The sequence below is a fragment of the Rhizobium sp. CF142 genome (assembly GCF_000281145.1).
Taxonomy (GTDB): Bacteria; Pseudomonadota; Alphaproteobacteria; order Rhizobiales; family Rhizobiaceae; genus Rhizobium.
Map to the genome: position 1 here is coordinate 57,298 of NZ_AJWE01000115.1, position 43,744 is coordinate 101,041.

General features: G+C 59.6%; 39 protein-coding genes and 1 tRNA gene (1 of these 40 cut by a window edge). 22 read left to right on the forward strand and 18 right to left on the reverse strand.

Features of this window, described 5'->3' with window-relative positions:
* The 7 genes from modC to obgE form a co-directional block, all read right to left on the reverse strand.
* Positions 1 to 1,024 carry the 5' portion of a molybdenum ABC transporter ATP-binding protein gene (modC, locus tag PMI11_RS29810; RefSeq protein ID WP_007824820.1) on the reverse strand. The gene continues 47 nt to the left of window position 1, outside the view, so only the first 1,024 of its 1,071 coding nucleotides appear in the window; its start codon is at positions 1,022 to 1,024; the stop codon falls past the left edge of the window.
* Positions 1,021 to 1,722: a molybdate ABC transporter permease subunit gene (gene modB / locus PMI11_RS29815; protein WP_007824824.1), complete on the reverse strand. Its 702-nt coding sequence runs from the start codon at positions 1,720 to 1,722 to the stop codon at positions 1,021 to 1,023. Before modB ends, modC begins: the two co-directional genes overlap by 4 nt.
* A gap of 75 nt (positions 1,723 to 1,797) precedes the next feature.
* Complete coding sequence (gene modA / locus PMI11_RS29820) at positions 1,798 to 2,589, reverse strand: molybdate ABC transporter substrate-binding protein (protein ID WP_007824825.1); 792 nt, start codon at positions 2,587 to 2,589, stop codon at positions 1,798 to 1,800.
* Positions 2,590 to 3,083: 494 nt separating this feature from the next.
* Positions 3,084 to 3,683 (reverse strand): nicotinate-nucleotide adenylyltransferase, encoded by a 600-nt coding sequence (locus PMI11_RS29825; protein WP_007824827.1) that lies wholly within the window; start codon positions 3,681 to 3,683, stop codon positions 3,084 to 3,086.
* Positions 3,684 to 3,720: 37 nt separating this feature from the next.
* A complete protein-coding gene (locus tag PMI11_RS29830; RefSeq protein WP_007824829.1) occupies positions 3,721 to 5,004 on the reverse strand; it encodes a glutamate-5-semialdehyde dehydrogenase in 1,284 nt (427 codons plus the stop codon).
* A complete protein-coding gene (gene proB / locus PMI11_RS29835) occupies positions 4,997 to 6,166 on the reverse strand; it encodes a glutamate 5-kinase (RefSeq protein WP_007824831.1) in 1,170 nt (389 codons plus the stop codon). The genes PMI11_RS29830 and proB overlap by 8 nt, the downstream gene beginning before the upstream one ends.
* Entirely contained in the window at positions 6,159 to 7,229 is a 1,071-nt protein-coding gene (obgE, locus tag PMI11_RS29840; protein WP_007824833.1) for a GTPase ObgE, read from the reverse strand. The genes proB and obgE overlap by 8 nt, the downstream gene beginning before the upstream one ends.
* 83 nt (positions 7,230 to 7,312) lie before the next feature.
* On the opposite strand from obgE, the gene PMI11_RS29845 reads away from it, so the two are divergent.
* Entirely contained in the window at positions 7,313 to 8,179 is an 867-nt protein-coding gene (locus PMI11_RS29845; protein WP_007824835.1) for an endonuclease/exonuclease/phosphatase family protein, read from the forward strand.
* A gap of 138 nt (positions 8,180 to 8,317) precedes the next feature.
* On the opposite strand, the gene PMI11_RS29850 is transcribed toward PMI11_RS29845, so the two are convergent.
* The 4 genes from PMI11_RS29850 to rplU all read right to left on the reverse strand — a co-directional run bounded on the left by PMI11_RS29850 (position 8,318) and on the right by rplU (position 10,305).
* A complete protein-coding gene (locus PMI11_RS29850; protein ID WP_007824837.1) occupies positions 8,318 to 8,905 on the reverse strand; it encodes a GNAT family N-acetyltransferase in 588 nt (195 codons plus the stop codon).
* Positions 8,902 to 9,558, reverse strand: coding sequence for a GNAT family N-acetyltransferase (locus tag PMI11_RS29855; protein WP_007824839.1), 657 nt, complete (start codon positions 9,556 to 9,558; stop codon positions 8,902 to 8,904). The genes PMI11_RS29850 and PMI11_RS29855 overlap by 4 nt, the downstream gene beginning before the upstream one ends.
* Positions 9,559 to 9,683: 125 nt before the next feature.
* On the reverse strand, positions 9,684 to 9,953 hold the full coding sequence (gene rpmA / locus PMI11_RS29860) for a 50S ribosomal protein L27 (RefSeq protein WP_007824841.1): 270 nt from the start codon (positions 9,951 to 9,953) through the stop codon (positions 9,684 to 9,686).
* 34 nt (positions 9,954 to 9,987) lie between these two features.
* On the reverse strand, positions 9,988 to 10,305 hold the full coding sequence (gene rplU / locus PMI11_RS29865; protein ID WP_007824851.1) for a 50S ribosomal protein L21: 318 nt from the start codon (positions 10,303 to 10,305) through the stop codon (positions 9,988 to 9,990).
* Positions 10,306 to 10,609: 304 nt separating this feature from the next.
* Here rplU and PMI11_RS29870 point away from each other — a divergent pair.
* A tRNA-Ser gene (locus PMI11_RS29870) sits at positions 10,610 to 10,699 on the forward strand.
* 300 nt (positions 10,700 to 10,999) lie between these two features.
* Here the strand turns inward: PMI11_RS29870 and PMI11_RS29875 are convergent.
* From PMI11_RS29875 to PMI11_RS29885, 3 genes are all read right to left on the reverse strand, one after another.
* Positions 11,000 to 11,287 carry a hypothetical protein gene (locus tag PMI11_RS29875; protein WP_037072484.1) on the reverse strand — a complete coding sequence of 96 codons (288 nt, stop codon included), beginning with the start codon at positions 11,285 to 11,287 and terminating at the stop codon, positions 11,000 to 11,002.
* A 336-nt stretch (positions 11,288 to 11,623) separates the two neighbouring features.
* Positions 11,624 to 11,833: a cold-shock protein gene (locus tag PMI11_RS29880; protein WP_007824862.1), complete on the reverse strand. Its 210-nt coding sequence runs from the start codon at positions 11,831 to 11,833 to the stop codon at positions 11,624 to 11,626.
* Positions 11,834 to 12,275: 442 nt separating this feature from the next.
* Positions 12,276 to 13,220: a LysR family transcriptional regulator gene (locus PMI11_RS29885; protein WP_007824876.1), complete on the reverse strand. Its 945-nt coding sequence runs from the start codon at positions 13,218 to 13,220 to the stop codon at positions 12,276 to 12,278.
* 162 nt (positions 13,221 to 13,382) lie between these two features.
* Here PMI11_RS29885 and PMI11_RS29890 point away from each other — a divergent pair, with 162 nt between their 5' ends.
* Positions 13,383 to 14,912 (forward strand): MFS transporter, encoded by a 1,530-nt coding sequence (locus tag PMI11_RS29890; protein WP_007824877.1) that lies wholly within the window; start codon positions 13,383 to 13,385, stop codon positions 14,910 to 14,912.
* A gap of 177 nt (positions 14,913 to 15,089) precedes the next feature.
* On the forward strand, positions 15,090 to 15,344 hold the full coding sequence (locus tag PMI11_RS29895) for a DUF2934 domain-containing protein (protein ID WP_007824878.1): 255 nt from the start codon (positions 15,090 to 15,092) through the stop codon (positions 15,342 to 15,344).
* A 170-nt stretch (positions 15,345 to 15,514) separates the two neighbouring features.
* On the opposite strand, the gene PMI11_RS29900 is transcribed toward PMI11_RS29895, so the two are convergent.
* Positions 15,515 to 16,159: a ThuA domain-containing protein gene (locus tag PMI11_RS29900; RefSeq protein WP_007824879.1), complete on the reverse strand. Its 645-nt coding sequence runs from the start codon at positions 16,157 to 16,159 to the stop codon at positions 15,515 to 15,517.
* A 359-nt stretch (positions 16,160 to 16,518) separates the two neighbouring features.
* On the opposite strand from PMI11_RS29900, the gene galE reads away from it, so the two are divergent.
* Together galE and PMI11_RS29910 are read left to right on the forward strand one after the other, a co-directional pair.
* A complete protein-coding gene (galE, locus tag PMI11_RS29905) occupies positions 16,519 to 17,502 on the forward strand; it encodes a UDP-glucose 4-epimerase GalE (RefSeq protein ID WP_007824880.1) in 984 nt (327 codons plus the stop codon).
* Complete coding sequence (locus PMI11_RS29910) at positions 17,480 to 19,024, forward strand: alkaline phosphatase family protein (RefSeq protein WP_007824881.1); 1,545 nt, start codon at positions 17,480 to 17,482, stop codon at positions 19,022 to 19,024. Before galE ends, PMI11_RS29910 begins: the two co-directional genes overlap by 23 nt.
* 7 nt (positions 19,025 to 19,031) lie before the next feature.
* On the opposite strand, the gene PMI11_RS29915 is transcribed toward PMI11_RS29910, so the two are convergent.
* The gene (locus PMI11_RS29915; RefSeq protein ID WP_007824882.1) at positions 19,032 to 19,535 is read right to left on the reverse strand and encodes a DUF1993 domain-containing protein; all 504 of its coding nucleotides are present in this window, start codon (positions 19,533 to 19,535) and stop codon (positions 19,032 to 19,034) included.
* Positions 19,536 to 19,920: 385 nt separating this feature from the next.
* Between PMI11_RS29915 and PMI11_RS29920 the strand changes: the two genes are divergently transcribed.
* The 3 genes from PMI11_RS29920 to PMI11_RS29930 all read left to right on the forward strand — a co-directional run bounded on the left by PMI11_RS29920 (position 19,921) and on the right by PMI11_RS29930 (position 23,521).
* Complete coding sequence (locus PMI11_RS29920) at positions 19,921 to 20,850, forward strand: sugar ABC transporter substrate-binding protein (protein WP_007824884.1); 930 nt, start codon at positions 19,921 to 19,923, stop codon at positions 20,848 to 20,850.
* A gap of 69 nt (positions 20,851 to 20,919) precedes the next feature.
* A complete protein-coding gene (locus PMI11_RS29925; protein ID WP_007824886.1) occupies positions 20,920 to 22,461 on the forward strand; it encodes a sugar ABC transporter ATP-binding protein in 1,542 nt (513 codons plus the stop codon).
* Positions 22,462 to 22,495: 34 nt separating this feature from the next.
* Entirely contained in the window at positions 22,496 to 23,521 is a 1,026-nt protein-coding gene (locus PMI11_RS29930; RefSeq protein WP_007824888.1) for an ABC transporter permease, read from the forward strand.
* 73 nt (positions 23,522 to 23,594) lie between these two features.
* Here the strand turns inward: PMI11_RS29930 and PMI11_RS29935 are convergent, their stop codons facing one another.
* Entirely contained in the window at positions 23,595 to 24,125 is a 531-nt protein-coding gene (locus tag PMI11_RS29935) for an NUDIX hydrolase (RefSeq protein WP_007824891.1), read from the reverse strand.
* Positions 24,126 to 24,335: 210 nt separating this feature from the next.
* Between PMI11_RS29935 and PMI11_RS29940 the strand changes: the two genes are divergently transcribed.
* The 13 genes from PMI11_RS29940 to PMI11_RS29990 all read left to right on the forward strand — a co-directional run bounded on the left by PMI11_RS29940 (position 24,336) and on the right by PMI11_RS29990 (position 43,183).
* Entirely contained in the window at positions 24,336 to 25,394 is a 1,059-nt protein-coding gene (locus tag PMI11_RS29940; RefSeq protein WP_007824894.1) for a dipeptidase, read from the forward strand.
* A gap of 44 nt (positions 25,395 to 25,438) precedes the next feature.
* On the forward strand, positions 25,439 to 27,079 hold the full coding sequence (locus PMI11_RS29945) for an ABC transporter substrate-binding protein (RefSeq protein ID WP_007824896.1): 1,641 nt from the start codon (positions 25,439 to 25,441) through the stop codon (positions 27,077 to 27,079).
* A 21-nt stretch (positions 27,080 to 27,100) separates the two neighbouring features.
* Positions 27,101 to 28,168 (forward strand): ABC transporter permease, encoded by a 1,068-nt coding sequence (locus tag PMI11_RS29950; protein WP_007824898.1) that lies wholly within the window; start codon positions 27,101 to 27,103, stop codon positions 28,166 to 28,168.
* Entirely contained in the window at positions 28,165 to 29,100 is a 936-nt protein-coding gene (locus PMI11_RS29955; RefSeq protein WP_007824900.1) for an ABC transporter permease, read from the forward strand. Before PMI11_RS29950 ends, PMI11_RS29955 begins: the two co-directional genes overlap by 4 nt.
* Positions 29,097 to 29,930, forward strand: a complete 834-nt coding sequence (locus PMI11_RS29960) for an ABC transporter ATP-binding protein (protein ID WP_007824902.1) — start codon at positions 29,097 to 29,099, stop codon at positions 29,928 to 29,930. Before PMI11_RS29955 ends, PMI11_RS29960 begins: the two co-directional genes overlap by 4 nt.
* On the forward strand, positions 29,927 to 30,676 hold the full coding sequence (locus PMI11_RS29965) for an ABC transporter ATP-binding protein (RefSeq protein ID WP_007824904.1): 750 nt from the start codon (positions 29,927 to 29,929) through the stop codon (positions 30,674 to 30,676). The genes PMI11_RS29960 and PMI11_RS29965 overlap by 4 nt, the downstream gene beginning before the upstream one ends.
* Before the next feature lie 162 nt (positions 30,677 to 30,838).
* A complete protein-coding gene (locus PMI11_RS29970) occupies positions 30,839 to 31,027 on the forward strand; it encodes a hypothetical protein (RefSeq protein WP_007824905.1) in 189 nt (62 codons plus the stop codon).
* A gap of 132 nt (positions 31,028 to 31,159) precedes the next feature.
* Positions 31,160 to 31,324 (forward strand): hypothetical protein, encoded by a 165-nt coding sequence (locus PMI11_RS37810; RefSeq protein WP_007824907.1) that lies wholly within the window; start codon positions 31,160 to 31,162, stop codon positions 31,322 to 31,324.
* Between the two features lie 584 nt (positions 31,325 to 31,908).
* Complete coding sequence (locus tag PMI11_RS29975; RefSeq protein WP_037072478.1) at positions 31,909 to 40,410, forward strand: GH36-type glycosyl hydrolase domain-containing protein; 8,502 nt, start codon at positions 31,909 to 31,911, stop codon at positions 40,408 to 40,410.
* Between the two features lie 100 nt (positions 40,411 to 40,510).
* A complete protein-coding gene (gene opgC / locus PMI11_RS29980) occupies positions 40,511 to 41,740 on the forward strand; it encodes an OpgC family protein (protein ID WP_007824910.1) in 1,230 nt (409 codons plus the stop codon).
* A 246-nt stretch (positions 41,741 to 41,986) separates the two neighbouring features.
* Positions 41,987 to 42,757, forward strand: a complete 771-nt coding sequence (locus PMI11_RS29985) for a 2-keto-4-pentenoate hydratase (protein ID WP_007824912.1) — start codon at positions 41,987 to 41,989, stop codon at positions 42,755 to 42,757.
* A 28-nt stretch (positions 42,758 to 42,785) separates the two neighbouring features.
* Positions 42,786 to 42,944, forward strand: coding sequence for a hypothetical protein (locus PMI11_RS37515; RefSeq protein ID WP_007824916.1), 159 nt, complete (start codon positions 42,786 to 42,788; stop codon positions 42,942 to 42,944).
* A complete protein-coding gene (locus PMI11_RS29990) occupies positions 42,944 to 43,183 on the forward strand; it encodes a hypothetical protein (protein ID WP_007824918.1) in 240 nt (79 codons plus the stop codon). The genes PMI11_RS37515 and PMI11_RS29990 overlap by 1 nt, the downstream gene beginning before the upstream one ends.
* A gap of 136 nt (positions 43,184 to 43,319) precedes the next feature.
* Here the strand turns inward: PMI11_RS29990 and PMI11_RS29995 are convergent.
* A partial coding sequence (locus PMI11_RS29995) for an ATP-binding cassette domain-containing protein (RefSeq protein ID WP_007824920.1) occupies positions 43,320 to 43,744 on the reverse strand: 425 nt, incomplete at its 5' end.

A 43,744-nucleotide genomic window follows, 5' to 3' on the forward strand; every position in this document is an offset into this window, starting at 1 on the left:
CCGGATGTAGCCCCAGACGCTCGCAGGACAGCGCGGTAATGCGCGAGAGCACGGCGTCGCCGGTGCAATCGAGGCGGATCTCGACAGTTCCATCCTCCGTCGGCGAAACCTGCGTGACGGTTCCTTCCAGAATGTTGAGGGCGCTTAGCCCTTCCGGCTTTCGTGTTGCCAGCATCACGTCTCGGGCGGGGATGTGGATGCGCACAGGCTTGCCTATGGCGGGCGCAGCACCCGGAACATAGAGCTTGCCCGCCTTCAGCAGCACTGTCGAAATCCGATGGGCCAAATCGATGTTTTCGACTGTGCCTTCCAGCACTGCACCGGCTTCCTTTCGGTCTTCCGGGAGCAGCGACGAACGGCTGAGGATTTCTGCTGTGGGGCCTGCGGCTTCCACTTTGCCGTCGCGCATGACCACGACCTGATTTGCCAGGCGCGCGACTTCGGAGATCGAATGGCTGACATAGACGATCGGAATATCCATCTCGTCGCGCAGACGTTCGAGATAGGGCAGGATCTCGGCCTTGCGGGCTTCGTCCAATGCGGCCAATGGCTCGTCCATGAGAAGCAGGCGTGGCGAAGAAAGCAGTGCGCGACCGATCGCGACACGCTGCTTTTCGCCCCCTGACAGCTTTGAAGGGCTGCGGGCGAGCAACTGGCCGATGCCGAGCAGGTCGACGACGCGATCGAAATTTTCAACGCGTGCGGATCTCGGCGTGAACCAGCGGCCATAGGAGAGGTTTGCCCGGACGCTCAAATGCGGAAAAAGCCGTGCTTCCTGGAAGACGTAGCCGAAACGGCGGCGGTGCCGGGGAATGAAGATGCCCTTTGCCGTATCTGTCAGCGCCTCGCCGTCGAGCAGGACCCGACCTTCGGTCGGTCGTGTGAGGCCAGCAATGATGCGGATCACGGAGGTCTTGCCGGAGCCGGAACGACCGAAGAGCGCCGTTACGCCGCGTTCGGAGGTGAAGGCGGCATCGAGCCCGAAGGCGCCGAGGCGATGTCTTGCTTCGACGATGAGCGTCATTCCGGATCGATCCTCCGGCCGGCGAGATAGGCGAGGAATTCCGAAGCGAGCAGGGCCAGCATGGAAATGGCGATGGAGATGAGGGTGAGCCGCATGGCGACGGCGTCACCACCCGGGACCTGGGTAAAGGTATAGATGGCGGTCGACAGGGTCTGCGTTTCGCCCGGGATATTGGAGACGAAGGTGATGGTGGCACCGAACTCGCCCATCGCCTTGGCAAAGCAGAGAATCATGCCGGTAATGACGCCGGGAATGATCAGCGGTAGCGTGACGGTCAGGAAGACCAATGCCGGGCTCGCGCCAAGCGTTCCGGCCGCTTCCTCCAGCTTACGGTCGACGGCCTCGATGGAGAGACGGATGCTGCGCACCATCAGCGGAAAGCCCATGACGCCGCAGGCGAGCGCTGCGCCCGTCCAGCGGAAGGAGAGCACGATACCCAGATATTGATCCAGCAGGCTGCCGATCGGGCCGCGGCGGCCGAAAAGGATGAGGAGAATGAAGCCGGTAACGACAGGTGGCAGGATCAGCGGCAGGTGGACGATGCCGTTCAGGATGGATTTACCCCAGAAGCGGCCGCGGGCAAGCAGCAAGGCGACGAGGATGCCGAGCGGCAGGCTCGCCACCATGGCGACGGAGGAAATGCGCAGGCTCAGCAGGATCGCCGTCCATTCCTCATCGCTCAAGCCGAACATATCCAAGCGTCATCTTCTCCGAAACATAGAAGGCCCGCCGAAGCGAGCCTTCACGCTAAGCTCTGGGCGCTAATTGCGCAATTATTTCAGGATCGTGAAACCCTGCACAGTGAAGAATGGGGCAGCCTTGTCCGACTTCAGGAAGTCGAGATAGGCAGCAGCATCCGGGTTCTTGCTCTCGGCGAGCAGGGCGATCGGATAGATGATCGGCGGGTGGGAATCTGCCGGGAAGGTGCCGACGATTGCAACGCCCTTATCGGCAGCCGCATCGGTTTGATAGACGATGCCGTAAGGCGCTTCGCCGCGGGAAACGAGGGCGAGGGCGGCACGTACGCTTTCTGAATAGGCAACCTTGGTCTCGACGGACTTCCAGACGCCGAGTTTGTCGAGCGCTGCCTGGCCATATTTGCCGGCCGGAACCGACTTCGGCTCGCCCATAGCGAGCTTGCCGTCGCCGATGAGGCTTGCGAGATCGAAGCCTTCTTCGATTTCCACCGGCTTCTGCTTGCCGTTTTCAGCGACCAGAACAAGGCGGTTACCAAGTAGGTTGGCGCGTGTGTCCGCCTTGATCAGCTTTTTATCGGCGACATAGTCCATCCAGTTCAGATCGGCAGAAATGAAGACATCAGCCGGGGCTGCATTTTCGATCTGCTTTGCCAGCGCGCCGCTTGCCGCATAGGAAGCAACGGCTTCCTTGCCACTTTCCTTGGCCCAGGCAGCATTGGCCGCATCAAGCGCATCCTTGAGGCTTGCGGCGGCGAAGACAGTTACCTTTTCGGCGGCTGCGGCAGGCGTCGAAAGCGCTGCTGCGCCAAGCCAGATGGCCGAGATCGCGGCGGTTGCCAGTTTCATCCAGTGGCGGCGGCTTTGCATAATTTCTTCACTCCGGGGTTCGAAATATTTAAACGAATATAACGGCGAGTAGGCTTTGACCAGAGTTGTATTTCATAAAACATAACGGCAGCGGAGACGTGATTTTCCCGCGCCGCCTCTTCACGCATTCGTGAGGCGCATGGCTCCCGTCGAGCCGAGAGTTCATGAGACAAAAATGTGGCGCTTCTGCTTGGTAAATCGCAAGGGATCTGGTGGATTGGTTTGGATCAACCTGTTTTTGCTGATTAAACCGGCAGCGAATTCGATATTGTTCCAAGGAGACTTGCATTCTGTGCATTGCTGCAATGCACTAGCCTATATTCACCTTCTGAACAAATGTGCTAAAACACAATCATCCGACGGCTTCTCCTCCTCCCATAGCCGTCCGATAGGATCGACAACACTCCTCCTCCCAGTTGTCGATCAAGTTTTAAGCCCGACGCACCTCCTCCGCGTCGGGCTTTTCATTTCTGGGAACTTTCAAGCGATCCGATTTATTCTGCGGCCTTGTGCTGATCGCCGTTGCGGATGGCTGTCGAGCTCAAAGTCGAGCGTGGACCGTGAATGAAGGTCCAGGCGGGTGCCGGCTTCTTCCAGAGAACACGGGCATCATCTTCGTCGATGCGGGCAAAGGCAAATGTCTTGGCCATTTTCGAGGAAAGGTAAGAGAGCGTCGAGCCCGGCCGGTCGATGACAGCGATCGGGAAGGTTCGCGCGATATTCTGCCATTTCTGCCAGCGATGGAAATTTTCCAAGCTGTCGGCGCCCATGATCCAGATGAAATGCACATGCGGATTGCGCGCTTTCACGCGGGCAAGCGTATTGGCCGTGTAGCCCACGCCAAATGCCTGTTCGAAGGCGGTGACCTTGATATGTGGGTCGGTGGCAATGCTTTCGCTGCGCGCTATACGCTCCGAAAGTGGTGCCAGATAATTGCGGCTTTTCAACGGATTGCCCGGTGTCACCATCCACCAGAGCTGATCCAGCCCCAGGCGGCGGATGGCGATTTCGGCGACCAGAGCATGGCCCTCATGCGGCGGATTGAACGAGCCGCCGAATAGACCGACGATCATGCCGCGTTCGCTATGCGGCATGCGGAGATAGCGCCGGTCTATATGCTCTGTGGTCACGTCAGGGCCGCGTCTGTCCGTGACCGCGAACGCGGTATTTGAAGGAAGTGAGCTGCTCGACGCCAACAGGGCCACGCGCATGCATCTTGCCGGTGGCGATGCCGATCTCCGCACCCATGCCGAATTCGCCGCCATCGGCAAACTGGGTGGAGGCGTTATGCAGCAGGATGGCCGAGTCGATCTCCGTAAAGAAGCGTTCGACGACTTCGGGGTCTTCGGCAAGCACGGCTTCGGTATGGTTCGACGAATATTTCTGGATATGGTCGATCGCGCCGGAAATGCCGTCGACGACGGCAACGGAAATGATGGCATCCAGATATTCGGTCGACCAGTCTTCTTCGGTCGCAGGCTTCAGGCCCGGCACGACCTTGAGAACGGCGGCGGAGGCGCGCACCTCACAGCCGGCTTCGACCAGAACCTCGATCAGCGGCGTCAGATGCATGCCGATGGCGGCGCCGTCGACCAGTAGGGTCTCGGCTGCGCCGCAGACGCCGGTGCGGCGCATCTTGGCGTTGACGATGATGTTCTTGGCCATTTCGAGATCAGCGGAGGCGTCGACGTAGATATGGCAGAGGCCTTCGAGATGGGCGAAAACCGGTACGCGTGCCTCGCTCTGAACGCGAGCAACGAGGCTCTTGCCGCCGCGCGGCACGATAACATCGATTGTACCACCAAGCCCGCGCAGCATGGCGCCGACAGCGGCGCGATCGGTCACGGGCACAAGCTGGATCGCATGTTCCGGCAAGCCGGCTGCCTTCAGGCCCTCGGCCATGCAGGCATGGATCGCAGCCGAGGAACGGCGCGAATCCGAACCGCAGCGCAGGATCACGGCATTGCCGGCCTTCAGGCAGAGCGCACCGGCATCGGCCGTGACGTTCGGCCGGCTTTCGAAGATGACGCCGATGACGCCGAGTGGCGTACGGACGCGTTCAATCTTCAGGCCATTCGGGCGATCCCAGGCGGCGATCACCTCACCGACGGGGTCGGGAAGTGCCGCAATCGCTCGGATGCCCTCGGCCATTTCGGTGACCCGCTTGTCGTTCAGCGTCAGGCGATCGATGAAGGAGGCGAGCATGTCCGTGCCCTCCACATCCTTCAAATCCTTGGCATTTTCCGACAGGATCTGAGCCTTGTTCGCCATGATAGAATCGGCGATGGCGTTCAGTGCCTTGTTCTTGGCATCGGTGGAAGCAAAGCCCAATGGTCGCGCGGCAGCCTTGGCCTTGCGGCCGATGTCGTTCATCAGCACGTCAATGTCAGGGCTCTGCGCAACTGTATCAAGCATAGCTTGCGTCCTTCTTCTGCCTTTCCGATTTCGAACCGATCTGCGCCGTCATGACCATATCGTCGCGATGGACCATGGCGGCGCGGCCGGGATAACCGAGGATCGCCTCGATCTCAGCCGATTTGCGGCCGGCGATCTGGCGGGCTTCCTCAGCATCGTAGCTGACCAGCCCACGAGCGATCTCGCGGCCGGAGGGAGCGATGATCGCAACTGTATCGCCGCGGGCGAAATTGCCGGAGATGCTGCGCACGCCGGCGGGCAACAGGCTCTTGCCGGCGCCGAGCGCCGTTACGGCGCCTTCATCGAGATGCAGCATACCGGCCGGCTGGAGCTGTCCGGCAATCCATGTCTTGCGGGCGGTGACGGGCGTGCCCGAAGGCGCAAACCAGGAGGAGCGCGCACCTTTTTCGATTGCCGAAAGCGGGCTTTCCATCTTGCCCGACGCGATGATCATGGCGCAGCCGGAGGTCGTCGCGATCTTGCCGGCGTCGATCTTGGTACGCATGCCGCCGCGTGAGAGTTCCGAGGCTGCACCACCAGCCATGGCTTCGATCTCGGGGGTAATTTCCGCAATGGTTTCCAGGAATTGCGCATTTGGATCGAGATGCGGCGGGGCGGTGTAGAGACCGTCTATATCGGAGAGAAGGATCAGCAGGTCGGCGCCGGTCATGGTGGCGACGCGGGCAGCGAGGCGGTCGTTATCACCATAGCGAATTTCGCTGGTCGCGACCGTGTCGTTCTCGTTGATGATCGGCACGGCGCCGATCTTCAGAAGCTGGTTGATGGTGGCGCGGGCGTTGAGGTAACGGCGCCGTTCTTCGGTATCGCCGAGCGTGAGCAGGATCTGGCCGGCGACGATCTCATCGTGTGAGAGGCTTTCGGACCAAGCGCGGGCCAACGCGATCTGGCCGACGGCCGCTGCCGCCTGACTTTCCTCCAGCTTCAGGGCGCCGGAGGGAAGATCGAGCACCGAGCGGCCAAGAGCGATGGCACCGGAGGAGACCACGAGCACATCGACGCCTTTGGATTTCAGCGCAGCGATATCGGCGCACATGGCATCGAGCCATGATTTCTTCAGACCGGTCTTGCGATCGACCAAGAGCGCCGAACCGATCTTTATGACGACGCGGCGATATCGGTCCAGCGGCTTGCGGTTACTCATCGCTCTCGTCCTCGTCGGTGAGGATCATGTCGCGATGGCGTAGTTTCGGTGTCTTGGCCGGCTTTTCCTCGGTATTGGCTTCGACGATGATGTCGCGCAGCGCGCGCAGCACTTCCGTCATTCCCTTGCCGGTGACGGCGGAAATCAGGAAGGGTGTCTTGCCGCAGGCCTTGGCGAGTTCCTTGGCCTTCTTCTTCAGGGTCGCATCGTCGAGTACGTCGATCTGCGAAAGCGCGACAATTTCCGGCTTGTCGACCAGGTCGTTGCCATAGGCTTCGAGCTCGTGTTTCACCGTCTTATAGGCCTTGCCGACCTTTTCCTCCTGGGCAGAGACGAGATGTAGCAGCACGCGCGTGCGCTCGACATGGCCGAGGAAGCGGTCGCCGATGCCCACGCCCTCATGTGCGCCTTCGATAAGACCGGGAATATCGGCAAGGATGAATTCCCGCTCGTCGATCGTGGCGACACCGAGATTGGGATGCAGCGTCGTGAAGGGGTAATTGGCGATCTTCGGCCGGGCGCGTGTCACGGAAGCGAGGAAGGTGGATTTGCCGGCATTCGGCAGACCGACGAGGCCGGCATCGGCAATCAGCTTCAGATGCAGCCAAATGGTCTTTTCTTCGCCCTCAAGTCCGGGATTGGCCCAGTCCGGCGCCTGATTGACCGAAGACTTGAAGTGGGCGTTGCCGAAGCCGCCATTGCCGCCTTTTGCGAGGCAGAAGCGCTGGCCTTCCTCGGTCAGGTCGCAGATGAGGCTTTCCTGATCCTCTTCGAAGATCTGCGTGCCGACGGGAACCTTGAGCGTCACGTCGTCACCATTGGCGCCGGTGCGATTCTTGCCCATGCCGTGCATGCCGACCTTGGCCTTGAAGTGCTGCTGGAAGCGAAAATCGATCAGCGTATTGAGGCCGTTGACGGCTTCTACCCAGACGTCGCCGCCGCGTCCGCCGTCGCCTCCGTCAGGCCCGCCGAACTCGATGAACTTCTCACGACGGAAGGAAACGCTGCCTGCGCCGCCATCACCCGACCGGATATAGACCTTTGCTTCATCGAGAAATTTCATTTTACTTCCAGTACTCGGTGCGTTTGGGCGACCCCTCTTGGCCCATTCGATATAGGCGGTTCAGGCGGAGGTCAAAGAATATCGTGATTTTTGCGAGCTATAACATACAGTACGGCTTCGGTCTCGATGGCAGATACGATCTGGAACGCATCGCCAAAAGTCTCGAAGGCGCTGATGTCATCGCGCTGCAGGAGGTGACGAGAGGTTTCGTTCGCAACGATTATGCCGATATGCCTGCTATCATCGGCGCCTTGTTTCCCGACCATTTCTGGGTCTATGGACCGGCTTGCGACATACATGTCGAGGTGCCGGAAGGCCAGGTTTCCCCGCCGCGCGGCACCCGTTTCCAGTTCGGCAATATGGTTTTGTCGCGCTGGCCTATCCTGTCGACGCGAACGCTGCTTCTGCCGCGCAGCCGCACGGTCGACAAGATCAATTTGCAGCGCGGCGCGACGGAAGCCGTTATTGCGATGCCTGATGGTGCTGTCCGCGTCTATTCCGTCCATCTCGACCACGTTTCCATCGACGAGCGCATTGCACAGCTCCACCATCTCGGCGACCGCATCAATGCGTTCGTTCAGGAAGGCGCGTCGCTGACCGGAGGCTGCGAATTCGGGCTGCCCGAGCCGCCGCTGCCGGAGGATTATATTATTATGGGCGATTTCAATATGGAGCCGGAATCGCCGGAATACTGCACCTTCGCTGGCGCTTTTGACGGGTTTTACGGTCGCACGGCGCGGATCGGCACGCCGATCGATGCCTTTGCGGCGCTTGGCGCCTATGGGCCCGGTAGCTACAGCTGGATGGATCCGGAAGATCACGGCAAGCGCATGCATATCGATTACTGTTTCGTCAGTTGCGGCCTCAAGGACCGGTTGAAATCCGCTGTCATTGATACGAATTCCGTGGGTTCCGATCATTTTCCCCTGCGGGTCGAGATCGGCAATTGAAAGGACGCCGCCCTTAAAGCGTGCCGCGATCTTTCAGATCGCTCACCTCGCTTTAAGGTCTTTGTTTCGTGCATGTCGTTATCGCAAAACCGCTGCATACTTTTGCGCGACATGCCTTGGAGCGGCGTCCCTCTGATGTCAGGCGACCTTTTGCTGCTGCAGCGCGCCGGGCTGCAGCACGGTTTCGATATGGGCGACCATGGTGTTGCGGGCGAAAGAGTAGATTTCGCTGCAGCCGGTCATCCGGAAACCGAGCTTTTCCTGTAGCCGAAGCGAAGCAGGATTGTCGGCAAAGACACCCGAATGGACCGGAACGTCAGGCATGCGCCGCGAGAAACGCTCCAGCACGGCTTCCGCCGCCTCGCTCATATAGCCGCGCTGCCAGTAGTAGCGGTTCAGCCAATAACCGAGGTGCCAGCGGCCGTGACGGAGTTCGATCGACACGTTGCCGATATGAACGTCGTCACTGCCGGTGATCGCCAAACTCCAGTCAGGCATCGCACCCGATGTCACCGGGATCAGCCAATCCAGCGCATCCTGCCGGTCATAGGGGGCGGGAACACGAGCCAGCATGCGGGTGACCGCGAAATCGGACAGCGATTCCGCGATCGCCGGAGCATCGCTCAGCCTGTGAGGGCGGAGCGTCAGCCTCGCCGTTGATATGACCGGCGCGGGACCGGGCATCATAGGCTTGGTGCCGGGTCTTTGAAGAGCTGCAGCACTCATGATATTGCCCCCCAGCTTCTCAGCGACATCCAGGTCTTGCGGTCGAGCCGGTACCATTCGACCGGCACGTTGCTGCCGAGCGCCAGCGACGCGGCAAGGCCGGATCCCTGGAACTGGAAGCCGCACTTCTGGATGACGCGGCGCGAGGCGACGTTCATGACCCGGCAGCGGGCATCGATCTGTTCGACTTGCTGCCTTGTCCTGAACACCATGTCGACGAGGGCATGGCAGGCCTCGGTCATATAACCCTGGTTCCAATAGGGTTCACCCAGCCAGTAACCGATCTCGACGGTCCTTTCATCAGTGTGCGGCTCTACCCCGCAGCAGCCCATGAAGGCACCGTTTTCGGCCTTGGTGATGGCATAGACGCACTTACCAATCTCGCCATTTCGCGTACGCCAAACAAAGTCGGCGGCATCATTGGCGGTATATGGGTGCGGCATACGCGATACCATGGTGGCGACTTTGGCGTTGTTGGCGAGATGGGCAAGGGCGTCAATGTCTTCTTCGTGGGGCGCGCGCATGACGAGCCTTTCCGATAACAAGACAGGGCAATCGGTCCTTAACCGCTCCGGCCTCAGCCGTTCCATGGGAGACCGCTGGTCGTCCCTGGGCGACCGTGATTGGTCGACCCTTGTCATTTCGCCTTGCATGTTCAGTCCTCCTGTTTGGACAAAGAAAAAGGGGAGATGGCGCCCCATCTCCCCTGTTTTCTGGACTGAACCTGGTATGGCCAGCCGGGTCGATGAGACGCCGGCTGTTTTAGAGCGCTACCGGCTTATTCCGCTGCTTCCGCTTTCGGCATTACAGACACGTACACGCGACCATTGGCCTTCGTTCGGTAGTCCACATTGCCGGCCGTAAGCGCAAAAATGGTGTGATCCTTGCCGAGGCCGACATTGGCGCCCGGATGCCACTGGGTTCCGCGCTGGCGAACGATGATGTTGCCTGCTACGACGTTTTCGCCGCCGAACTTCTTCACGCCGAGGCGCTTGGAATCGGAATCGCGACCGTTACGCGAGGAACCGCCAGCTTTTTTATGTGCCATTGGAGTTCTCCTTTAAACCTGAAACCCGTTGATCTTACTTGGCGGCCACGATGTCCGTGATGCGGACAACCGTGTGATGCTGACGATGGCCGCGCGAACGCTTCGAATTCTGACGACGACGCTTCTTGAAGGCGATAACCTTCTTGCCGCGGGTCTGGTCGACGACTTCCGCCTTGACGGAGGCGCCGGCTACGAAGGGCGCACCGATCGCCGCGTCGGCGCCTTCGCCGATCACGAGGACTTCGGTGAATTCAATGGAGTCGCCAGCGGAGGCTTCAAGCTTCTCGATGGTCAGCACGTCGTTGGCTGCCACACGGTACTGCTTACCGCCGGTCTTGATGACTGCGAACATTATTTTATCCTTTCATGTTCGATCCAGCTCTCCCCGCAATACGCAGGTGGCTGTCTTCTTATCAGTCGAAGTTAAGCAGGGATTTCAGGGAACTGGCCCGGAACTCTTGTCTGCCGGTGAAACCCCGCGCAAGCGCGAGGCGGGCAAGGGGCGGATTACTCCACTCCTATTGCGAAAGCGGGATACGCGAGTGACAAAAAGGTGTCAAGGCAAAAGGATGGAAAAGCTTGATATTTCGGCTTGCCAGCCTGTCATTTGCTCGTTATGAGAACGCCCGCGCCGAACAAGCGCCGACCAAGACCGCGGAGAGGTGGCAGAGTGGTCGAATGCACCGCACTCGAAATGCGGCATACCTGCAAGGGTATCGTGGGTTCAAATCCCACCCTCTCCGCCACGTCCTTTTCATAACCCTTATGAAAAATGCTTTTTCAGCGCGGATGGCGTGACACTTGTTGCTTACCCTAATCCGCCAATAAGGTCGATTTCCGTTCGCAGAACGTGATCGGCTAGTGGGAAATGCTTACGAGTCAGTGCTTTAACGGGCGGTGATGTGGCGCCACTATGTCGCTGATAACTAAAGGCTTTTCATAATGCTTCTTTTAGCCTGAAGTCGGCCGCGTCGAAACAGCATGCGAAACCTGCCGATGTCGCAGATCAAACCTGCAGCGCTCACAATATCCGTTCTGCCCAGCGATCATTTATTCTTCAGGAGCCACATCTTGCCTGCCATGGTAATGCCCTGCGCGGAGGTCTCCGGGGTCGCATCTGCGTCCAGGCTCTGCAGAAAGCCGTAGTCTCGCAATTCGTTCAAGGTGGTCGTTGTCAGGAATTTCACCTTGATTGGCCGCTCCTTGAAACGGTCGGTCCTGGCATAGGTGACGGTGGCGTTCAGATGGGTCCATTTATTGCCGTCCTGGGCAAACAGGTCACCGTCCTTGGCGAGCTTTAAACCCCTGATCTGGGTCGGCGTCAGCGAGACCAGTGGCGCCGGCGCGGTGTCTTTGGTGCTTTTTTCGGTTGTAGTCAAAGTTCGGTCCTTGAATGGTGTAATCGTTTTGAAATGCGGGTCTGTGACATTCTCTGCAGTCGCCTTTTATCGCCGCGCGCAGCACGGACATGGCAGGCCTGGCAGCGGGTTTGCGACCGGCATCTGCGATTTCGACCCGGTGCGGTTGAAAGCCGGCGGTAGCAGCTCTTCGGCATGGGAAGATTGCGGATCGGTGGCAGTTCAATACCAACGAAAAAGGCCAGACATCCGCCTGGCCTTCCATGCCTTCATCACCATGCCAGTACATCCGTGGTCATGGGGAGTTAAGCCTTAAGCGGCCTGAAGCTGGCCTGCGGACATTTTGCCGGACCTTTGGTCCTGCTCAAGTTGATAGCCAAGCTTCTGACCTTCAACGATCGAGCCCATGCCGGCGCGCTCGACTGCGGAGATGTGAACGAAGACGTCCGCACTGCCGTCGTCAGGCTGAATGAAGCCGAAGCCCTTGGTGGCGTTGAACCATTTAACTGTGCCGGTGGTCATAACAAACCCTTTCATAGCAACGATTAATCTGCCGCCGGGCGACGCACGGCGGTTGTTTCGACTTTTGAGAGGGAAAGTTGATCAAGAAGCGCAAAGCGCAGCAAAAGCAAATAACGGCAAACAAAGTATCGATGGCGTTCTATATCCATAATGGGTTATCGCGTCAACCTTTGTTCCTCAAAGTTTTGGATTTGCTACTAAAGGATGTATTCCTGCGTCGTTGATCTGAATCACACTATAATAGGCTCCGGATATCGACTTTGCGTTCGTGGGTGCGTGACATGCTTTGCGTTTCGGAACTGTGGCTTCATTGTTTCGACGACGTCGTCTGCGCATTCCCCAAAGGTTGGAATCTCGTTGACGATAGCGTTTTTCGCCTTGATCGAAATCAATGCGGACCTGCAGCTTTCTCCGACTCGATCATCTGCAATTATGCAAGTTTTCAGGGCTTCAGGGGCTGTGATCGTCGCTCTTCTTCCATGTGAATCTCACAGCGGTCTGAGAACAGTTTTTCGCTGAGGAAATCGACGAGGACGCGGACCTTGGGTGAGAGGTGCCGGTTGGATGGCCAGAGGAGATGGAACTGGGCAGGGGCGTCTATATGGGCGTCCAGCACGGTGCGCAGCCTGCCGTCGGCTAGCGGGTCGCGGGCAAGGAAATCGGGCATGCAGCCAATGCCCATGCCGCTGATGGTGGCGCCGCGAAGGGCTTCCATGTTGTTGCAGGTCAGAACGGTACGGGTTCTGATTTCCGGATGGTCCGCGGTGAGGCCGAGCGGCCAGGGCTGCAGCTTTCCGGAATTCGGAAATCGGAACCGGACGCTCAAATGACCCTCGAGGTCGCGGGGGCAATCCGGTGTGCCGTGTTTTTCCAGATAGGCAGGCGCGGCGCATAGCAGAAGCTGAAACGGGCGAAGTGCGCGCGACATCAGTCTCGAGTCTGGCAAGGTCCCGCTGCGGATTGCAACATCGACGCCCTCTTCGATCAGATCGACAATCCGGTCGTTGAAGTCGAGATCCAGTTCGACCTCCGGGTTGAGGTTCACGAATTCCGGCAGGATCGGCAGGATCAGATGGTAGCTGACCAGCGGTACGCTGACGCGCAGCCGTCCCCGAGGGGTCGCGACAGCCTGAGCGAGCGAGGCCTGAGCGTCTTCCAGGTCATCAAGGATACGCCGGCAGCGTTCGTGGAACAGGCGGCCTTCTTCCGTCAGCCGCAAGCTCCGTGTCGAGCGCTGGAACAGGCGGACGCCGAGCTGTTGTTCAAGCGCGGTCACAGCCTTGCCGACAGCGGAGGCGGAAAGGCCGAGAGCACGGCCGGCGGCGACGAAACTTCCAAGATCCGCCGTTCTGACGAATGCGGTGAGGCCACCCAGAGGTTGGTCCATGTGCCGATCCATTCGAGCGGTTTCTTCCTTTATATGCGGAACAAACCATAGGTTATCGAAGAATTATCCTCAATTTATGCTGCTTTTCGCAATCGAAGTCCAGGCGTTTCAGCGCCCGCGCCCCTCCCAAGCGCATCCCACTCTCGAACCAGCGGATATCCTATGACCGTTCCTCACAAGTCCAAACCTGTAAGTATCGCGGAGAAAATCTTCGTCTTGATCGCCGTCTGCTCGGCAGCGGCGGCTATGCCTCTTACCTTTACAGGTCCCGCCGTGGCCCTGCCGGCGATCAGCGCCGAACTTGGCGGCAGCCCCATTGCCCATAATTGGGTCACCAATGCTTTCATGCTGACATTCGGCAGCACATTGATGGCTGCCGGCGCGCTGGCGGACAGCTATGGCCGCAAATGCATCTTCCTGTGCGGCCTTGCCGCCTTCATCCTGTTTTCCGGCGGGCTTGCCTTTTCGCCTGACATTATCTGGTTCGACAGCCTTCGCGCGCTTCAGGGTTTCGGCTCGGCCGCGGCCTTTTCCGGCGGGATGGCATCGCTGGCGCAGGAGTTCGACGGAAAGGAGCGCATGCGTGCCTTCAGTCTCGTCGGTGCAAGTTTCGGTATTGGGCTGGCGTTCGGACCGATGGCGTCGGGCATGATGATCGAGGCCTTCGGTTGGCGGACGATTTTCGCACTCGTGGTTGGCCTCGCTATTATCGCTTTCGTTTTCGGGGCGGTATTCCTGACGGAAACCCGCGACCCCGAGGCAAGGGGGCTCGATTGGCCGGGTGCGATCAGCTTCACGCTCGCCCTGTCGCTCTTTACCTATGGCGTGCTGCGGGCGCCGGAAAGCGGCTGGGGCGATGCTTTCACACTTGCGCTCATTTTCGGCTCGGCGCTGCTGATGGCCCTCTTCTGCTTCATCGAGCATCTCGTAAGGCGGCCGATGCTCGATCTGACGCTTTTCCGCTATCCTCGCTTTGTCGGTGTGCAGCTTCTGGCGGCTGCGCCCGCTTACGCTTTCGTCGTCCTGCTGATCCTGCTGCCGGTGCGCTTCGTCGGTGTCGAGCGCTTGAGTGCGGTTGCCGCCGGACAGATTATGATCGCGCTTTCCGGTCCGCTTCTCATCCTGCCGGTCGCGGCCGGGCTGCTGACCCGGTGGTTGCCGGCAGCAACGATCTGCAGCGTCGGTCTTGTCATTTCGGCCGCCGGTCTCTTCTGGCTCGCGAACATTCCCGTCGGTTCGGACCATGTGGCGCTTATCGCGCCGCTGCTAACGATCGGTATCGGCATCAGCCTGCCCTGGGGCCTCATGGACGGGCTTGCCGTCAGTGTCGTGCCGAAAGAGCGTGCCGGCATGGCAACCGGGATCTTCAGCACGACCCGCGTCGCCGGAGAAGGGGTGGCGCTCGCCATTGTGAGTGCGGTTCTCTCCGCGCTGACGCAGTCCTATCTTGGAACAAGCCATGAAGCGACAGTGGCGGCGCAGCGACTGGTGACGGGCGATCTCAACGGTGCGGGCCAGGCTCTTTCCGGCATGGGAGAACTGGACCTCATGCATGCCTATAATAATGCTTTCAGCCTGCTCCTGTGGTTTCTGACCGGCATCACGATTTTGACGGCAATCGTCATTTTCACTTTCATGGGACGAGGTGCCGGCGAAGCCGACGAGGCGGCTGAAGAGTCTATTGCTGTTTGAACAGAAAAGGGCGGATGAACGTTTCCGCCCTTTTAACTATAGATACCGAAAAACTACTCTCCCCGAAGCAATTTATCCTGCAAAATTACATCCCACAGTAACGACTCCTAAAGTCCGGGCTGGCACTTTTATTCTCATTGGCATTGTGTATGCGTTTTTACTGGCTGGGGTTTTGCAATGAGTCGTAATCGGGATGATTGGGTCAGCCAGCGGGCGTATGCCATCTGGGAAGAGGAAGGCCGGCCGCATGGTCGGGGCGAAAGCCACTGGGCGCAGGCGCTCAGGGAATTCGAACAGCTCGAAGCCACCAAGGCTTCTGCCGATGGGAGCGATCTCATCGAAAAGCTGAAGGCAGCCGGGCGCCTGATGCGGGCCTATGACGAAGCTGAAACGCAGGATGTTCAGAACAACTGGCGCAAGGCGGCCCGCTAGGCTGAGGCCGGCGTCGGAGAAGCGCTATATACTGAATGCTAAAGGCCGCCGGCCGTCGGGCCGGCGGCTTTTTCGTTGTCAGGCCGGCTTGTTCGCAAACATGATGTGAACGGTCCTCCGCTCTGTATATTCATCGAAGCCGCCGGCCAAGCATCGGGTCCTGCCTCCGACTACTGGCGAGCGGCCCAGCTGAGACCACGCCGGAGAATGAGGGGCATGTAGGGGTGGCTGAATTCGGCGGCGACGTGGCCGAGTGCGGAATAGAAGACGCGGCCTTCGCCAAAATGTCGCTTGAAGACGACGGGCATCGCGATATTGCGCGCGGCAGGATCGTACTGGCCGGTGAAGGTCGTGGTGGCGAGGATTTCCACCGAGGGGTCGTAGTGCAGATAATACTGCTCCGAGCGGTAGTCGAAGTCCGGAATGCCTTCCATCAGCGGATCGTCCTGCCGCGTTACGGCAACCCGGAAGTCAATGATATTGCCGGGATGGGCAACCCAGGTGACGCCGGAGACGTAGCGGAAGGCTGCGCTCTCCTTGAAGGAGGTGGCAAGGCAGCCGTGATGGCCGCCGAGGCCGAGACCGCCGCGAACAGCTTGGACCAGGGCATCTGCATGCGGCTTTTCCAGCTTCTCGCCGGTAATGACCGGCACCAGAAGATCGGCGCTGGCGAGAAGCGGCGAGCCGAAGATGCCGAGATCATTGGTGATTTCGACTGCAAAGCCGTCCTCGCGCAGCAATTCGCCGACGATATTTGCGCAGGGCTCCGGCTCGTGGCCCTGCCAGCCGCCCCAGACGATGATCGCCTTTTTCATATTTCCTCCTCTAGGCCTGAATAAGCAGGCTTTCGACGGTAACACTATAGCGCAACGGTTCGCCGGCCAGATGTCCCCCGATCTCTTCGACCGTGAAAGCGCCGAGACGCGGGGCGTTCACTGCCGACGTCGCTAGCGATATAACGAATGTCTCCGATGCGAAAGCCGTTGCCGGCATACTCGAGACATGGCCGGTTTTCGATGTGGCCGGCAAGTTAATCACTCTGCCGAAAGGCGTATTCCGTATGAAAGCTGTCTCTAATCTTCTTATTTTTGCAGATATGTAACCGAGATAACTTTTTCCTGACGTGTAACTTGGCTAAGGTCCGCGCATCTGTGGCTTGCAAAAGGTGAGATGTATGGCAGGTGAAACGGTACTCGTCGTTGGCGGCGCTGGGTATATTGGCTCGCATACGTGTCTCGATCTGGCGAACAAGGGTTACAAGCCCGTCGTCTTCGATAATTTTTCCAACGGCCATCGCGAATTCGTCAGATGGGGACCGGCGGAAGAGGGTGATATCCGCGATCGCGCCCGGCTCGATGAGGTGCTGGCAAAGCACAAGCCATCGGCGATCCTGCATTTTGCGGCGCTGATCGAAGTCGGCGAATCGGTCAAGGATCCGGTCTCGTTTTATGAGAACAATGTCATCGGCACATTGACGCTGCTGTCGGCAGCGCAGGCCGCCGGCATCAACGCCTTCGTCTTCTCGTCTACCTGCGCGACCTATGGTCTGCCGCAGAGCGTGCCGCTCGATGAGACGCACCGTCAGGTGCCGATCAATCCCTATGGCCGCACCAAATATATCGTCGAGCAGGCGCTTGCCGATTACGACCAGTACAAGAGCCTTCGTTCCGTCGTGCTGCGTTATTTCAATGCCGCCGGTGCCGATTTCGAAGGCCGGATCGGCGAATGGCACCAGCCGGAAACGCATGCGATCCCGCTGGCGATCGATGCGGCGCTGGGCCGTCGCCAGGGCTTCAAGGTTTTCGGCAGCGATTATGAGACGCGCGACGGCACCTGCGTGCGCGACTATATCCATGTTCTCGATCTTGCCGATGCGCATGTGCGCGCCGTCCAATATCTGCTTGATGGCGGCGAATCCGTCGCGCTCAATCTCGGCACGGGTACCGGCACCACGGTGAAGGAATTGCTCGGCGCCATCGAGGATGTCTCCAGGAAGCCATTCCCGGTCGAATATATCGGTCGCCGCGAAGGCGATTCGCACACGCTTGTCGCCAATAACGACAAGGCGAGGGACGTGCTGGGCTGGGTGCCGCAGTATGATCTCTCGCAGATCATTCAGTCGGCCTGGAACTGGCATGCGAGATCAAATCACCACTGAACGCGGGTCACGCCCCAACGTTCTCGTCATCACTGCGGATCAATGGCGCGGCGATTGCCTCTCGGCTGTGGGGCACGCCTGCGTCAGGACGCCGAATGTTGATGCCCTGGCAAAGGAGGGAGTGCTTTTCCGGCGCCATTATGCCGGTGCGGCTCCCTGCTCACCAGCGCGCGCCACACTTTATACCGGCCTCTACCAGATGAACCACCGGGTCTGCCGGAACGGCTCGCCGCTCGACCGGCGGTTCGACAATCTGGCGCTGGCGGCAAGACGGGCGGGTTACGATCCGACGCTGTTCGGCTACACGGATACGGCGCCAGATCCGCGCGATATGGATGCCAATGATCCGCATCTGACGACCTATGAAGGTGTGCTGCCGGGTTTTTCGGTTCGCCAGCTTCTGCCGGAGCATGAGAGGCAATGGCTTTCCTGGCTGCGCTCGCGCGGCCACGCGGATGCCGTCAGTCGTGATATCCATATTCCGGTCGGCGCTGCAGCAGGGGAAATCTTGAATGCAGCGCCAGCCTATTCACGCGAAGAGACGCAGACCGCTTTCCTGACCGGGGAATTCATCCGCTGGATGGGCGAGCAGGATGCGCCTTGGTTCGCGCATATTTCCTTCCTGAGGCCGCACCCACCCTTCTCTGTGCCGGAGCCATTCAACCGCATGTTCAAGCCGGGCGAAGGCCCGGCCTTTGCACGTGCAACAGACCGCGAAACTGAACGGCAAGGCCATCCCTATCTCGCCTATGCCATGCCGCGTGCCGACAAGGGCAATTTCATCCATGGGGCGGAAGGGCCGCTCAGCGATTTGAGCGCTGCCGACTTCGACGCCATCAGGTCGATCTACTACGGGATGATTGCCGAGGTAGACGACCAGCTCGGGCGTATCTGGCAAGTGCTGAAGGATGCCGGCGAGTGGGACAATACGATCGTTGTCTTCACGTCCGATCATGCCGAGATGGCGGGTGATCACTGGACACTCGGCAAGGGCGGCTATTTCGACGGCAGCTATCATATTCCGCTCGTCATCCGCGATCCTGGCGCGGCTTCTGCCGGCGGTATCATCGAGAATTTCACCAGTGCTGCCGATGTGTTCCCTACGCTCTGCGATCGGCTCGGTATCGGGCCTGCTAATGAAATCGATGGGCGTTCGCTTGCGCCTTTCCTCGATGGCGGCGTGGCGCAGGGCTGGCGGGATGCGGCTTTCTGGGAATTCGATTTCCGGGATATCGCCCGTGGCGAGGCGGAGCGGCATTTCGGCCTTCGGTCGAACGAGCTGAATCTTGCCGTCATCCGCGACGAGCAATTCAAATACGTGCATTTCACCGCATTGCCGGCGCTGCTCTTCGATCTCGTCAACGATCCGATGGAGCTGCGCAATCTTGCCGATGATCCGACCTATGCCTCGGTGCGGCTCAACTATGCCGAACGGCTGCTGTCGCTCAGGGCTCGGCATCTGGATCAGACGCTTGCCTATGCCGAACTGACGGAAAAAGGGCCGGTAATGTACCGGCCCTGATTAAACATCAGAAGTTTCCGAGGAAATCCCGCTTGCCGACCGGCGCACCCTGGTTGCGCAGGATGGCGTGTGCCGTCGTCACGTGAAAATAGAAGTTCGGCAGTGCGAAGAGGGCGATATATTCGATGCCGGGAACGACGGAGCCATTGCGGCCCGGCACGGTGATTTCTCTTACATCGCTACCATCAAGAGCCTCGGCAGTGAAGCTCGCAAGGAAAGCTTCGGTCTTGGCCATACGTTCGCGCAGGTCAGCGATCGTCGCTTCGTTGTCCTCGAATTTAGGCGCGTCAGTCGCCGTCAGGCGGGCGAGCGCGAACTTGGCGCTATCGCTGGCGCGCTGGTACTGGCCGGAAAGCGGCAGCATATCCGGGGCGAGGCGAGCGTTTACGAGGATGGTCGGGTCGATCTTCTTTTCCTCGGCATAGGCTTCCGCCTTGTCGAGATAGGTCTTCAGGCTGGCAATGCCGCGCTGGAACATAGGCACGGTCAGGCGATACATCGAAATGGACATTGTCCTGTCTCCAAAATCTTTAAAAACAGCCTGTGTGCGCAGGCTATTCGGGGCTCCGACTAGATGGGGATCTCTACGGCTTTCGCAATAAGCGCCTGTGACGGTTCACCGCCCATCATGGCCGGATTGCAACAGGCCGATCATGCACAATTCGCCGCAGTAGGCGTCGTCTATCCGGCAGCGACAGCCGAAATCGGCAAAGAGGCTTGACGCCGTTTCGATAAAATGGAATGAATATTCCGCGAAACAAATTTTACGGTTTGTTTGTTCCGTTTTGACGGAGCCGCCACGGGAGAGGCGGCGTGGGATTGAGGTCTGCAGACGGATGTCTGAGGCCCCGGCGTGAGGAGGGTGCAGCCGGGCACCGCTTTGTGGAGGAAATGCAATGAAAAAACTCATCCTGGGAACTGCGATGGCGCTCGTCCTGTCGACGGCCGCACACGCAGAAACCGTCGGCGTTTCGATGGCCAAATTCGACGACAACTTCCTGACAGTTCTGCGCAACGGCATGACCGATTATGCAAAGACGCTTAGTGGGGTCACGCTGCAGGTCGAAGACGCGCAGAACGACGTTTCCAAGCAGCAGAGCCAGATCCAGAATTTCATCGCCTCCAAGGTCGATGCAATCATCGTGAACCCTGTCGATACCGATGCGACGACGGCGATGTCGAAGCTTGCGGCCGATGCAGGCATTCCGCTTGTCTACGTCAACCGCCAGCCGGTCAACGTCGACACGCTGCCGGACAAGCAGGCTTTCGTGGCGTCCAACGAGCAGGAATCCGGCACGCTGGAAACCAAGGAAATCTGCCGTATTCTCGGTGGCAAGGGCAAGGCCGTCGTCATCATGGGCGAGCTCTCCAACCAGGCTGCGCGCATGCGGACCCAGGACATTCATGACGTCATCAAGACGGACGAATGCAAGGGACTGGAGATCGTGGAAGAGCAGACGGCCAACTGGGATCGTACTCAGGGCGCCGACCTGATGACCAACTGGCTCTCCAGCGGCATCGAGTTCGACGCCGTGATCTCCAACAACGACGAAATGGCGATCGGCGCCATCCAGGCGCTGAAGGCCGCCGGCAAGGATATGAGCAAGGTCGTCGTCGGCGGCGTCGACGCCACGCAGGACGCGCTTGCCGCCATGCAGGCGGGTGACCTGGACGTCACCGTGTTCCAGGATGCCGCTGGCCAGGGCAAGGGCGCGCTCGATACGGCACTCAAGATTGCCAAGGGCGAAAAGGCCGACAAGAAGGTCTACATCCCCTTCCAGCTCGTCACGCCTGCCAACGTCAAGGACTTCGTCACAAAGAACTGAAGCAAACGCCGAGCAGGATGCGGGCTCTGCCCGCATCCTTTCAGCCTGTCCGTATCCGGAGGAGATGATATGGCCGTCAGCCCGTCAACCATGGCAGCCGTGCGCGCGAGCGGCGCAGTTCCGAATGCGGAATATCTTTTGAGCGCAGAGGGCGTTCGCAAGGAATTTCCAGGCGTCGTCGCGCTCGACGATGTGCAGTTCCGGCTGAAGCGCGCCTCCGTGCATGCGCTGATGGGTGAAAACGGCGCTGGCAAGTCGACGCTAATGAAGATCCTCGCCGGCATCTACACGCCCGACAAGGGCGATATCCGCCTGAAAGGGGTCGAAATCCGGCTGAAATCTCCGCTCGATGCGCTGGAAAACGGCATTGCCATGATCCATCAGGAACTGAATCTGATGCCGTTCATGACGGTCGCGGAAAACATCTGGATTCGCCGCGAGCCTAAGAACCGCTTCGGTTTCGTCGATCATGGCGTAATGCATCGCATGACCGAGGAGCTGTTTGCCCGGCTCAATATCGCGATCGATCCCGATATCGAGGTCCGCTATCTCTCGGTCGCAAACCGGCAGATGGTCGAGATCGCCAAGGCGGTTTCCTACAATTCCGACGTCCTCATCATGGACGAGCCGACTTCCGCGTTGACGGAGCGCGAGGTCGAGCATCTTTTCCGTATCATCCGCGACCTTAGGTCTCAAGGCATCGGCATCGTCTACATCACCCACAAGATGAACGAGCTCTTCGAGATCGCCGACGAGTTCTCCGTTTTCCGCGACGGCCGCTATATCGGCACGCATGCCTCGACCGAGGTCACCCGCGACGACATCATCCGCATGATGGTCGGGCGCGAGATCACCCAGATGTTCCCCAAGGAAGAGGTGCCGATTGGCGAGGTCGTGCTCTCGGTCAAGGATCTCTGTCTCAACAGGGTCTTCCGCGACGTCTCCTTCGAGGTGAGAGCCGGCGAGATTCTCGGTGTGGCCGGCCTTGTCGGCTCCGGGCGCTCAAACGTCGCCGAAACGCTTTTCGGGGTAACGCCGGCAAGTTCCGGCTCGGTTGAACTCTTCGGCAAGCCGGTGACCATATCCTCGCCGACCGAGGCCATTCGTCACCAGATGGCGTTTCTGACCGAGGATCGGAAAGACACCGGTTGTCTACTGATCCTCGATATTCTGGAGAACATGCAGATTGCCGTCCTGCAGGACAGATATGTCAAGGGCGGCTTCGTGCAGCAGAGTGCGATCGAGGCGACCTGCGAAGACATGGCAAAAAGGCTACGCGTGAAAACGCCCAGTCTTTACGAGCGTGTCGAGAATCTTTCGGGCGGCAATCAGCAGAAGGTGCTGATCGGGCGCTGGTTGCTCACCCATCCGAAGATTTTGATCCTCGACGAGCCGACGCGCGGCATCGATGTCGGCGCCAAGGCGGAAATTCATCGGCTGGTCACCGAAATGGCGCGAAACGGCGTGGCGATCATCATGATATCGTCCGAGATGCCCGAAGTGCTCGGCATGAGCGACCGCATCATGGTCATGCATGAAGGACGCGTGACCGGTTTCCTCAATCGCGATCAAGCAACGCAGATCAAGGTGATGGAGCTGGCTGCGCAGTGATGCGCCGCCCGTGATCACCCAAGGGAGGTTTGACATGAGTACCAAGGCAGCAGAGGGCACGGCTCCGCTCGCAACCCGGCCGAGGCGGCGGCGCATGCCGCCGGAGCTCAGCATCTTCCTTGTGCTGGTCGGCATTGCGCTTATCTATGAAGTGCTCGGCTGGCTGTTCATCGGCCAGAGTTTCCTTCTGAATTCGCAGCGCCTGACGATCATGATCCTGCAGGTTTCCGTCATCGGTATTATTGCTGTTGGCGTGACACAGGTCATTATCACCGGCGGCATCGATCTTTCGTCGGGCTCGGTCGTCGGCATGACGGCGATGATCGCAACGAGCTTCGCCCAGTCCTCTACCTGGGGACGCGCCGTCTTCCCCTCGCTGACCGACCTGCCGGCTCTCGTGCCGATCATGATCGGCCTGCTGATCGGGGCGGCTGCCGGTCTCATAAACGGCGCGCTCATCGCCTATACGAAGATCCCACCGTTCATCGCGACGCTCGGCATGTTCGTTTCGGCCAGAGGTGTGGCGAAGTGGTATACAAAGGGACAGCCGGTTTCGGGCATTACCGAGCAGTTTCATTTCATCGGAACCAAGGCGTGGCCGGTCGTCGTTTTCCTCGTCGTCGCGCTTATCTTTCATATTGCGCTGCGCTACACGCGCTATGGCAAGTTCACCTATGCCATCGGCGCGAACCCGCAGGCTGCGCGCGTGTCCGGCATCAATATCGAGGCGCACCTCGTCAAGGTCTATGTGATAGCGGGACTGCTTGCCGGTCTTGCCGGTATCGTTACGGCTGCGCGCGCTGAAACCGCGCAAGCGAGCATGGGGGTCGGGTATGAACTCGACGCAATCGCCGCGACCGTGATCGGCGGCACCTCGCTTACCGGCGGCGTCGGGCGCATCACCGGTACCGTCATCGGCACCATCATCCTCGGCGTCATGACGTCAGGCTTCACTTTCCTCAGGATCGACGCCTACTACCAGGAAATCGTCAAGGGCGTCATCATCATCGCGGCCGTCGTTATCGACGTCTACAGGCAGAAGAAACGAACTAAGCACTGAACCGGAAAAGGGGGCTTCGGCCCCCTTCATTGTTTCATGGGAAATGGCTGCGATCACGACGAGGATTCAGGGCTTACGATGTCTTCAGATGGTGTGTGAGTTTCCGGCGGTCACCCAAAATCATCTCGGAAGGAATATCGGCGGGGTAGAAGAGAGCTATTTCCAGTCCCTCCGCGATAGCGTCATCTGTTGGTCCCGGCAGTTCTTCCTCACGCATCCGTGCTTCGAAGACGGCGAGCAGAAAATCGAAGCTTTCGCCTTGTGGTGAAATAAACTTTTTTCGTTCGACTTCGATCAGATCCACCAAATCCAAAGACACGCCGATCTCTTCTCTTATCTCTCGGCGAAATGCGGCGGAGAAATCCTCGCCTTCTTCGACCGTTCCGCCCGGCAGAGACCAGCCGGCATGCATGCCGCTTCTCTTCGCCAGGACGATTTGGCCTCTGGCACTATGGATGATGCCGATCGCTCCGCCCAATGCCCGGCGGGAAAAGTGCTTGTGTTTCTGTGTCTCAAAATCGGCTTCCGGCAAGGGTTGGTCGGCTGTCGTCAGCCTGGCATCCGGGTATTGTCGAATAAGCGCCTGGAAAATTCCCTCACTCATCGGGGTCTTTCAGATCATTGGCAAAAAAGACTTTCCGCGGCGGTTGAGCCTGCGGACCACGGCATCCAAGGTATTTGCGACGTCACCTTTTGCATCGCAAAATTGCACGGTTTCCACATTGCGTATTTGTAAAAAAATAGGTGGCGCTTTCTGCCAGCTTTTCTATTCTTGCCACTTCGATCCGCCCGTTCGGGCAGTGCAGGAAAGCAGATGCAACTCGTATTCGACGGTCATAACGACGTTCTCCTTCGACTCTGGTCCCATGCGAAAGACGGAAGTGATCCGGTTGCGGAATTTGCTGATGGTACGACCGCAGGCCATATAGATGCCCCGCGGTCAAAGGCCGGCGGTCTGGCGGGCGGCCTTTGTGCCATCTACATTCCCTCGGGCGATCTGGTTTTTGCCGATCCGGATGGGAACGGCCATTACGCGACGCCGCTTGCTGCTCCGCTTGATCCGCTGCCGTCGCTCACAATTGCTACGGAAATGGCGGCGATTGCGCTCCGGCTCGACCGTGCCGGCGCCTGGCGGCTTTGCCGCACGGTGAAAGATATCCGCAAGGCGATGGCATCAGGCATTTTCGCTGCTGTTATGCATATCGAAGGCTGTGAGGCGATTGGCGCCGATCTTGCTGCGCTTGATGTCTTTTACGCCGCCGGGCTGCGCTCGCTCGGCCCGGTGTGGAGCCGGCATAATATCTTCGGTCACGGCGTGCCGTTTGCCTTCCCGAGTTCGCCGGACACGGCTCCGGGTCTGACGGAAGCCGGCTTCGCGCTGGTGCGCGAGTGCAACCGCCTCGGAATCATGATCGACCTTGCCCATATCACCGAGAAGGGCTTCTGGGATGTGGCGAAGACGAGCGATCAGCCGCTGGTAGCCAGCCATTCCAACGTCCATGCGCTGACGCCGGTCGCGCGCAACCTTACCGACAGGCAGCTCGATGCGATCCGTGAGCGGCGCGGTCTTGTCGGCGTGAACTATGCGACGGCGATGCTTCGTCCAGATGGCCGCTCCGATGCGGACACGCCGCTCTCCGACATGATCCGGCATATCGACTATCTGGTGAACCGGGTCGGTATCGACTGCGTGGCGCTCGGTTCGGACTTTGACGGTGCTACCATTCCGGAAGAAATCGGTGATGCCTCGGGCAACCAGAGGCTGATTGCCGCTCTCCGGCAAGCTGGCTATGGTGCGGAGGACTTGACCAAAATGGCCAGCGAAAACTGGCTTCGCATTCTGGCTTCGGCGTGGAGGGAAGAGGACGCCTGAGACCAAATAATACTTAGTAATCAATCAAAACAGGGGAACAAACCATGATGATTACCAAACTGAACCGCAGCTTCCGCCTTCTTTCCGCAGGAGCTGCCCTTTCGCTCCTGATGGTGGCAGCGCCTGCTGCCTTCGCAGAGACGCCGAAGGATACGCTCGTCCAAGGGTTCGCCATCGATGACATCATCACGATGGATCCGGGCGAAGCTTTTGAGCTTTCGACAGCTGAGGTCACCAGCAACACCTACAGCCTGCTCGTTCGTCTCGACATGAACGACACGTCGAAGATCAAAGGCGATCTCGCCGACAGCTGGACCGTTTCCGATGACGGCCTGACCTATACTTTCAAGCTGAAGCCGGATCTGAAGTTCGCCTCCGGCAATCCGATCACCGCCGAAGATGTCGCCTGGTCCTTCGAGCGTGCCGTCAAGCTCGACAAGAGCCCGGCCTTCATTCTCACCCAGTTCGGCCTGACCGGCGACAACGTCACCGAAAAGGCGAAGGCCGCCGATCCAACCACCTTCACCTTCACTGTCGACAAGCCTTACGCTCCGAGCTTCGTGCTGAACTGCCTGACGGCAACCGTGGCTTCGGTCGTCGACAAGAAGCTGGTCCTCGATCACGTGAAGACGGTAACCGTCGATGCCGACCACAAGTACGATAACGACTTCGGCAATGATTGGCTGAAGACGAATTATGCCGGCTCCGGCGCTTACAAGCTGCGTGAGTGGCGCGCCAACGAAGTCGTCGTCATGGAGCGTAACGACAATTACTACGGCGAGAAGGCAAAGCTCAATCGCGTCATCTATCGCTACATGAAGGAAAGCTCGGCTCAGCGCCTGGCGCTTGAGGCCGGCGATATCGATATCGCCCGCAACCTGGAGCCCGGCGACCTTGACGCCGTGACCAAAAATGCGGATCTCACCACCACCAATGCGCCGAAGAGCACCGTCTATTACGTCAGCCTCAACAGCAAGAACGAGAACCTGAAGAAGCCTGAGGTCCAGGAAGCCTTCAAGTATCTGGTCGACTATGATGCAATCGGCGCGACCCTCATCAAAGGCATCGGCGAGATCCATCAGACTTTCCTGCCAACCGGCCAGCTCGGTGCGCTGAACGAGAACCCCTATAAGCTCGACGTTGCCAAGGCGAAGGAACTGCTTGCCAAGGCCGGCCTGCCGGACGGCTTCTCGGTCACCATGGACGTGCGCAATACGCAGCCAGTCACCGGCATTGCCGAATCCATGCAGCAGACGCTCGCTCAGGCCGGCGTGAAAATGGAAATCATCCCTGGTGACGGCAAGCAGACGCTGACCAAGTATCGCGCCCGCACGCATGACATATATATCGGCCAGTGGGGCTCGGACTATTTCGACCCGAACTCCAACGCCGATACCTTCACCTCCAACCCGGACAATTCCGACGCGGGCACGGTGAAGACACTTGCATGGCGCAATACCTGGGAGGCGCCTGAGCTCGACAAGGAGACCAAGGCTGCCCTGCTCGAACGCGACGCCGCCAAACGTGCGGCCATGTACGAGGATGTCCAGAAAAAGTTCCTGGCCAACAGCCCCTTCGTCGTCATCTTCCAGCAGATCGAAGTGGCCGGCTATCGCAAGAGCCTCAAGGACTTCAAGCTGGGTCCCAGCTTCGACACGAACTATGTAGGCCCGATCGCGAAGTGATGAGCCGGCTAGGCTGATCCAGTGAGCATCGTCGAAACAAGACAGGAAGCGCGGCCCCGCAAGGGCCGTGCACTTTCCTTTGCGAAGGCGTTGGGACGTTTCCTCTTTGCCGCCGCCACCACCTATCTCGGCCTTCTGGCCGTCACCTTCTTCATCGGCCGCGTTGTGCCGATCGATCCCGTGCTCGCCATACTCGGCGACCGCGCGCCAACCCATGTCGTGGAACGCGTCCGCCGCGAGATGGGTTTTGACCTGCCGCTCTACGAGCAGTTCTATATCTACCTGAAAGGTATCCTATCAGGTGATTTCGGCACTTCCGTCCTGACAACCAATCCGGTGATGGTCGATATTCGCCGCGTCTTCCCGGCGACGCTGGAACTTGCGACCGTTGGCACGATCATCGGCTCGGTTATCGGCGTGCCGCTTGGCGTGCTCGCTGCCGTGCGCCGCGGCAGCATTGCCGACCAGGTCGTGCGCGTCATCGGCCTTGTCGGCTATTCGGTGCCGATCTTCTGGCTGGCGCTGATCTCGCTCGTCATCTTCTATGCGCGGCTGCGCTGGGTGGCTTTCCCCGGCCGCATCGACATCGTCTACGAATACAGTTTTACGCCGGTCACCGGCTTCTATCTCCTCGATAGTGCCTGGCAGGGGCAGTGGGATGTTTTCTATGACGTCTTCCGCCACATCATCCTGCCGGCCTCGCTGCTCGGCTATTTCTCGCTCGCCTATATCAGCCGCATGACCCGCAGCTTCATGCTGAACGAGCTGTCGCAGGAATATGTGGTGGCGGCCCGCGCCAAGGGCCTATCGGAAACGCGGGTGATCTGGGGGCATGCGTTGAGAAACGCGGCGGTACCGCTCGTGACCGTCATAGCGCTTTCCTATGCAGGCCTGCTTGAAGGTTCGGTGCTGACGGAGACGGTCTTCTCCTGGCGCGGCATCGGCCTCTACATCACCAACTCGCTGCAAAACGCCGACATGAACGCCGTACTTGGCGGCACGATCGTCATCGGCACAGTGTTTGTCGGCATCAACCTTATTTCCGATCTTCTCTATCGGATACTCGACCCGAGGACGCGAAACCGATGACGGTTCCGACCACGCCTTCCACGCCCTTGAGCCGCCGTGACTGGTTGCTGTCCGACCGGCCGCAGTCGCGTACGCAGGCTCGGCTCGGCCGCGCCTACGTTACCTGGCGGCAGTTTACGGCAAACCGGCTTGCCGTCGTCGGCCTGCTGATCATCGTGGCGCTGCTGCTGATCGCTGCCTTTGCCAATCTGATCGCCACCCACAATCCCGTTGTCGGCGATCTCATGAATGCCCGCCTGTTGCCGCCCGGCAGCGCCGGCTATCTGCTCGGCACCGATGATCAGGGCCGCGATATCTTCTCGCGCCTCGTCTACGGCTCGCGGTTGACGCTGCTCGTCGTGGTGCTGGTCGCCATCATCTCCGCGCCGGTCGGCCTCATCGTCGGCACGGTGTCGGGCTATGCCGGCGGATGGGTGGATGCGACGCTGATGCGCATCACCGATATCTTCCTCGCCTTCCCGAAGCTCGTGCTGGCGCTTGCCTTCGTCGCAGCGCTCGGGCCTGGCATCCAGAACGCCATCATCGCCATCGCCATCACCTCCTGGCCGCCATATGCGCGCATTGCCCGCGCCGAGACACTGACGGTCCGGCGGTCTGACTATATCTCGGCGGTCAAGCTGATGGGCGCTTCGCCGCTGCGCATCATTATCAGGCACGTCATGCCGCTCTGCATCTCCTCGCTGATCGTGCGCGTGACGCTCGACATGGCGGGCATCATCCTGACGGCCGCCGGCCTCGGCTTCCTCGGCCTCGGCGCACAGCCGCCGCTGCCGGAATGGGGCGCGATGATCGCCTCCGGTCGCCGCTTCATCCTCGACCAATGGTGGGTCGCGGCCATGCCCGGCATCGCCATCCTCGTCGTCAGCCTCGGCTTCAACCTGTTGGGTGATGGCCTGCGCGATGCGCTCGATCCGAAGGAGGCCGGCCAATGAGCTCGCTTCTGATCGTCGAAAACCTGCGTGTCAGCTACCCGACCCGCACCGGTGTTATCGAGGCCGTGCGTGGCGTGTCGTTCACGCTCGGCAAGGAGCGTCTCGGCATCGTCGGCGAATCCGGCTCCGGCAAGTCGCAGACCGGCCGTGCCATCATGGGGCTGACACCGACGCACGGTGTCGTCACCGCCGACACGCTGGATTTCAGCGGCCTTGATCTCCTCAATGCATCGGCTGCCGAACGGCGCAAGTTGCGCGGTAAGCGCATTGCCATGATCCTGCAGGATCCGAAATATTCGCTCGATCCGGTCATGACTATCGGCAAGCAGATCTGCGAAACATTGCGCACTCACGAGAAGGTCGGCAAAGGCGAGGCGCGGGACCGTGCGCTCGACATGCTCGAAGCGGTGCAGATCCGTGATCCCAACCGCGTCTTCGATCTTTATCCGCATGAGGTTTCGGGCGGCATGGGCCAGCGTGCGATGATCGCCATGATGCTGATCGCCGGGCCGGAGCTGCTGATCGCCGACGAGCCCACTTCGGCCCTCGACGTAACAGTCCAGCTCGATGTTTTGAGGATCATGGACCGACTGGTGTCCGAGCGCGGCATGGGGCTGATCTTCGTCTCCCACGATCTAAGGCTCGTCTCCTCTTTCTGCGACCGCGTCATCGTCATGTATGCCGGTCGTATCGTCGAAGAGATTGCCGCATCCGAGCTTCGCAACGCGAAGCATCCTTATACGCAAGGCCTGCTGAATTGCATGCCGCAGATCGGTGAGGACAGGCATCCGTTGCCGGTTCTCGACCGCAAGCCGGAGTGGGCTCTATGAGTACGGCGCTGTCTGCAGATCATCTTGGTGTTGTCTACGACCATTTCCATGCGCTGAAAGATGTGAGCGTTTCCATCGAAAGCGGCGAATCCTTCGGCCTCGTCGGTGAGTCCGGCTCGGGCAAGTCGACGCTGTTGCGCGCGGTCGCCGGACTTGCGCCCGTCAGCGAGGGAACGATCCGCATTCACGGCGAGGCGCTTAAAGGTTCGAAGCGCAGCAGAAGCTTCTATCGAAGCGTTCAGATGGTCTTTCAGGATCCCTATGGCTCGCTGCATCCGCGCCAGACCGTCGACCGGCTGCTTCTGGAGCCGCTCGCCATCCACGGTATCGGCGACAGCGAGAAGCGCATTGCCCGGGCGCTTGACGAAGTCGGGCTCGGCAATGGTTTTCGCTTCCGCTACCCGCATCAGCTTTCCGGAGGCCAGCGGCAGCGTGTGGCGATCGCCCGCGCACTGATTGTCGAGCCATCCATCCTGCTGCTCGATGAGCCGACATCGGCGCTCGACGCCTCCGTACAGGCCGAGGTTCTCAATCTCCTGGAGCAGATCCGGCGGGACCGGAAACTGACATTCGTCATGGTCAGCCACGATCTTGGGGTCATCACCCATATGTGCAAGAGGCTTGCGGTGATGCGCGGCGGCGCTGTTGTTGAACGGCTGACATCGGTCGAACTTGCCGCCGGGAGCGTTCACGAGGAGTACACGCGAAATTTGATGATCGCGAGCAAGGGTTTCGTGAAGGCTTGAAAGCCAATGTTTTCAAGCCCTTGAAAAATCTCGCATGCCGCCGGTGTTAAGGATAATGTTTCCCTAAAACACGACCATTCGACTAGACTATTGACAGCTGCCTTAGTTCTGTCATGATCCCGTTAACGACCGTTAGCTTTCGTGATCGATGGAGGTTGAGGCATGTTCTTTCTCGGTGGGATGACCATGGGTTACCTCGATCCTCCTGTTAAGGTCGAGCGGAGGGAAACCACCTCCGTGACTATCCCGGCGGAAAAGGATCGCCGGTTGATCGAGACATCCCCCAATGCACCCCAGAGCGACAGCGCCGTCGAGCGTTCCTGGATCTGGGCATGGCGCACGCTCTGTTGAGTTGGCGCCTGGGTGGATTTTCTCTTCCGTCTGCTCTGGACGGAATTTTATCTCTACCTACCTTATAGAGAATGTAAGAATATAAATGCGAGCCGGCAATTCGGCCGCAGAACAAACAGGCGGAGGCGACACATGGCAAATCTGGGTATTTCGCATACTCACGTGAACCAGTACGGATCCGTACCGGCAAAGAAGCCGGTCACCGCGCGGCACAGAATCCAGACCGCGATCCATGCAACTCTTTTCACGGCGGCTTTCCTTTTCGTCGTCGCCATGGTTTGCGGCGTCGTCGGCTGATGCCGGCGCGTTCGAGGCGCTGACTGATCGCGCCTATCTGATCGAATATTCTGCTATCCGGAACAATTGGGATGCACCGGCATTCTCCTGACACTTCGGTGTTGTTTACGGAGAGTGGTCGTGAAAGGCATCTTGCTGTGGCGGATCGGTATCCCGATCCCATCGTCATCCTTCCTCACCTGTCCCACGCAGTCTAGCCCATTCCGGAAAGTAGGCGTGAGGCGCTGATAGCGCCGGGGAACGTCGTGCAGGCGCATGGATAACGTCGTGCAGGCGCATGGATATCGTCCATGCGCCTTTTTCACGCCGGCGGAAGGGCAGCGAGAAACAGGTCCCTTGACTTGAATTATCGCAAGAATGTCCAACTTTCCCGGGTGGCTTCGCAGGGAGGGCACGAGTCGGCCATGACCACTCGCAAAGGTACATCCGAAGCCGGTCGGTCCGTTGCAGCAAAGCGCGCTGACCGCCCGTTTATCCTGCTTTTCCCGACTTCGAAGATGACCGGCCCGTTCATGCGAGAGTCATCGTAAGCAATGCAGAACCTAGCCGAAATCATAACGTCGTTTGGATCCAGAACCGAACCCATGGCCATTTCAAGTCCATCCCCGAGCCCGCCGCAGGAGCCCGAGAACAGGCAGATCGACCACAGCGATTCGATCCGCTCGACCTATCTGTCCAACGAGGACATCAGGGCCATGGGCGAAAGCGTCGCCTGCGGTACCGTCAGCGAGTTGCCAGGCTTCGCAGCGTTCGATTTCTTTGCGCGCCACAAGGAAAATGAGAAGGAAATCCTGCGCGTCTACCGTACGACTGCGACTGATGCCGAGGCCGGGGAGGCGATCACGCCGGCCGCCGAATGGCTGCTGGACAATCACTACATCGTCGAGGAAGCAATTCATGAAGTCCGCCGCGACTTTCCGCGCCGGTTCTATCGAGAACTGCCGCTCATGAAAGTCGGCGGCGTCGAGATCCCGCGCACGCTCGTATTGGCCTGGCTCTATGTCGCCCATACTCACGGCACCATCTCAGAGGAAAGCCTGACAGCGCTGGTCGACGGCTTCCAGCAGCACGAAACTCTCAAGATCGGTGAACTCTGGGCGCTGCCGTCTCTGGTGCGTTACGTGCTGGTAGAAAACCTCCGTCGTATTTCGAGCCGCGTCGAGCGCAGCCGTCGTTTGCGCCGTCGCGCCAATGAGGCCGCCAATGAATTGGTGCGTCTCGCCGACACCGCAAAGGCTGTCGCCTATCTGAAGACGCTGGAAGAGCTTGCCGAGGACAACACTTTCTCGACCCAATTCCTCTACCGCATGCGTGATGGTTCGCAGACTTCGAGCCTAGCGATCTCCTGGCTCGACGAGCGCTTGGAAAAGCTTGGGCGTGACAGCGAGGAAGCGATGATGGCGGAGCATAGCCGCCTCTCCGCCGGCAATGTCACGATGGGCAACATCATCCGCAGCCTGCGCGAGATCAACGATGCGGAATGGTCGGTTTGGGTCGAGCAGGTCAGCCACGTCGACAGATTGCTCTGGGATCAGTCCGATTACGGTGCTCTCGACTCCGGTTCGCGCAACAGCTATCGTCGGCAGATCGAAAGGCTTGCCAGGCGCTCGCCGCTGAGCGAAGTGCAAATCGCCCAGCTTGCTGTCGATATAGTGTCCGAGGCCAGGCTTTCCGATGAGCCGCGGCCGCACGAGCCTGATATTGGCGGCTTCATTGCGGGCGCTCAACGCCTAAAACTGGAAACGCGCGCAGACTACCGCCCGACGCTGGCGCAGCAAGTCATTCGCGCGGTGCGCAAATTCAATTGGATGGCGATCGCCATTCCGGTCGCGCTGATCACAATCATCGCCATGGGGGTCGTCGGCGGGTTCATGGTCAATGCCGGCATGGGGCCGGTTGAAATCGCCCTGCTGCTCATCCTGTTCGCGTTGCCGGCCTCGGAGGGTGCGAGCGGGCTTTTCAATACTGTACTTTCTTTCTTCGTCACGCCGGCGCGGCTTGTCGGTTATGAATTCAAACAAGGCATTCCGGAGGATGCGCGCACGCTCCTCGTCGTGCCGTGCCTGATTTCTGATCGTGATAGCGTCGACGCGATGGTGCGCAATCTCGAGGTCCATTATCTCGCCAATCCACGCGGCGAGATCTATTTCGCGCTGCTGAGCGACTGGCCGGATAGTGAGGTTGAGGAAACTTCCGCCGATCTCGAAGTGTTGGAATATGCGCGCCGGGAGGTCGCTAATCTCTCAGCCCGCTATGCCCATGACGGCAAGACGCGCTTCTATCTGCTGCATCGCCGCCGCCTCTACAATCCATCTGAAGGCGTGTGGATGGGCTGGGAGCGCAAGCGCGGCAAGCTGCACGAGTTGAACCTGCTGCTCCGCGGCGACCGCGATACCACGTATTTGCCAGGCGCCAACACCGTGCCGGCCGATATAGAATATGTCATGACACTCGATGCCGATACGCGCCTGATGCGCGATACCGTTACCAAACTTGTCGGCAAGCTCCACCACCCGATCAATCGCCCGGTTATCAACCCGGAAAGCGGGCATGTCGAAAGCGGCTACGGTATTCTGCAGCCGCGCGTCACACCGTCGCTGACGACAGGCAAGGATGCGTCGGTCTTTCAACGCGTCTTTTCGATCAACCGCGGTCTCGATCCCTATGTTTTCACGGTTTCGGATGTCTATCAGGATCTTGCGGGCGAAGGCACATTCACCGGCAAGGGCCTCTATCATGTCGATGCCTTCGAGGCTTCACTGAAGGGTCGCATTGAGGAGAATTCGGTGCTCAGCCATGACCTTCTCGAAGGTTCGATGGCACGTTGCGCACTTGTCACCGATCTCGAACTCGTTGAGGACTTTCCGGTACGCTACGAGGTCGAAACCTCGCGCCAGCATCGCTGGGCGCGCGGCGACTGGCAGCTTCTGCCCTATATGTTCAGTCCGAAACACGGCGTCACCGCGCTTGGGCGCTGGAAGATGTTCGACAATCTGCGCCGGTCGCTGACACCGATCGCCTGGTTCCTCGCTTCCGTGCTCGGCTGGTATCTGATGGAGCCATTTGGGGCGCTGATCTGGCAGATCCTGTTGATTTTCTGCCTGTTCGTGGCGCCAACCCTTTCCCTCATCAATGGCATCATTCCGCGTAGCAGCGATATTGTCGCCAGCGCCCATCTTTATACTGTCTGGTCGGATATTGCGGCTGCCGATGCCCAAGTGGCGCTGCGCATCATCTTCATCGCCGACACCGTCTGCATGATGGTGGATGCTATCGGCCGATCGCTCTACCGCCTCTTCGTCAGCCGCAAGCTGCTCTTGCAGTGGCGCACCGCGGCCAGCGTCGGGGCTGGCAGGCAGGGTATCATCCTCTCCTACTACAGAACGATGTGGCATGCTCCGGTTCTGGCGATTCTGTCGGTCGCTTTCGCCGCATTGTCGGGAAATGCCTCATTCCTCGTTGGCATTCCCTTTGCGCTTCTTTGGGTCTGTTCGCCCGTCGTCGCCTGGTATGTAAGCCAGTCCGCCGAGACGGAAGACCGGCTCGACGTGCCGGATGGGGTCTCCAGCGAGCTGCGCAAGATCGCGCGCCGCACCTGGCGCTACTTCGAAACCTTCACGACGGCGGAGCAAAACTATCTGCCGCCCGACAACGTGCAGGAAACGCCCCACGTCATCGTGGCGACGCGCACTTCGCCCACAAATATTGGCGTCTATCTCCTGTCCGTCATTTCCGGCCGCGATTTCGGCTGGTTCTCCTTCGAGGAGACGATCGAGCGCCTGGAGCAGACGATCGCCACGGTCGACCGCATGGAAAAGTTCCGCGGCCATCTCTTCAACTGGTATCACACCGATACGCTGCAGACGCTTGGACCTCGCTATGTTTCGGCGGTCGACAGCGGCAATCTCGCCGGTCACCTGATTGCCATTTCCTCGGCCTGCCGCGACTGGGCGGAAGCACCCTCGGCACATGTCCAGGGCAATCTCGACGGCGTCGGTGACACGGCCGGCATTCTCGGTGAAGTGCTGGCCGACCTGCCTGACGACCGTAAGACCGTGCGGCCGCTGCGCCGCCGTCTGGAAGAGCGTATTGCCGGCTTCCAGAATGCGCTTGCCGCCGTCAAGCGCGAGCACGAATTTGCCTCGATCCGTGTCATCAACCTTACCGTTCTTGCGCGCGACATCCAGAACCTTGCCGGCAACCTGCATCATGAGGTGAAGTCGAAGCAGACGGAAGAGGTCACGTTGTGGGCGGCCTCGCTGGTCAAGGTCTGCGAGGCACACATCTCCGATAGTACCTTCGACCTTTCCAATATCGATGCGCTGCGTCCCCGCCTGGTCGCGCTCCGCGACAAGGCCCGCGATCTCGCCTTTTCGATGGATTTCGGCTTCCTATACCGTCCGGAGCGTCGCCTGCTGTCGATCGGGTATCGCGTGGAAAGCGGCGAGCTCGATGCGGCCTGCTACGACCTTCTGGCCTCGGAATGCCGTCTTACCTCGCTCTTCGGTGTCGCCAAGGGTGATTTGCCGACGGAGCACTGGTACAAGCTTGGCCGCCAGGTCGTGCCAGTTGGCTCTCGTGGTGCACTGGTCTCCTGGTCCGGCTCGATGTTCGAATACCTGATGCCGCCGCTCGTCATGCAGGAGCGCGGCGGAGGCATCCTCAACCAGACCAACAATCTCGTCATTGTCGAACAGATGAACCATGCCCGTAAGCTCGGTACGCCCTGGGGCATCTCGGAAGCGGCCTTCAATGCCCGCGACCATAATCTCAACTATCAGTACACGAACTTCGGCGTGCCGACGCTCGGTCTGAAGCGCGGTCTCGGCCACAATGCCGTCATCGCACCCTATGCCTCGCTGCTCGCCAGCCAATACTATCCGGAAGCATCGCTCGAAAACCTGCAGAGGCTTCGCAAGCTCGGCGCTCTCGGCAAGTTCGGCTTTCACGACGCAGTCGACTTCACGCCGACACGCGTACCTGAGGGCAGGAAATGTGCAGTCGTCTACAATTACTATGCCCACCACCATGGCATGTCGATCGCCGCTGTCGCCAACGTTGCCTTCAACGGCCATCTGCGTGAACTCTTCCACTCCGATCCCGTCATCGAAGCGGCCGAACTGCTGCTGCAGGAAAAAGCGCCGCGCGACATCCCGGTCATGAGCGGCAAGGATGAATCCGATACGCCCGCCAGCATCCAGGACGAGTTGATGCGGCCCGTCATCCGTAAAATCGCCGATCCGGCATCGCGCGAACGAGAGCTCGTCTTACTGTCGAACGGCCATTATTCCCTGATGCTGACGGCAACGGGCGCGGGTTATGCCCGCTGGAACGGTCTATCCGTCTCCCGCTGGAAGCCAGATCCGACCGAAGACCGCTGGGGCAATTTCATCTTCCTGCGCGATACGGTGACCAATGAATGGTGGTCGGCAACATCAGAGCCGAAGAGCGTGGAGGGCGAAACGGTCCGAGTGGAATTTGCTGACGAGAAGGCCGTGTTCAGCAAGGTTCTTGATGAGCTTACGAGCGAGGTCGAATGTATCGTTGCCACCGAACATGATGCGGAAGCCCGCCGCCTGACACTGTTCAACACGGGTGCGGAGGATCGCTTCATCGAAGTTACATCCTATCTCGAACCGGTCATCACATCCGACGACACGGACAACGCGCACCCGGCTTTCGCCCGCATGTTCGTCAAAACGGAGATCGACGCGCGCGGCGACGTCATCCGCGCCGAGCGCAACAAGCGCGATCCGAACGAAGCGAATATGAGTATCGCGCATCTGATCGTCGATAACGCCGGAGATACGCGTCATACGGAATTCGAAACCGAGCGAAGGACGTTCATCGGTCGTGGCCGCAGCCTTTCGAATGCCGCTGCCTTTGATCCGGGTGCCAGCCTTTCCGGCACCGACGGTTTCACGCTGGATCCTGTCCTGTCGTTGCGCCGGACGGTGCGCGTGCCTGCCGGCAAGAAGGTCAGCGTGATCTTCTGGACGATTGCAGCACCGAGCCGTGCCGAGGTGGACAAGGCCGTCGATCGCTATCGCCATCCGGATGCCTTCAACCACGAACTCATCCAGGCCTGGACGCGTACGCAGGTGCAGATGCGCCATGTCGGCGTCAGTTCGCAGCAGGCGGCAGCGTTCCAGTATCTCGGCCGCTATCTTGTCTATCCCGACATGCAGCTTCGCGGCGACTATGGCGCCGTCCGGGCCGGCATGCAGTCGCAGTCGGCGCTCTGGCCGCTGGCGATTTCGGGCGATTTCCCGATCTTCACGCTGCGCATCGATGACGAGATGGATCTCGAAATCGCCCGCGAAGCGCTGCTGGCGCAGGAATATCTGCGTTCACGCGGGGTGACCGCCGATCTCGTCATCATGAACGAACGGGCCTCTTCCTACGCACAGGATATGCAGCACGCGCTCGACGCCATGTGCGAGGGCGTGCGCCGCATGGGCCAGGCCGATGGTCTGCGCCAGCACATCTTCGCAGTCCGTAAGGATCTAATGGAAGAGGGCACCTATCAGGCACTGATCGCCGCCTCGCGCATAACGCTGCATGCGAAGAACGGTAAGGTGGTTGATCAGATCAACCGCGCGCGCCTGCTGTTTACCCCTGTCAAGGAGGAGCCAGAGGACACGGAGACGCCGGTCAAGCGCAGACCGCCTCTACCTGCCCCGGCTATCAAGACTATTGCCATCGAGGAGGAAGGCGATCTCGACTTCTGGAATGGCATCGGTGGCTTTGCCCGCGACGGCCGTGAATATGTCGTGCGCCTGCCGGGCGGGCGGGCGACGCCGCAGCCTTGGATCAATGTCATCTCGAACGACCGGTTCGGCTTCCATGTATCGGCGGAAGGTGCCGGTTTCACCTGGAGCGTCAATTCGCGCGATTACCAACTCACCTCCTGGTCGAACGATGCAGTCATCAACCGTTCCGGCGAAGCCCTCTACATAGCGGATCTCGAAAGTGGCGCGGTCATGACGCCATTTGCAGGGCTTTCCCGTCGGAACGACATTCGTTTCGAAGCGCGCCATGGTCTCGGCTACTCCACCTTCTCCAGCACGCAGCACGAGATCGCGCTGGAAGTGACGCAGACCGTGCATCGCGAGAAGCCGGTGAAGCTGCAGCGCCTGCGCCTGCGCAACGCCGGTTCGGCAAGCCGCAAGCTCAGGCTCTACGCCTATGTCGAATGGGTCCTTGGGAACAATCCGCAGAAGACCGCCTCTTTCATCCTGTCGAAACGTGACGAAGAGACAGGCGCGCTGTTTGCGACGAACCCCTACAGCATCGACTATTCGGGTCGCACCGCCTTCCTCGCCGCAAGCGAGACGGTTTCGAGTTTCTCGGCAAGCCGTCGCGAGTTCATCGGCAAGAGCGGGACGATTGAGGCGCCTGTCGCCGTGACTGCAGCCGCTGCTCTTTCCGGCTCCACGGACCTTGAAGGCGATCCAGCGGCGACCCTTGCGATCGATATCGAGCTCGGCGCTGACGAAGCGCGCGACGTCACTTTCTTCCTGGGTGATGCGTCCACCGAAGAAGAGGCGCGCGCCCTGCTTGCCGATATCAGAAAGGCCTCGTTCGATGAAGCGGTGCAGGCGAACCGAGGTTTTTGGCAGGAATTCACCGGCAAGCTGCAGATCTGGACGCCGGATCAAGGCATGAACAACCTCGTCAATACCTGGCTGCCCTATCAGAGCCTCGGCTGTCGCATCATGGCCCGGACGGCCTTCTACCAGGCGAGCGGCGCCTTCGGCTTCCGCGACCAGTTGCAGGATACGCTCGCCTTCGTGCAGCAGGAGCCTGCTCTTGCGCGAGGCCAGATCATCAATGCGGCCTCGCGCCAGTTCCGTGAGGGAGACGTACAGCACTGGTGGCTGCCGGGGACAGGAGCCGGCGTGCGCACCATGATCTCCGATGATGTCGTGTGGCTCGCCTATGCGATCGATCATTATTGCAGTGTCAGCGGTGACAAGAGCGTGCTCGATGAGCAGCTTGCCTTCCTCGAAGGTCCGGCGCTGCTGGAGGGTCAGTATGACTCCTTCTTCAAGCCGGAAATATCCGAGGATACGGTAAGCATCTATGAACATGCAGCCCTGGCGCTCGATCTCGCCATTGCTCGCAAGGGAACGAACGGCCTGCCGCTCTTTCTCGGCGGCGACTGGAATGACGGGATGAATCGCGTCGGTATCGACGGCGGGGGCACGAGTGTCTGGCTCGGCTGGTTCCTTGCCGGCACACTGCGCTCCTTCATACCGTATGCCGAAGACCGGGGCGACAAGGCCCGTGCGAAGCACTGGAAGGCTCATCTCATCGAACTCAAGAAGGCGCTCGAAAGCGTTGCCTGGGACGGCGATTATTACCGCCGCGGCACTTTCGACGACGGCACGCCCCTCGGCTCGAAGGAGAGCCTGGAATGCCAGATCGATTCGATTGCACAGTCCTGGAGCGTGCTCTCAGGTGAAGGTGATCCGAAACGGGCCGTCAAGGCGATGGATGCGGTGCTCGACCGGCTGGTTGACGAAGACGCACGGATCATCCGCCTCTTCACACCGCCTTTTGAAAGGTCGCTGAAGGATCCAGGCTATATCAAGGCCTATCCGCCCGGTGTTCGCGAGAATGGTGGCCAGTACACACATGCCTCGACCTGGGTGGTCATGGCGCTGGCGGAATTGAAGCGGGGTGACGATGCCCTGCGCTGCTTCCAGATCCTCAATCCGATCACCCATTCGCTGGACAAGGCGGCGGCCGAACGGTATCGCGTCGAGCCCTATGTCGTGGCGGCCGATGTCTATGGACATGCCCCCTATGTCGGGCGCGGTGGCTGGACCTGGTACACCGGCTCGGCCGGCTGGCTCTATCGCGCGGCGGTGGAAGGTATCCTCGGTATCCGGCTAAAGGGTGGACAACTTTTTGTGAACCCGTCGCTCCCTTCCAATTGGGACGGGTTTGCGGCAGAGATCGAGCGCGACGGAAGCAAATACCGCATTTCGGTCTCAAAAGCGTCCAATGCTGAAGGCTACACTCTGTCGATAAACGGCAGCGAAGTCGCCAATCCCCACGAGGGATATCCGGTCGGATAACAGCAATCTCCAAGCTGATTTTCCGGCGATTCGCGCGGCCATGAGGGGGAACCCTTTTGGCCGGCGTAGCGTTTGCAAAACGGATAACAGGAGAGACACCATGGCAGGTATGCCGACCAAAGCCATTGGCGCCCAACGAACTTCCATATCAGTGGCGGCGTCCAAGCGTGATACGAGGCTCGATGTGATTCGTGGTCTTGCGCTCATCACGATCTTCATCAATCACGTTCCGGGGCAAATCTTCGAATATATCACGACTAAGAATTTCGGCTTTTCCGATGCCGCCGAAGCCTTCGTGCTGATCTCGGGCATTGCAGTCGGTCTTGCCTATGGCTCGCGCTTCAAGGCGGGTAAGCGGCTGGAAATGGCGATCAAGGCGGCAAAACGTGCCTTCACGCTTTATCTTGCCCATATGATCACCACTTTCGTGACGCTTGCGCTGTTCATCTGCGGCGCCTGGCTGTTCCACCGGCCGGGGCTATTGGTCGAGATCAATATTCTGGCGGTGCTGATGAACCTGAAGGAGGGCATTCCGGCCCTGCTCCTGCTCGGCCACCAGATCGGCTACAACAATATCCTGCCGATGTATGGCGCACTGATGCTGATGGTGCCGCTGATCCTGCTGCTGAACGAGAAGAGCGCGTTGCTGGCGCTTGCCGTTTCCGGCACGGTCTGGCTGCTTGCGGGCATTTATCAGATCGCGCCGCAGAACATGCTTTTCGAGGGAGACTGGTTCCTCAATCCCTTCTCCTGGCAGTTCCTGTTCACGATCGGCATCGTCTCAATGATGCATGTCAAGCGCGGCGGCACGGTTCCCCGCCATCCGCTGCTTTTCGCGCTGGCACTGGGCTATGTCGTGCTCTCCTTCATCTGGGTGACGGCGCGTCTTTGGGATCTCGGAAACCATCTTGCAGCACTCGGCTTGCCTGCCGTGCTAACCGGCTTCGACAAAACATTCCTGTCGCTGCCGCGCCTTCTGCATGTGCTGGCGCTCGCCTATCTGGTGATCAATATTCCGGCGGTATCCCAAGCTTTCCGCCGCCCATCCGATCATCCGCTGACGATCCTCGGCCGTCACTCGCTGAACATCTTTGTCGCCGGCACCATCCTGGCGATGGTCGGGCAGGTGCTGCTCTACATTACCAACCGTGACCAGATCATCGGTCCGATCTTCGTGCTTGCCGGCATCGCCGCCCAGTTCGCTTATGCCTATCATCTTGAATACAAGCGCGAACAGGAAAAGACCCGGCCTCTTGCCGGTGGAGCCATTCCGGTGCCCGTTCGCATCAGCCGTGGAGCGGACGCCTACAGCCAGGGCAAGCGCAAATAGGCAGGCTTCCTCAAGGAATACTAAGCCGGCGGTCGAAGAGCCGCCGGCTTTTTCTTTTCGCCGAGTATGGATGGCTGCGCCTTGACTCAGTTGTTCCAGATGGAATGTGCAGCCGCAAGCGGGAGGACAAACCTCCGGGATCACTATGAGATTTTGATTTCTTAGCTGTCCATCACGAATGGAACGGCTACGCGCCTAGCTCCATTTTGGCTTCCTGAGGCAATGCCAATGATAGGGAGCACGGAGATGTACTTCGAACTCAAGGACGCCACAGCCGATATCCTCGCCAGGAGCCGTCGGCATAACGAACTCTGCGATCTTCCGCTTGACCTGATCTCCTCCGAACGTGAGGCCTATGACATTCAGGCGATTGCGCAGGATGCGCTGGGTTTCGAGCGCAAGGGCTACGCGCTTGTCGGCTCGAGCGAGGAATCGCGCCGCATCCTCGGTCTCGCAAGGCCGATCTATTCCGAAATTCCTGCTTCCGCACTGCTTGCCGGCACGAAGGAATTCCGGCTGCCGCCAGGCACCATCGGTGTCCAGTGTGAGCTGGTTTTCACGATGCTGCGGTCCTATCCGGATATCGGAGAGCCGATCAACCTCGACAGTGCTGCTGAAGCCGTGCTCGATTGCCGCCCGGCCGTCAGCATTCTTGGCCGGCGCACGCGGCGGGTCTTCACGGGAGATTACACGGCGATCGCCGACTTCGGCCTGCATGTCGCAACCCTCTGCGGTGATCATACAGGGGCACTAACGTCAGCCGATCTTGCCGGTATCGATATTACGACCTTCCTGTTCAAGCAGACAGTTTTTGCAGGGAAAGCGGCTTCAGTCATGGGCAATCCGCTGAATGCCGTCGTCTGGCTGGCAAGCCGGCTTTCGGCGAACGGCAGGCAGCTTCAGGCCAACGATATCGTTGCGACGGGATCGTGCACGACCATTCTTCAGGTCTGGCCCGGCCAGCATCTGGCGGCTGATTTCGGACCGCTTGGACAGGTCGAATGCATCTTTGCGTGACACGCATTTCAAACTGAAAGGACAGATTATGAGGCCGCAGCGAAAGCCATTCGTTGTCGAGATCAAGAAGACGAAACAGTTCTGCCGCAAGCCGGTTTCGGCTGAGGCCATTCGCCTGGACGCCGCAATGAAGACAGGGACAAAGACGGCTGTCGGCCTGGCCATCCGGAGCGAGGGTCGCGCCTGATGGTTAGTCGCAACGTTCCTCACGAATATTTCCTGCTTGATGCCGCGAAGGCAGACGGCCCTGTTGTCGGTCATCTTCGCGGCAAACCGATTTCTGCCGTGGTCATCGACCGGAACGGTGGCTGCTATCGGTTTGTCGGCGTTGCCGCCAGAGATGGCTGCGGCAGGCTTGATGTCATGTCGCTCAAACAGGGCGAATGGATCCTTGCACCTGACCTAGTCTATGCAGAAGCGGCTTAGAGGCTCCACGGATCAATCCCTACCGATGATGATAACAAGCGGGTCTGCCCGCAGCGATTCACAGGGAATCCCACGCAACAAAAAGGCCGGAAGAGCGATGCCCTTCCGGCCTTTTGTCGTGTCCTTGCGAAGCCGATCAGGCAGCTTCGGTCGTATGGGCTTTGCGGACTTCGTCGTCCGTCAGGATGCCGCTGGCGCGGAGCAGAGCGGCGAAGCGGCCGTTCGAGTGGCTGAGTTCATCGAAGCTGCCGTGCTCGACGATGCGGCCGTTGTCCAGGAACAGCACCATATCCGCCTCGCGGACCGTCGAGAGACGGTGGGCGATGATGAAGGTAGTGCGGTTCTGGCGCAGGTTGTCGATTGCGGCCTTGACGCGGGCTTCCGTCTCGACGTCGAGCGCGGAAGTCGCCTCGTCCAGCACCAGGATCGGCGCATCCTTGAGGATGGCGCGGGCGATCGCAATACGCTGGCGTTCACCGCCGGAGAGCTTGTTGCCGCGCTCGCCGACATGGGTGTCGTACTGCTCGTCGCGGTTCTCGATGAAGTCGGCAGCGGCAGGGG

Excerpts from the sequence above, each read along its gene's own strand:
- modA (WP_007824825.1), bottom strand. The coding sequence starts at position 2,589 with ATGCAAAGCCGCCGCCACTGGATGAAACTGGCAACCGCCGCGATCTCG.
- PMI11_RS29825 (WP_007824827.1), bottom strand. The coding sequence starts at position 3,683 with ATGCCGCATAGCGAACGCGGCATGATCGTCGGTCTATTCGGCGGCTCG.
- PMI11_RS29830 (WP_007824829.1), bottom strand. The coding sequence starts at position 5,004 with ATGCTTGATACAGTTGCGCAGAGCCCTGACATTGACGTGCTGATGAAC.
- proB (WP_007824831.1), bottom strand. The coding sequence starts at position 6,166 with ATGAGTAACCGCAAGCCGCTGGACCGATATCGCCGCGTCGTCATAAAG.
- obgE (WP_007824833.1), bottom strand. The coding sequence starts at position 7,229 with ATGAAATTTCTCGATGAAGCAAAGGTCTATATCCGGTCGGGTGATGGC.
- PMI11_RS29850 (WP_007824837.1), bottom strand. The coding sequence starts at position 8,905 with ATGAGTGCTGCAGCTCTTCAAAGACCCGGCACCAAGCCTATGATGCCC.
- PMI11_RS29855 (WP_007824839.1), bottom strand. The coding sequence starts at position 9,558 with ATGCAAGGCGAAATGACAAGGGTCGACCAATCACGGTCGCCCAGGGAC.
- rpmA (WP_007824841.1), bottom strand. The coding sequence starts at position 9,953 with ATGGCACATAAAAAAGCTGGCGGTTCCTCGCGTAACGGTCGCGATTCC.
- rplU (WP_007824851.1), bottom strand. The coding sequence starts at position 10,305 with ATGTTCGCAGTCATCAAGACCGGCGGTAAGCAGTACCGTGTGGCAGCC.
- PMI11_RS29880 (WP_007824862.1), bottom strand. The coding sequence starts at position 11,833 with ATGACCACCGGCACAGTTAAATGGTTCAACGCCACCAAGGGCTTCGGC.
- PMI11_RS29885 (WP_007824876.1), bottom strand. The coding sequence starts at position 13,220 with ATGGACCAACCTCTGGGTGGCCTCACCGCATTCGTCAGAACGGCGGAT.
- PMI11_RS29890 (WP_007824877.1), top strand. The coding sequence starts at position 13,383 with ATGACCGTTCCTCACAAGTCCAAACCTGTAAGTATCGCGGAGAAAATC.
- PMI11_RS29895 (WP_007824878.1), top strand. The coding sequence starts at position 15,090 with ATGAGTCGTAATCGGGATGATTGGGTCAGCCAGCGGGCGTATGCCATC.
- PMI11_RS29900 (WP_007824879.1), bottom strand. The coding sequence starts at position 16,159 with ATGAAAAAGGCGATCATCGTCTGGGGCGGCTGGCAGGGCCACGAGCCG.
- galE (WP_007824880.1), top strand. The coding sequence starts at position 16,519 with ATGGCAGGTGAAACGGTACTCGTCGTTGGCGGCGCTGGGTATATTGGC.
- PMI11_RS29910 (WP_007824881.1), top strand. The coding sequence starts at position 17,480 with ATGCGAGATCAAATCACCACTGAACGCGGGTCACGCCCCAACGTTCTC.
- PMI11_RS29915 (WP_007824882.1), bottom strand. The coding sequence starts at position 19,535 with ATGTCCATTTCGATGTATCGCCTGACCGTGCCTATGTTCCAGCGCGGC.
- PMI11_RS29920 (WP_007824884.1), top strand. The coding sequence starts at position 19,921 with ATGAAAAAACTCATCCTGGGAACTGCGATGGCGCTCGTCCTGTCGACG.
- PMI11_RS29925 (WP_007824886.1), top strand. The coding sequence starts at position 20,920 with ATGGCCGTCAGCCCGTCAACCATGGCAGCCGTGCGCGCGAGCGGCGCA.
- PMI11_RS29930 (WP_007824888.1), top strand. The coding sequence starts at position 22,496 with ATGAGTACCAAGGCAGCAGAGGGCACGGCTCCGCTCGCAACCCGGCCG.
- PMI11_RS29935 (WP_007824891.1), bottom strand. The coding sequence starts at position 24,125 with ATGAGTGAGGGAATTTTCCAGGCGCTTATTCGACAATACCCGGATGCC.
- PMI11_RS29940 (WP_007824894.1), top strand. The coding sequence starts at position 24,336 with ATGCAACTCGTATTCGACGGTCATAACGACGTTCTCCTTCGACTCTGG.
- PMI11_RS29945 (WP_007824896.1), top strand. The coding sequence starts at position 25,439 with ATGATGATTACCAAACTGAACCGCAGCTTCCGCCTTCTTTCCGCAGGA.
- PMI11_RS29955 (WP_007824900.1), top strand. The coding sequence starts at position 28,165 with ATGACGGTTCCGACCACGCCTTCCACGCCCTTGAGCCGCCGTGACTGG.
- PMI11_RS29960 (WP_007824902.1), top strand. The coding sequence starts at position 29,097 with ATGAGCTCGCTTCTGATCGTCGAAAACCTGCGTGTCAGCTACCCGACC.
- PMI11_RS29965 (WP_007824904.1), top strand. The coding sequence starts at position 29,927 with ATGAGTACGGCGCTGTCTGCAGATCATCTTGGTGTTGTCTACGACCAT.
- PMI11_RS29970 (WP_007824905.1), top strand. The coding sequence starts at position 30,839 with ATGTTCTTTCTCGGTGGGATGACCATGGGTTACCTCGATCCTCCTGTT.
- PMI11_RS37810 (WP_007824907.1), top strand. The coding sequence starts at position 31,160 with ATGGCAAATCTGGGTATTTCGCATACTCACGTGAACCAGTACGGATCC.
- PMI11_RS29975 (WP_037072478.1), top strand. The coding sequence starts at position 31,909 with ATGGCCATTTCAAGTCCATCCCCGAGCCCGCCGCAGGAGCCCGAGAAC.
- opgC (WP_007824910.1), top strand. The coding sequence starts at position 40,511 with ATGGCAGGTATGCCGACCAAAGCCATTGGCGCCCAACGAACTTCCATA.
- PMI11_RS29985 (WP_007824912.1), top strand. The coding sequence starts at position 41,987 with ATGTACTTCGAACTCAAGGACGCCACAGCCGATATCCTCGCCAGGAGC.
- PMI11_RS37515 (WP_007824916.1), top strand. The coding sequence starts at position 42,786 with ATGAGGCCGCAGCGAAAGCCATTCGTTGTCGAGATCAAGAAGACGAAA.
- PMI11_RS29990 (WP_007824918.1), top strand. The coding sequence starts at position 42,944 with ATGGTTAGTCGCAACGTTCCTCACGAATATTTCCTGCTTGATGCCGCG.